This window comes from Ruegeria sp. AB8, assembly GCF_056542605.1.
In genome coordinates this window covers 113,308-170,978 of the sequence record NZ_JBQGAB010000008.1, presented here as the reverse complement: position 1 = coordinate 170,978, position 57,671 = coordinate 113,308, and the positions used below count along the sequence as shown (strand labels likewise).

Genomic DNA, 57,671 nt, shown 5'->3' with positions numbered 1-57,671 from the left:
CGACGGGCGTATCCGGAAAGGAGGCATCATCAAGCAAAAGAAGTGGCTTGAGATGGTGCAGAAGGCAGGAGGTGACAAAGACGTCCTGATTTACGTTCACGGTTTCAACACGTCGCAGAAGGAAATGCTGGACCGGCTGGCCAAGATCGAAAAGGGTGTGAGATCAAAAGGATATAAGGGCGCGGTCGTTGCGTTCGACTGGCCAAGCGACGGTTCTGTTCTCAGCTATGACAAGGATCGTTCCGACGCCAAGGCAGTGGCCCCTCATCTTGTGGGCGACGGAATATTGCCGTTGCTGGCCATGTCGCCGCGCCCAAAGGTTCATCTTATCGCGCATTCCATGGGGGCATTTGTTGTTTTGCGCGCCTTCTCCGATTTTGGTGACTCAGCGGGTTCTGGAAGCGGCAACTGGGGCGTCGATCAGGTCATGTTTGCATCGGCCGATGTGGATTCCGCCTGGCTCGAGAAAGGCGCGTGGGGGGGGCTGGTGCTTGGCAATCGCAGTAAACGCTTCACGAATTACTATAGCGGTCGGGACAAGGTGCTGGCGCTGGCCGGCGGGTTGGTCCACGGCGGACGCGACCGCGCAGGCCACGTCGGGATGCCAACGCTAACCACCAAAGGCCATTGGGATATCTACTGCAATGAACAATACAAGCGAGACGTTCCGAAGCCAAAACGAACCAAAGTCTATTCCCATCGCTGGTGGTTCGACAGTAAGGGGTTTTTCAAAGACCTCACCCTGACTATTGGTGGCAAGGACGCCAAGTCCATGGCCACGCGCAAAAAAACCACCGGCCATGACCTGGCGTTACTGGCTTGAGTAAGACCTAACCAGATCTATCGAAGAAAAATTCAAAAGGGGCTAAGGGTTTTATTGGTCGGAGTGAGAGGATTCGAACCTCCGACCCCTGCCTCCCGAAGACAGTGCACACCCATCCAGCGCATGCTTCTGTCATCCGGTGTCTGTCACTGAACGTCGACTGCACGACAGCGCGCGGCCCTTGTTGCACTGACAATTGCAGTGTCGCACGCCGCGTCCGTGTGTTCAACCGCGTGTGCCATTGATGCCTGACGAAGCGCACGCCAGCGCTGTCATGCGAGTGACCAGAGTGACGTGAGAGTGACAACACGACCGAGATTGGAGTCGGCAAACGCTCGACCGTTGCGTCGGTGACCTTGTCGGGAGTGCTATGTTGCGGCCTTCCGAAGCTCGTTGCAGCCCTACGTAGTCGCTTCAACACTCCCCCGCCCAAATCCAAACAGGGGGATATTGCAATGCACAGCTGCCGGGCAGATGTCGGTCATCCCCCTGTATATGCGTGACACGAGTGTGCACTACGAAGAACTATAAGTAGCTACGCGACTGGTCACACTACGCAACACTGTGTAATCTATGCACAACTCTGCGGTGTTCGCGCAGACGCAGCACAACAATACATGATAGTAAGGAGGATCGATGGCCGATCCCAAGGTGAGCAGTCTCAGTTCGTTCGTATGGTCAATCGCAGAGATACTTCGCGGTGACTTCAAGCAGTCAGAGTACGGCAAGGTCGTGCTTCCGTTCGTGGTCTTGCGACGCCTCGACTGCATCCTCGCGGACAGCAAGCAAGCAGTACTCGATGCCGAGGCGGGCCTGCCCGAAGGCGTCGATGATGCAACCCGCGACATGGTACTGTTCGGGTCGGTTGGCGGCGACGTGAAGGTGTACAACCTGTCACGCTTCACCTTCGAGACGCTGAAGGGCCAAGATCCGGGTCAGCTCCACGCGAACTTGATTGATTACATCACCAAGTTCTCTGCGAACGTCCGAGACATCTTCCTAGACAAGTTCCTCTTCACCGACCAGCTGAAGCGGCTGAACGACGGCGGCATCCTCTGGAACGTCTTCGAGCGCTTCACGGAGATCGACCTGCACCCCAGCACAGTGTCCAACATCGAGATGGGATATCTGTTTGAGGAACTCATCCGTCGCTTCTCCGAGATCAGTAACGAGACAGCGGGTGAGCACTTCACACCTCGTGAGGTTATCCGCCTCATCGTCGATTTGATGATTGCAAACGACGACACTAAGCTGACCGGGCGAGGCATCATCAGACAAGTGTATGACCCGGCGTGCGGTACTGGTGGTATGCTGGCACTGACCGAGGAAGCGTTGAAGGAGTTCAATCCTTCGATCCGTGTCGAACTCTTCGGGCAGGAACTCAATGGCGAGAGTTATGGCATCTGCAAGTCTGACATGCTTGTCACAGGACATGATCCTGAACAGATCGCGTTCGGCAACACGCTGACACAAGACGCACACAGATCGAAGCGCTTCCACTACATGCTTAGTAATCCACCCTATGGTGTCGATTGGAAGAAGTATCAGGACGCGATTAAGGACGAACACGCGGAACAGGGCCACGAAGGTCGGTTCGGTGCAGGACTGCCGCGCGTATCTGACGGTCAGTTGCTGTTCCTGCAACACATGATAAGCAAGATGCGGGACGACGAAGCCGGATCGCGCATCGGCATTGTCATGAACGGGTCGCCTCTCTTCACCGGTGGCGCTGGTTCAGGTGAGAGCGAGATACGTCGCTGGATGCTTGAGAACGATTGGGTCGAGGCTATCGTCGCACTTCCAACGGACCTCTTCTACAACACCGGCATCCAGACCTACGTGTGGCTTCTGACGAACCGCAAGCCTTCCGCACGTCAGGGCAAGGTGCAGCTAATTGATGCCAGCGGCGAAGCGTTCTGGAAGTCGATGCGCAAGTCACTCGGCTTGAAGCGACGTGAGATACCTGAAGAGGCGCGTCACGAGATCGTGCGTATCTACTCTGCGTTCACTGAGGCGGACGAGGAAGTGTCGAAGGTGTTTGATGCCACGGACTTCGGATACCGCGAAGTGCGCGTCGAACGTCCATTGAAGCTGAACTTCCAAGCTTCGGACGAACGCCTTGCACGCCTTGTGGACCAGAAGGTGTTCATGAAGCTCGATCAGCACGAGCGCGACGCGATTGAAGCCGTATTGCGCGGTATGCCCGATGACCTAATCACAAACCGAACGCGGTTCGACGCTGGCCTGACTCAGACGTTCAGGTCAGCTGGCATCAAGATCAGTGCGCCGGTGAAGAAGGCGATCCTATCTGCGCTCTCAGAACGCGATGAAGAAGCGGACATCTGCACCGACAAGAAGGACAACTCAGAAGCCGACAGTGACCTGCGTGACAACGAACTCGTACCGCTCAGCGAGGACTGGCGGGACTACATCGCACGCGAAGTCACTCCATTTGTACCCGACGCCTGGGTGGATGAGACACATGTCGACGCAAGCGACGGTGAGGTTGGGCGTGTCGGCTACGAGATCAACTTCAACCGGTACTTCTACAAGTACGTGCCACAGCGTCCACTCGAAGCGATCGATGCAGAACTGAAGGCGCTCGAAGCAGAGATTGCTGGATTGTTGAAGGAGGTCGCGGCGTGATTGAGGTCGTCGACAACCATCGCTCCCGCTTCGATCAAGTTCCGGATGATTGGGTGCAGCGCCGGATGAAGTCAGCAGTTGCGCGGTATCAAACTGAGAAGAACTCCGACCCCAATCCGACTGTGTTGTCGTTGACCAAGTCAGGTCTCAAGGTGAAGACCGACCTAGCCTTCGGGAAGTCGACAGAGAACTACATTGGTCATCAAATGGTCAGACAGGGTCAGTTTGTGTTCACTCCCCGAGACTTCGATGCCACGCCGATACTGTGTGGCGTAGGTGAACAGGAGGGGTGTATCAGTAACCTGTATATAGTGTTCGACGTTGCGGAGCACATCGACCCAAGGTTCTTGGAGTATTACTTCTGGGGCTTGAAGCATGGCTTCGACTTCTTCGCGAAGCTGAGCTTCGGTATGCGCTACTCGTTCAATCAAACGCAGTTTGAGCACATCCCACTTATTCATCCAAACCTCGACACTCAGAAGACCATCGCCGACTTCCTCGATCGCGAGACCGCACGCATCGATCAGTTGATTGAGAAGCGTGACCAGTTCGCGGCGCTAGTGATGCAGAGACGAGAAGCCCGGATAGCACGAGCTGTTGTCGGGGATGCTGGCTCAGAAGGGGACGGCGATTGGCTCGCCAGATTACCGGACGATTGGTTAGCTGAGCGTGCGAAGTTCCACTTCAGAGAACGCCAAGAACGGAGTGTCACAGGCGAAGAAGAACTGCTGACAGTGTCGCACATAACGGGTGTCACGCCTCGCTCTCAGAAGGACGTCTATATGTTCCTTGCTGAGAGTAACGAGGGTTACAAGATCGTCCGGCCCGGTGACATAGTGATCAACACAATGTGGGCGTGGATGGGAGCAATGGGCGTTAGTTCTAATGATGGTATCATTAGCCCTTCATACGGCATCTACTTCCCAACTTCCGACAAGCTGCTTCCCGAATACGTAGACCTACTATTGAGGTCCAAGCCGTTCGTTGCAGAAGCCACACGCAGAAGCAAGGGGATCCACTCGTCGCGACTTCGACTGTACCCGGACGCGTTCCTCGACACGTTATTGCCGATACCGCCTCGTGACACTCAGCAAGACATGCTGTCGGAACTGGCAGCACGTGTCTCGACCGAGGAGAAGCTTCTTCACAAGAACGAAGCTGCGAGAACGCTCTTGCTAGAGCTCCGCTCGGCGCTCATCACCTCCGCTGTCACAGGTCAGATCGATGTAACGACTTGGAGCAAACAAGGCAGTACAGACCGTCGCCTCGACCAAATTGAAGTGGAGATGTCCACATGACCAAGCGCCTCTGGCTTGTGCGCCTCGGCCGACATGGTGAGCGCGAGGACGCTGCCCTTGAGAACAACATGCTTGGTATTGGGTTTGGCCTCACTAGCGACCTGTCCGCAGCCAAGGATCGCGACGCCATACTTGAGCATATTGTGTCTGTGCACCCGAACGCGAAGACGGGCACACAGCGCAACTACGCAGCGCAAGTGAACCAGTTTGTCAATCGGATACAAGTTGGTGACATCGTCGTGTCGCCACTCAAGAAGCAAGGCGGCATCGCAATCGCCGAGGTCACCGGGCCGTATGTGCAGGACGGTTCGACCACCGGTCCAATGCGGCCTGTCAAGTGGCTTCGTACTGATGTGCCGCGTGACACGTTCAAACAAGACCTTCTCTACAGCTTCGGTGCGATCCAGACGGTTTGTGAAGTCAGCCGCAACGACGCGTTGAATCGTGTGCTGAACGTAGCCAACGGAGGCACGGACCCTGGGTTTGGCGCTACGCCGGACTTGCCCGTGCCTACAACACCAGCGGACGAGAACGGCGGAGAAGCAAGTACACAAGCCGTCGATCTGTCTGAGATTGCGCGCAATCAGATTGAGGCACGGATATCCAGCATCTTCACTGGACATGAACTCACAGCCCTTGTCGCTGCGATCCTTGAAGCACAAGGGTACGTAACCCACGTGTCACCACCCGGCCCAGACGGCGGCTACGACATCGTTGCGGGACGTGGCGCGCTCGGGTTCGATGCACCGCGCCTCGTTGTGCAAGTCAAGTCGGGCAACATCGTCGTTGATCACCCGACATTGCAGAGCCTCAACGGTCTCATCCAAGATGCAAGCGCAGATCATGGGCTGATCGTGAGCTGGTCGGGCTTCAAGCACACTGTGCGCAAGGAGACGAACCGGCAATACTTCCGTGTTCGGTTCTGGGGGCGCGACGAACTCATCGACGCCTTGTTGAGTGTCTATGATGACTTGCCAGAGGACATCCGTGCAGCGTTGCCACTCAAGCGCATCTGGACGTTGGTGCCAGAAGACGAAGAGGACGCCGTATGACGACTCACTCAGCACAAGCGTCACACAGAGAGTTCGTCGTTCAGCAGCACCTGATTGATGAGTTAGTCAGCGGCGAAGGTTATGTAGAACGCGATCCGCTGGCCGACTACGACCGCAAGCGCGCGATGGACACCGAACTCCTTGTCCAGTTCCTCCGAGCGACGCAAAGCGATGAGTGGGACAAGCTGGTCGCGCAATACTCGACATCTGCGGAAGAGACGCTGTTCAAACAGCTTGATAAGGAACTGAAGGCACGCGGTGCACTGGATGTCTTGCGGAACGGCATCAAGATTGTTCCTGGCATCAAGTTCTCGCTCTGCTTCTTCCGTCCCGCGAGCGCGCTATCACCACAACGGGTCGCTGAGTACGAGGCTAATATCCTCAGTGTGATCAAGGAGGTTGAGTACAGCGAGAAGCACGGCAATCGCATTGACATCGTGCTCTTCGTCAACGGCCTGCCAATCGCAACGCTTGAAGCCAAGAACACGCTGACAGGTACCACGTTCAAGCACGCTGAGAAGCAGTACAAGACAGACAGGTCGCCAGCGGGTGAACCGCTCCTGACGTTCAAGCGAGGTTCACTCGTTCACTTCGCCTTCGACGAAGACAATGTGTCGATGACGACCCGGTTGGCAAACGGCAAAACAAGGTTCCTGCCCTTCAATCGCGGGCGGAACGGCGGCGCAGGCAACCCGGATGTCGATGGTGAGTTCCGCGTTGCGTACCTGTACAAGTCCGGGGACTGGGGCAAGGCGATCTTCTCACGCGAAGTCCTGCTCGACATCATCGGACGCTTCATGCATCTCGAGCGTGACGGGAAGCAGGATGTGATGATCTTCCCGCGCTTCCAGCAACTCTCCGCAGTTCGAAGTTGCATTGCTCACGCAGGCGCGAACGGCACAGGTAACAACTACCTGATCCAACACTCTGCAGGGTCCGGCAAATCGAACACGATCGGCTGGTTAGCGCATCAAGCGATCAACTTGCACGATGAGGCAGACAATGCGGTGTTCAATGCGGCGATCATCGTGACCGACCGCATCGTTCTAGACAGGCAACTTCAGGCTAACGTCGCCCAGTTCGAACAAGTTGCTGGTGTCGTGAAGAAGATTGACGGCACTTCACGTCAACTGAAGGAAGCAATTGAGAAGGGTGCGAGGATAATCGTTACGACGATCCAGAAGTTCTCAACCGAGCACCTCGAGGCGATTACCGGACAGGGCCAACGCAAGTTTGCCGTGATCATCGACGAGGCGCATAGCAGTCAATCTGGCAAGGCGGCGCAAGCAATGGCACAGGCGCTCATACGAGAGGCCGAGAGCAGCGATGACGTCGAGGATATCATCGCTGCGTATCAGCAGAGCCGAGGACCACAATCCAATATCAGCTTCTTCGCGTTCACTGCGACGCCGAAGAACACAACGATGCAGCGCTTCGGTATCGTCGGTCCGGACGGCTTGCCGCATCCGTTCCACACGTACTCAATGCGGCAAGCAATCGAGGAAGGGTTCATCCTCGACGTGCTGCAGAACTACATGACCTACAAGGCCTACTACGAACTCGAGAAGGCCATTGATGATGACCCGGCGCTGAGCAGCCGCAAGGGGCAGCGCAAGGTTGCGCGGTATGCTTCTCTGCACCCAACCGCCATAGGCCAGAAGGTCGAAGTCATTGTCGAACACTTCCGCCGACATGTGATGGACGAGTTGGACGGACAGGCGAAGGCGATGATCGTTACACAGAGCCGCGAGCACGCTGTGCGGTACTACCTCGGTGTGAAGCAGTATATCGCGGATCAGGGATACGATGATCTTCGCGCGCTCGTTGCGTTCTCCGGCGAACTCGAGGTCGATGGTGTGCGCTACACCGAGCCTGATCTGACAGGCTTCGCAGAGAGCGAGCTGCCAGGTCGGTTCAACGGTGTGAAGAAGGACGGCACACTGTACCCTGAGCAGTATCAAATCCTCATTGTCGCTGAGAAGTATCAGACCGGGTTTGACCAACCCAAGCTCTGCGCGATGTATGTCGACAAGAAGTTGGCCGGGTTGCAAGCGGTGCAGACGTTATCACGGTTGAACCGCATTAGACCGCACAAGAAGACGTTCGTGCTCGACTTCCAGAACACAATTGAAGACATCCAGACGGCGTTCAGGCCGTACTACGAGGTCACGTCACTGGAAGCCATGACTGACCCGAACCAAGTCTACGAACTCGAAGGCCGACTGATGACGTTCGGCTACCTCGACAAGCACGAGATCGAACGGTTCGCGACAACGTTCTTCCGGGGCGAGTTGTCAGGCACGGATCGCGCAACCTTGCAAGGCTTGGTCAAGCAAGCGGTTGATCGCTTCGAGGTCGATGACGATGAGGGACGGCAGGAAGAGTTCAGACAACTGTGCCGCAGTTATCTGCGCTTCTACACGTTCATCGCTCAAGTTATCGGCCTCGGCGACACTGACTTGGAGAAGCTGCACGCGTACCTGTCATGGCTGCTCCGCATGCTGCCAGATCGACAGGTTCCGCCCGAGATCGAGATCACTGACGACATGCTCTCATTGCAGAAGTTCAAGATCGAGGAGAAGGAACGTGGCGATGCGTCGTTGTCGCCGGGTGATCATGAAGCGTTGAAGGCGATCGAAGAGTTCGGTGCCAAGCCGTACACGGAAGACGAACAGAAGGAGCTGTCTGAGATCGTTAAGGCGTTCAACGACCGGCACGGCACCGAGTTCACTGAAGCCGACATGATCCGGTTTGAGCAGGTTAACCGAGACATTATGGACGATGATCTAACGGAGATGTTGCGCAATAACCCGCCCGACGTTGTGTTCAACGCCTACTCGCAGGCGTTCTTCGCCAGTGCTGTTCGCATGTTCCAACGAGAGACCGAGATGCGCAACGTTATCATGACGGATCAAGAGGCGCGGGAGAAGGCAATCAGGCACTTCTTCAACCGTGCTATGCGCGAGGCTCGTGATACCGACGCGGCGTAATGCTCTAGCGTTACGTCTAATGGACCACTTCCAAACGAGGCTTGTTCAGCGTTCAGCTGCAGTTATCTGGGCGTGTACATAGTCAAACAAGCAAGGTTAGACATGCACACGTGACAACTGTGACTGCTGCAATGCTGTCCCTCAGTGCGCGCTATGCGTGAGACAACGCATGCACAAGAAGAGGTGCGCGCCTTCGGCGGGATTGGTCGCCAGTCTGGTTCGTTGTCTATAGCCATCGTCAGAGTGCCAAGATGCTATGACCCACAATGCGCTGTTTGTTCGGCTTCCACGCGTGCCCGACCGAGCCTGACCACGTTCGCTGTCTGATCCAACAACGTCTCGGTGCTGGCGATGCGGTGGAAAGAGTGGGCAAGGCTACTGAACACGCGGTGCAAGATCACGACGCCGTTGTCGCCGTGTCGCAGCAAGCCGCATGCCTTCAACTCGTTGATCGCATCGACTGCCTGCTTCCTCGACAGCCGCGTGTGCGCCCACGCCTCAGCCAAGCAAGCATCGGGCTTGCCAGTTTGCGTCGTTACCTTCAGCATCCCGTTCAGGAACAACGTGGCATCGTCGCTGAGGGCTGAGAACGCGCGCAACGCTGCTGCATCCGAGAGACGGATCACTCCGTCGAGATTGCGGTCGGCTTGCTTCTTGCGTTCGGTGCGTGCTGTGCTGCTCTTGGTCATTGCCGCGTCTTCTTCCTTGTCTGTGTTGCCCTAGTGTGCTCGTGTTCGGCTTCCACTTCGCTGAACCGTCTGGCGTCGTCGCGTGCGAACTCACCAAGCAGCAACTCCAACTCAGCGATTCGCGCGTCCTTCTGTGCGATCTGCTCGTCACGTTGGTCGATGCGCCGTTGCAGCCTCTGGTTCTTCGACAAGCGCCGTGCCTTCTTCCGCTTGCTGCCCTGTGTCGTGCCGGGTTCAGATGCGTTGGCGATGCGCGTGCCGTCGACTGTGCCGTCATCGTTCAACAGACTGCCTCGCTCGCGGTGTGCGTCCATCGTCATCGCCGCACTGCTCACCATCCCCGCTGGCATCTGACCGAGATGGGCCGGGTGCACCACTGGCACGTCATCTTCGGGCAACACGACAAGGCCAAGCTGCAACAACTGCGCCAAGCCAGCCGCTGCCTGCTCATGCGTCCACTCTGGTCGGCCGCAGAGCGTATCGAACAGCCGCTGCGCATCGTCGGGCCAGCCGTTCAACGCGCCGTGCTGCATCAACTGTTCCATCGTTGGCCTGTGAGGGTTCATCGCATCCACCAACCTGCCGAGCGAGAAGTCAGGCGGCGCAACGCTGCGTGTCGGCACCAGCGTGACGTGGTTGCGTCCGTGGTCCAGATCAGTGCGGACGTGCTCGGCGTTCACCACCTTCTGCCCATCTTCCACGGTAACGCCGTGCGCTCGGTCCCGTCGGCCTGCGAACGACAATAGCTTCACCATCCCAAGCATCGCCGCAGTGGCCGCGTCGGTCGTCTGCATTAGCACCATGTTGACTGCGAACTCGGACAGCATCACGGGGTGGAATCGCGGCGCTCCATGGTCCTCCGTGATGTTCGGGTTGCCGTTGCCGTCGAAGCTGACGGACGGCTCGAAGGTCAATACGCCGATCCGTTGGTTCAGGCTCGCCACGTGGTCCAGCCAGCCGGGTTCACCTATCAGATGTAAGGGGTGGTTACTTGACGTAGGACAAGAGTAGCTACGTGAAGTAGCCACCCCCTCGGGGTCTGCCCGATATGAACCTAGTGACCGCTTCTTCATTGGGCCAAGTCCCTGGGGCCGGGCTGCGCATGCGGCTCAGCGACCCTAGGCTCCAACTGACCTACTGCCTGACAGGCTGCATCGACCGTGGCAAGCACGTATCCCGGTCGCCCTGAAGCCTTGTCGCTAAGCGCGCCTAGCAACGCTTCTACTGCCGTTCTGGGCTCGCGCGCTCGCAGCAACGTGCAACAGAACGCGAAGTCAGCGACGGAGCGATCTTCAGCGTGCTCATCCATCAACTCAGAGTGCAGCATGCGGACGGCTTGCGGCACTTGATCGGCTGTGATGCCGCTCTCTAACTTCAATCCCGTTCGTTGGATGGTAGGTGCAGCTTCGGACTTGCCGACAGCGCTCGTAGCGAGTTCGAGCAACGCTCTACAAGCTGTGAACTTGGCTCGGCGCTGGATCACCAACGGCGGCGGCGAAGGGAACCTACACGGCTTCGAGCAAGTGGTCGCGGGCATATGCAGGCTTGCACCAATATGCGCGCTGTTCCGGTCACCTTCGACCCGATCAGCCAACCAACGAGCCGCCGCCTTGTGAACTTCGGGAGGATGACTACGACCGGGCAGCGTGAAGACGAGGTGGTGTCGACCGGGTGAAGTCTCGTGTACCACGGCGGGCCGAACGCCGTCGAAGGCGAGGCGGTTCAATGCCTCGTCCAGCGGTGTGTCATCCAAGTCCAGAAGAACGTGGGACAGCGCGCCAACCGGCAACATTAATACTTCCCGGCCATAGCGAGACTGCTCGGTTATGGTTGAGAGAAGTGACCGCCTGGCACGCTTGCCCTGTGGATGCGTGTTCGCCACCATCTTGTGTAGGAGATCGTGCGGAGAGACGGTCTCGTCGAAGTGGCATCGGCTTCGATTTGTGATGCCTGTTCTTCGACCGCGCTTGTCGGTCTGTTCTTCTGTCCACCGACTGACAACCCGGATGCGCCATGCTTCAGCCGGTAGCGCCTTGAACAATTGGTCGAGTAGATAGGAGTGGTGTCGGGCCATCAGACTACTACCAACAGTGAACGCGCCTGCACCCAATCCCCAAGGGGCGGCTTCTTCTGTGCCCACGGTTTCATCATGTAATCTCGTCGTACACGTGCCGCCAAGTGACGCCGTTCAGGATGTTGCTGATGGTCGTTGCGCTGACTCGGAACTGATCAGCGATGCGTGCCTGCGTCATGACGCCCGCCAGTCGATGCACCTCTCGCACGTCATTGTCGGTCAATCGGGCGTTGGGAGCGCGTTCGCCAATCGGAGCGGTTCCCTGCTCGTATCGGTCAAGCGCGTTGTCTTGCCTGCTGCCCGACAAGAGGTGGTCTGGGTTCACGCACGCTCGAATGTTGCAAGTATGTCGCGTGTCCCACTGGTCGCTCATGTCGAGTTCATCTCGCACGGCGACGAGGAAGCGAGCGACCCGCATCTTGCTGTAGTTCACACCAATCTGCGGCCTGTCGTTGCTGTGATTGCCACCGCTGACGAACAGACAGCCGCGGGCATCGGAGTGCGAGTAGCGCGCGACAATTTTGTCGAGCAACACTCGATCTTCAGGATGGGCTTCGAACGTAGCCAAGCGAGCTGCGAGCGGGTTCATTGGCCCACCTCAAGATCGGACGGCTCACATGCCCGATTACTGATCCAAGCCTCGACGTCATTGAGCCTGAACCGCCATGTTCGGTCGCTGATCTTGTGTACCCTTGGACCACGCCCTTGGCGTACGAGGCGACCCAGTGAGCCTCGTGCGATACCGATCCTCGCCGCAGCTTGGGCCGTCGTTAGCCAAGCGGCACTATTTGTTGATGTCGACACGATACCGCGCCTCCTGCTTGGATGACGCGGCCACAGCTGATGCCGTCTTGGTCCGACTTCGCATGATACCAGGGGCCCATGGCTCCCTGAGATCAGCTTGGCAAACTGGGCGCATTGGGTCAAGCAATATTGCACAATATGTTGTGCTGAATGAGTTGTGCTGGACCACAATGCACAACATGGTGTGCATCTGCATGTCTGTACAGTCACTCGGCTGCATGCATCCGCTTCACTACGTCCGTCGCGCGTAGTCGTGCATATCGCTCAAGCAGCACGCCTGCATCACGATGACCGGTCAACACTTGCACTTCAGCTACCGACCAACCGTCGAGCAGTTTGTCAGTTGCTGCTTGCGCACGCAGATCATGCAGTCGGATGTCGTCAACGTCAGCACGCAAGCGCAACCGTTGCCACGCCAGCCGTACCGCGTTTGTCGTCATCGGCAGAACGCGTTCGTCGTCACGAGGTAACTCGGCAAGAACGGCAACCGCACGTGGCGACAGCGGCACTAGCCTTGAGTGTCCGTTCTTGGTCCTCCTTAGCAGGACGGTGCAAGCATCAAGATCGACATATCGCCACTCCATCGAGAGGAGTTCGCCACGCCGCATCGCGGTCTCTCTAGCCAGTATCAAGAGAGGCTGCATCAATTGGTTCCGGCACTCATCAGCGGCTTGTAGAAGCCGTTGCCACTCATCATCCGTCAATCTGCGTTCACGCTTGTCATCGACGCGAGGGCGCTTCACTTGTCGAACTATATTGCGTCTTGGCTCCTCGCGGAGAGTGTCACCAACCGCACGGTCGATTGCTGTCTGCATAAGAGAGAGTTCCCGAACGACGGTTGAAGGCTTGGCGTGTCGCAACCGCCTATCACGCCACTTCGACAGGTCAGACACAGTGATTGCTTCGACGCGTAGCGTAGCGATCTTGCTGCGAGTCAGGGCGTGCAGCCGCCAATGCTCGCTCGGCATGTCGCTTGAGAGTTGGAGAAGTGCGTCGGAGAGTGTCATTGCTTGCAGCGCGTCGGTTTGCTTCTGCGCACGCGTTGGCAAGATGCCACCAACAGCATCCGCTTCCGCCTCAACTATATTGCCCCACTTCAATGCCTCACTTCGCTTGCAGAACGACTTGCTTGCCGTCCTCCCGTCACGTCTGACGATGCACTGCCACTTGCTTCCGCGCTTCCTGATCGTTGCCATCTCGCTTGCTCCTTAGGTGGGCAACGCGGAGCTGCGAGTGACGAGAGAGTGACAGACGAGTGCACGACAGTTCGTGCTGAGGGGAGCAACTGCAGAAGATGCGTGTCACATCAAGCAGTTGATCTGGTCGGAGTGAGAGGATTCGAACCTCCGACCCCTGCCTCCCGAAGACAGTGCTCTACCAGGCTGAGCTACACTCCGACCGTGGCGGGTGATCTATACCCGGTGAACTGGATGCGCAAGGGGGATTCTAAGTTGGTCGTTCGGAAAAATACTCGAAAAAAACCGGTAAAAAACTTCGTTTGAACAATTCACCTGTCGGACAGATAGCATCAGGTCAGTGGATCCGTGCGATACAGGCGAATCTTTGTTCCGCCATGGTCCACTATGGGACCCGGTGGCAACAGCGGCAGCCGGGTTGCGCGAGCCAGCGACTGGCTGCTGGTTACAATGCCGACTCTCCAGCCGGCAAATCGTGACATCAGCACTTTTCCCATGCTGCCATAAAGGGACCGCAACCGCTTTTCATCGCCGATCCTGCCGCCATATGGCGGATTGACTATGACCAATCCCGACGGTCCTTCATGTGCTTTGATGTCGCTGATTGCGCGGTGCTGAAACCGCGTAATCTGCGTGACGCCGGCGCGTGATGCGTTGGAGGATGCGGCCTCGACCGCCCCAGCGTTTCGATCAGATCCGTGGAACGTCGGAACGGAATCGTGCGGAGGAGCGGGCTGGCGCAGTTTTTCCCATTCGTCGGCGCGGAAAGTCGCAAGCTTTTCAAAGGCAAAGTGCCGCGACCGCCCCGGTGCCAATCCCAAGGCCACTTCGGCCGCTTCGATGACAAAAGTGCCTGAGCCGCACATCGGGTCCAAAACGGGTTCTGTCCCGTCAAATCCGCATTCCCGCAGGAACATGGCCGCCATGGTTTCCCGCATGGGGGCCTTTGCAATCGCTGGTTTGTGGCCGCGCTTGTGCAGCGGATCGCCTGAACTGTCGATCGAGATTGTGCAAATGTCCCTTTCGATCCGCAGCAACACACGTATGTCCGCGTCCGAGGAGATCGGAGCCCCAAGAGTTTCCGAGATCGCTCTTTCGACGCGCTGTCGGGCCGCTCCGGCATGATAAATGCGTGACTTTCGGCTGGTAGCTTCAACCCGGACGGGGAGATCGGGCAGCAGGACGTCAGCCCAGGGAAATTTGCGGGCCCGTTTGTCGAGCTGCGCCAGGTGGATGGCCGGGAAGCTGCCGATCCGCACCAGAACTTTATTGGCGCCTCGAAGGACAAGATTGGCGCGCCATACCTCGGCCCAGTTGCCACGGCAACTGACGCCGCCCGGCACTTTGCGCGCGTCTGCGAATCCTTGTTCCAGCGCCTCGGCGCAAAGCGGCGCTTCAAGGCCCGGAGTGGCAACCAAAAAGATGTCAAGATCGTCGGAAGTGTTCATATCGGCTGCTTACACCGGAAGAACGGGCAGGGCGATATCCTATTTTTTGGACTTGTTCCCAAAAAACACAGGTTTGTTTCGGTATTGTGACCTGAGAACTTTAATTTAGGCGGTAACAGGTTTGCGTTTGTGGTATTCCCCGCGTAAAGGGACCGGGACCGAAGTTATGCTTACGGAATTCAACCGGTTTCTGGCGCTTTTGCGACAATAATCGTATGAATATCCGCGCTATCCTGTGCCAACCTGATTAAGGTCGGTGATAGCGGGCGCAAATAAGAGGCTTGGAAGAACGTAGCAACATGCAAACTTTCAAACTTAAAAAAGGGTTGGATCTGCCGATAGCGGGGGCGCCCGAACAGAAGATTCAGCCGGGGCCCGAGTTTTCGACGGTTGCCGTTCTGGGCAGGGACTTTGTGGGGCTCAAGCCCAAGATGCTGGTTCAGGAAGGTGAAGTAGTACAGCGCGGCGCGCCGCTGTTCTGCCACAAGGATGCGCCTGATGCGATGATGGTCGCACCGCTCAGCGGTAAGGTCATTGCCATCAATCGCGGCGCCCGGCGCGTGCTCCAAAGCGTCGTGATCGAGGTTTCGGATGTCAACGACACCGGCATCGATTTCTCGGGCACGGGTAACACGGACAGCGCCAAAGGTGTTGCGGCAAAGCTTTGCGCCGCAGGTCTTTGGACCGCATTCCGAACCCGCCCGTATTCGAAGATGCCTGAACCGGGCACCAGACCCGCAGCGATCTTCGTAACCGCGATGGACAGTGATCCGCTGGCAGCGGATGCAGCACTGATCATCGCCGATGCCGGTGATGCCTTTGCCGCCGGGCTCGGCGCGATTTCACACCTGACGGACGGCAAAACCTATCTGTGCCACAAGGATGGTGACACCTTGCCCGGCACCGAATTGCCCGGGGTTGAAGCGGCGGGTTTTTCCGGACCGCACCCCGCAGGCCTGGCCGGAACGCATATCCATTTCCTCGAGCCGCTGGCAGGGGACAAGCGTGTCTGGACGATCGGCTATCAGGATGTGATCGCCATTGGCCGTCTGATGCAGACCGGCCATTTGGACCCGAATATTGTAATTGCGCTGTCAGGTCCCGGGGCACGTCAACCGCGCCTGATCCGCACGGTCATGGGCGCATCGACCGATGATCTGACCCGTGACGAGGTCAATGTTGACGGCAGCGCCCGGATCATTTCCGGGTCGATCCTGTCCGGTCAGCACGCCGAGGGTCCGACCGCCTATCTGGGCCGCTTTGCGCGTCAGATTACAATCATTCGCGAAGACGCGGACCAGATCCCGATGGGCTGGATCCGACCGATGCCCTCGAAATTCGCGGTGCAGCCTGTATTGGGCTCGGCCTTTGCCAAAAAGCTGTACGCGCTGACGTCGAACCTGAACGGCGGTCGCCGGGCCATGGTTCCTACCGGCACGTTCGAAGAGTTGATGCCGCAGGATTACCTGCCGACCCAATTGTTGCGTGCTTTGCTGGTGATGGATACTGACACCGCACAGGCGCTGGGTGCGCTGGAGCTGGACGAAGAGGACCTTGGCCTTGTCGGCTTTGCCTGTCCGGCGAAATATGAATATGGGCTGGCGCTGCGCGACTGCCTGACCAAGATTGAAAAGGAGGGCTGATCCGAATGGGTTTGCGCAACTTCTTTGACCGGATCGAGCCGAACTTTACCAAGGGCGGCAAGTACGAGAAGCTTTTCCCCATCTACGAGATGGTCGAAAGCTTCATCTACACTCCGAAAACAGTCACCTCCGTCGCCCCCCACGCGCGGTCTTACGTGGATATGAAGCGGATCATGACTTATGTCGTGATCGCGACGATCCCCTGTATCCTGTGGGGTATGTGGAATACGGGCTATCAGGCCAATTCCGCGATTGCGGCCCTTGGGCCGGACTCAGCCACGGGCTGGCGGATCGCCCTGTTGCAGATGTTTGGCATTTCACTGGACCCGTCCAGCCTGTTTGCCAACGTGATGCACGGATTGCTTTACTTCCTGCCGATCTACATCGTCACGCTTGTTGCAGGCGGTATCTTCGAGGTCATCTTTGCCACCGTGCGCGGCCACGAGGTGAACGAAGGTTTCCTTGTCACTTCAATGCTTTACACGCTGATCATGCCGGCAACTACACCCCTGTGGCAGGTGGCTTTGGGCATCATCTTCGGTGTCGTGATCGGCAAAGAGGTGTTTGGTGGCACTGGCAAGAACTTCCTCAACCCTGCGCTTGTAGGTCGTGCTTTCCTGTACTTCGCCTATCCGGCGCAGATGTCGGGCGATGCGGTGTGGACGCCAGTCGACGGCTTTTCGGGCGCAACAGCGTTGGGGGTAACAGCAGCTGAAGGCGTTCAGGCCCTTGCGGCTGAGGGCATCACCTGGTCCAGCGCGTTTTTCGGAACCATCCAGGGCAGCTTTGGCGAGACATCGACGTTGGCCTGTATCATCGGGCTCGCCTTCCTGCTGATGACCAAAATAGCCAATTATCGCCTGATCGTGGGCTGTTTGGCCGGGACGATCGCGTTTACATGGCTGTTGAACCTGATCGGTTCTGACACCAACCCGATGTTCGCGATGCCATGGTACTGGCACGTTGTGCTGGGCGGATACGCCTTTGGCCTGGCGTTCATGGTGACCGAACCCGTTTCGGCAAGCCACACCAATCTGGGTCGGTACATCTACGGTGCGCTGATCGGTGTCATGGTTGTATTGATCCGCGTAGTGAACCCCGCTTTCCCCGAAGGCATGATGCTGGCCATCCTGTTCGGTAACGTCTTTGCACCGCTGATCGATTACTTCGTCGTTCAGGCCAACATCAAACGGAGGGCGCGTCGCCATGTCTGATACGCAACCCCAAGAACCCAAGGGGGCGATTGCCCGGTTCCTGGCGGCCTCGCCGGACTCGGTTGGCAAGACGATCTTTGTTGCTGTCGCCGTTTGTCTGGTAGCTTCGATGGTCGTTTCCGCCGCAGCCGTCAGCCTTCGCCCGGTACAGGAAGCGAACAAGCTGAAGGACAAGCAAGTCAACGTTTTGCAGGTCGCTGGTGTTTACGAACCCGGCATCAACGTGACCGAGGCCTTCGCTGCGTTTGAGCCGCACGTTCTGGAACTGGCCACCGGCGAATTCGTCGATGACCAGTTTGACCCAACCACATTTGATGACATTGCCGCCGCCAGCGATCCCGAATTGAGTATTGCTTTGGATGACGATCCTGCTGGAATTGGGCGGAAGTCCAAGTTCAGAGTGATCTACCTGCTGCGGGATGATGCTGGTGAACTGGATAAGGTCATCCTGCCGCTGCACGGCTATGGCCTGTGGTCCACGCTCTATGGCTTTATCGCGCTGGAAAACAACGGCAACGATATTTTCGGCCTGCAGTTCTATCAGCATGGCGAAACTCCGGGCCTTGGCGCGGAAGTGGACAACCCGCGTTGGAAAGCGCTGTGGAATGGCAAGAAACTTCGTGATGACGCGGGCGATCTGCAAATCACCGTCGCCAAATCTCAGCCTGCCGCCGGCCCGGACTTTTATGTCGACGCGCTGGCCGGTGCCACGCTGACCTCTGTTGGCGTCGATAACCTGGTGAAATTCTGGATGGGCGATGCGGGCTACGCTCCGTTCCTGGCCAAACTGCAAGCAGGAGAGTTCTGATGTCTCAGACCAAGAAAGAGATGCTGGTCGACCCGCTTGTCGACAACAACCCGATTACCCTGCAGGTGCTTGGCATCTGTTCGGCGCTGGCGGTGACCTCTTCGCTGCAGGTATCCTTCGTGATGGCGCTGGCGGTGACGTTCGTGACTTCGTTCTCGTCCTTCTTTATCTCGTGCCTGCGTAACCAGATCCCGGGCTCGATCCGGATCATCGTCCAGATGGTGATCATCGCCTCGCTGGTGATCCTGGTGGATCAGGTTCTCAAGGCCTATGCCTTCGAGATTTCGAAAACGCTTTCGGTCTTCGTCGGTCTGATCATCACCAACTGTATCGTGATGGGCCGCGCCGAGGCGTTCGCTATGAAAAACCCGCCTGTCGCGTCCTTCATCGACGGCATGGGCAACGGAATGGGCTATGGTCTGATCCTGCTGCTGGTTGGTTTCATCCGCGAACTGTTCGGGAACGGGTCGCTCTTCGGAGTCACCATTCTGGAGACCGTCAACAATGGCGGCTGGTATGTGCCCAACGGCATGCTGCTGCTGCCGCCGTCCGCGTTCTTTATCATCGGTCTGATCATCTGGGCCTTCCGCACGTGGAAGCCGAACCAGGTCGAAGAACGTGAATACAAAATCCAGCAGGTAGAGGCGCACTGATGGAAGGGCTTATCTCTCTGGCCGTAAAGGCCATCTTTGTTGAAAACCTCGCGCTCAGTTTCTTTCTCGGCATGTGTACTTTCATAGCCGTTTCCAAGAAGATTTCGACCGCGCTGGGTCTGGGTATTTCGGTGATGGTCGTTCAGACGATCACCGTGCCGACAAACAATCTGTTGCTCAGCTATCTGTTGAAGCCGGGCGCCTTGGCCTGGGCCGGGTTCCCGGATGTGGACCTGACCTTCCTTGGGCTGATCTCGTACATCGGCGTGATTGCGGCGATGGTTCAGATCCTCGAGATGATCCTGGATAAGTACTTCCCACCGCTTTACAACGCGCTGGGGATCTTCCTGCCGCTGATTACAGTGAACTGCGCCATCCTCGGTGGCTCGCTGTTCATGGTCGAGCGTGACTATAACTTCGCTGAGGCCGCCACCTATGGTCTGTCTTCCGGCTTTGGTTGGGCGCTAGCGATCACAGCGATGGCAGGCGTTCGTGAAAAGCTGAAATATTCGGATATTCCGGACGGTCTGCAGGGGTTGGGCATTACCTTCATCACCGCGGGACTGATGGCCATGGCCTTCATGTCCTTCTCTGGCGTGAAACTGTAAGGAGGGCGCAATGGAAACTTTTAGCCTAGGCGTAATCCTTTTCACGATGATCGTTCTGGCGCTTGTCGCCATCATTATGGCGGCACGCTCGCGGTTGGTGTCTACCGGCAACGTCAACATCACCATCAATGGCGAGAAAACCATCTCGGTTCCGGCGGGTGGCAAACTGCTGCAGACGCTTGCGGCCGAGAAATTGTTCGTTCCTTCCGCCTGCGGTGGTGGCGGAACCTGCGCGCAATGCCGTGTGCGGGTGCATTCGGGTGGTGGTTCGATCCTGCCCACCGAAGAAAGCCACATCACCAAGCGAGAGGCATCCTGCGGTGACCGCCTGTCCTGTCAGGTCGCGGTCAAGCAGGACATGGACATCGAAGTTCCCGAAGAGGTCTTTGGCGTCAAGAAGTGGGAATGCACCGTTCGTTCGAACGACAACGTGGCCACTTTTATCAAAGCGCTGACTCTGGATCTGCCGGAAGGCGAAGACGTCAATTTCCGTGCTGGCGGCTACATCCAGATCGAGGCCCCCGCGCACCAACTGGCCTATACCGATTTCGACGTGCAGGACGAGTACCGCGAAGATTGGGACAAGTTCAATCTGTGGCAGTACAAATCCGTCGTGAACGAACCGATCGAGCGCGCCTATTCTATGGCCAACTATCCGGACGAAAAAGGCATGATAATGCTGAACGTCCGTGTCGCTTCACCGCCTCCGGGGTCCGACGGTATCCCGCCGGGTCAGATGTCGTCTTACATCTTCAACCTGAAGCCGGGTGACAAGGTCACGATTTCTGGTCCATTTGGTGAATTCTTCGCCCGCGAGACCGAGAAAGAGATGGTCTTCATCGGCGGTGGCGCTGGTATGGCGCCTATGCGCAGCCATATCTTCGATCAGCTCAAGCGCCTTGAGAATCGCAACCGCAAGATCACCTTCTGGTACGGTGCGCGTTCCAAGAAAGAGATGTTCTTTGTCGAGGATTTCGACCAATTGGCCGAGGAGTTCGACAATTTCGAATGGCATGTGGCCCTTTCGGATGCGCAGCCCGAGGACGATTGGAAAGGCTACACCGGCTTCATCCACAACGTCCTGTTCGAGGAATACCTCAAGAACCACCCGGCACCGGAAGACTGCGAGTTCTACATGTGCGGTCCGCCAATCATGAACCAGTCCGTCATCAACATGCTGCTGGATCTCGGAGTGGACCGCGAAGACATCATGCTGGACGACTTCGGCGGTTAAGAAGAAACCGGCGCAATTAGCGCCGGTTTTTTTGTTCCGCATTTTCAGTCGGCGGGAATTTTATAGTACTCCCGATACCATTCAACGAATTTGGCCAGACCGGTATGAATATCGGTCTGGGGTTTGTAACCGGTCAGGTTTTGCAACAAACTGGTGTCGGCCCAGGTCGCCGGAACATCTCCCATTTGCATCGGCATGTAGTTCCGGATCGCTTTCTTACCCAACGCGTCCTCGATAGCTTCTATGAAATCCATCAGGCGGACTTTGTCCGAGTTGCCGATGTTGACTACCCGGAAGGGCGCAACCGGTGACAGGCTGTCGCCCACGGCGATCTCATCTTTGCTGTCAGGCCGCACAGGGGCGGCATCTATCAGCAGGCGAATGCCCCGTACCAGATCCTCGACATAGGTGAAGTCGCGATACATGTCGCCGTTGTTGTAAATGTCGATGGGACGGTCGTTCAGAATGGCATCGGTGAACTTGAAGTAAGCCAGATCAGGGCGGCCCCACGTGCCGTAAACTGTAAAGAACCGGAACATCGTGGTCGGCAGGCCCCACAGATGGGCATAGGAATGGCCCATCGATTCATTGGCCTTCTTGGTCGCGGAATAGATGGTCAGTTGCCCGTCGGCCTTGTCGGTTTCCCGGAACGGCATGTCCTCATTCGCTCCGTAGACTGAAGACGTCGAAGCCATCAGAAGGTGCTCTACCTGATGGGTCCGGGCAACCTCCATCACATTGAATGTCCCGACGATGTTGGATTCAACGTAGCTGCGTGGCGCTTCAAGGCTGTAGCGCACACCGGCCTGGCCAGCCAGGTGGATGATGACCTCGGGTTTGAAGTCGTCTGCGACCTGCATCAGGCGCTCGTGGTTTTCCAGCATGTCTTCGGTGGCTGAAAAGCCCGGCGTCTGCAGCAACATCTGATGCCGGCGCTGTTTCAGCGCCACGTCATAATAGTCGGTCATGCCGTCATAGCCATGCACCCGAAACCCTTCGGCCAGGAGCAGTTTTGCCAGATGAAATCCGATAAACCCGGCAGTTCCCGTTACCAAAACTCGTTTCATGAAATCCCCAAGAACCTTTCAAACCACATGGCTGCCTGCGATAAGATCGTCTTTGAACCTGCCAGGCCCAGATCTAACTTTAGCTTGTCATATCAAACGCCCGGCACCGACGGTCAAGTACTGAGCGGGCGGCCCGGGATTGTCGTTGCCAACGGGTCGGGTTAGGGAACGTAGAACATGGTTACGAGCTGGATCAAAGGGTTTATTGGCCGGGCACGGCACGATCGGGAAACAGCCGTTCCCGGAATCGCTCCTGATGATCGGTTTGTCGTAATTGGCGACATTCATGGCCGGCTGGACCTGCTTCAGGCCCTGCTGATGAGGGTTGAAGACGACTGCCCTTTGATCTTTGTCGGGGACTACATCGACCGGGGTGACTACAGCGCACAGGTCCTGCGACATCTGCAGCACTTCGACACGGCAGCAAACAGGCCAGTCGTGTGCCTCATGGGCAATCATGAAGACATGCTGCTGCGATTTTTGGACGAGCCCGGACGCTATGCACATCATTGGTTCCGTAATGGCGGATTCCAGACACTGGCTTCATTCGGGATTACCGAATTTGACCTTCATCCAACAAATGAAATTGCCGAAGCGGTTGCTGGCAAGTTGAAGCAGGTCATGGGCACGGGCCTGCTGTCATGGCTACGGGACAGACCACTAATCTGGTCAAGCGGAAACGTAACTGTCGTCCATGCCGCGCTGGATCCCGACCTGACGGTGGATGACCAGCAGCGACAGGTCTGTTTGTGGGGGCATCCGATGTTTCCAAGACGACGCAGGGCAGACGGCCAATGGGTTGTGCACGGACACACAATCATAGACCGCCCAAGGGTCAACAATGGCGTCGTCTCAGTCGATACCGGGGCATTTGCAACGAACCGCCTGACGGCAGCCGAAATTTACAGAGGCGGCGTTCGTTTTATTTCGACCTGATCTGCGCAACTCGGGACGCGGGCCAGTGAAAATGCGACCCGCAACCCGGAAGGTCACTTGGTCAACCGACGATCATCTGCTTCATGCGCAGCGCTTCGTATTCCAGTTCCTTGAGACGGAAGTGAACAACGTCGCCAATCGTGATGACACCGTGCAGGTGGCCATCACTCAGAACCGGCATGTGGCGGAAACGTCCATCGGTCATTGTCTTCAGAACATCGTTCAGCAGGTCTTCGGGCGAACAGGTCTTGACTTCCTTGGTCATAAGATCTTCGACCGACTGCGGCAGAGTCTGGCCAGGGGTATCCGCCATGCGCCGCACGATGTCGCGTTCTGACAGAATGCCTTGCAAGGTTCCGTTCTGATCGGTCACGACCACTGCACCGATTCTTTTTTCCTTCAGCAGTTCCACTACCGAATGAATCGTATCGGCGGGGCGCACCGCAAACACCGCATCACCTTTACCCTCAAGCAGCTTGGCCACGGTCGTTTGCGTATGCGACAGGTTTGAATCCGCTGACTGGCTATAGGTCGCAGAACCAGATTTGTCGCCGCGTGTGGGGGGCTGATAAGAGCTTGGGGCCATGGGCAATCTCCTCTTTTATCCGAGATGGCTGTCTTTTCACCTTACCGCAGCGAACCGACCTGTATAGGGTGCAAATGCCCTGATCCCGGAAAATTGCTGACAAACAAGGAATCCCGACCCGTTGACAGACCTTTATCTGACACCGCCGCTGGCTGCGCTGATCTTTTTCGCCGTCGTGGTGTGTGGTCACAATTTCCGAATGGCGTGGAAACAGCAGCAGGCGGGATGGCAAAAACGGGCCTGGCTGTTTGGTGTACCTGCCGGGGTCGGATTGCTGGTGCTGGGTTTTCTGCCGCTGAAACTGTGATGTCGATTTGACTCTGTAATGGGGCGCTGGCATATGCCCGGCTAGGTTTTCCAGGGAGTTCCCCGATGCGCCATCTGCCTGTTCTGGCTTTAGTTCTGTTTGTTTCTGGCTGTTTGTTTGACAAAGAACCCGAAGTGGTCCGTCTGTCGGGCGAAACCATGGGAACAACATTCAACATCACCGCCATTGGCGAAGATGTGGATGAGGAAGCCCTGGCCGCAGCCGTGCAGGAAACACTGGCCGCAGTGAACGCCAAGATGTCCAACTGGGATCCCAACTCAGAGGTTTCGACATTTTCAGCTTCGACCGACACTTCGCCCGTTCCGGTCTCGGACGAGTTCGCTCTGGTTTTGACCGCCGCTGACGATGTGCATGAAAAATCCGGCGGAACCTTTGACGTGACTCTGGGCCCGCTGATCGAATTGTGGGGGTTTGGCCCGCGCAAGCCCGAGGACCCGGTGCCGTCGGATGCTGAGATTCAAGCCGCTCTGGAAGGTGTCGGGCAATCCCGGCTGCTGACCTTGGACCGTGACGCCGGAACGCTGGCCAAATCCGATCCGGCAGTGGGCATCAACCTGTCGGCTATCGCCAAAGGCTATGGGATCGACGCGGTGGCCGAAACCCTAAGCGAAGCGGGGATTGAGAACTACATGGTCGAGATCGGTGGCGATCTTGTAACCAAAGGCGAGAATGACAAGGGTGAGGTCTGGCGCATCGGGGTCGAAAAACCCGAAGCAGGCGGGCAAAACCTGCAACTGATCGTATCGCTGAACGATCTGGGCATGGCGACCTCGGGCGATTACAAGAATTTCTTCGAACAGGACGGTGTGCGGTATTCCCATATCATCGATCCCACGACCGGACGACCGATCACACATCGCACCACCTCGGTCACCGTACTGGCCGAAAACGCGATGATGGCGGATGCGTGGGCCACGGCAATGCTGGCGCTGGGGCAGGAGAAAGGGCTGGAACTGGCCGAAAAGCATAAACTAGCCGTGTTCTTCATATCTCGGGATGTGACAGGCGGCGAAGATGCCTTTATTACTGTTCACAGTACCGCGTTCAAAGACGCTTTGAGCACCAACTGACAGGCAGGACCTGAGATGAGCACATTTATTCTGGCCTTCATACTACTGCTGATCATCATGGTAGGGATGTCGCTGGGCGTCATGCTGATGGGCAAGACGATCAAAGGCAGCTGCGGCGGTCTGAATGCAATCTCGGGCGCGGACAAATGCGTTGTGTGCAAAAAAGACGTCGACCCCAACAGCCCGCTGCGGGACCAGTTGCAGTGCAAACGCGCCAAAAAAATGCTCGAACAGATGGAACGACAAGCCTGATTGAAGTTTGGACTTCGCTCTTGGGCGGGAAATAGCTAAGCAGGTCCCGGATCAAAGGGGGGCATTGCATTGGCCGAAGCCAAAAATATCCTGTTCATCATGTTCGACCAGCTGCGCTGGGATTACCTCAGCTGTTACGGACATCCACACCTGCATACCCCGAATATCGACAAACTGGCCGCACGCGGTGTCCGGTTTAATCGCGCCTATATTCAGTCCCCGATCTGCGGAAGTTCGCGCATGTCGACCTATACCGGGCGCTATGTGCATTCCCATGGTGCCTCATGGAACAACATTCCCCTGAAAGTTGGTGAAATCACATTGGGCGATCACCTGCGCAAAGCGGGGATGGGGTGCTGGCTGGTCGGCAAGACACATATGGCTGCCGACGCCGAAGGGATGGCCCGCCTGGGACTGGAACCCGACAGCGTCATTGGCGCTCGCGTCGCGGAATGCGGCTTTGACGTCTTCGAACGCGATGACGGGTTGCGCGCTGAAGGACCGGACGGGTTCTATGATCCGGACGGGGCAAAGAAATACAATCAATATCTCCGGGACAAAGGATACGACAGCGACAACCCCTGGCATGACTTTGCCAATTCCGGCCTGGATGCCGACGGCAACGTATTGTCAGGCTGGTTCCTTAAAAACTCATCCGAGCCGGCAAATATCGCGGAAGAAGACAGTGAAACGCCCTATCTGACAACGCGCGGCATTGAGTTCATGGAAAGTCATGACGGGCCGTGGTGCTGTCACCTCAGCTACATCAAGCCGCACTGGCCTTACGTAGTGCCGGAGCCTTATGCCTCGATGTATGGACCCGAACATGTGCTGCCTGTGGTCCGGTCCGAGGCCGAGCGCGAAAATGCGCATCCAGTGCTCCGAGCCTTTATGGACACGAAAGTCGGGCAGGCCTTCTCGCGTCAGGAGGTCCGCGATGCCGTGATCCCGGCCTATATGGGGCTGATCAAACAGGCGGATGACCAGATGGGGCGGTTGTTCGACTGGATGGAGGAAACCGGGCGGATGGACGACACGATGATCGTGCTGACCTCGGACCATGGGGATTTTCTGGGCGATCACTGGATGGGGGAAAAGACCTTCTTCCACGACGCCTCGACCAAGATGCCGCTGATCATCTACGACCCTTCCTCTCAGGCGGACGCCACGCGAGGCACCACCTGCGACGCGCTGGTCGAGGCGATTGATCTGGCACCAACCTTTCTTGAGGTGGCGGGCGGCGAAATGGCCGGGCATATCCTGGAAGGGCATTCCCTGCTGCCCATCCTTCGCGGGCAAGCCGACAAAACGCCCCGCAGTGTCGCAGTCTGTGAATACGACTACTCCGCTTCTCCCATAGCGCAAAAGCTGAACGCATCTGTACGCGATGCCGTGATGTTCATGGTCGCCAACGAAAAATGGAAACTTGTCCATTGCGAAGGCGGGCACAGACCGATCCTGTTCGATCTTGAAAACGATCCCGACGAACTGGTCGATCTGGGTGACAGTGCGGATCATACGGACGTCATCGCCCAGATGTATGATCACCTGTTTGCCTGGACGCGTCGCCCGTCACAGCGCACAACCCGGTCTGAAGAGCAGTTGATCGGAATGCGCAGCCGAAGCGGGGGCACAGGGATCATGATCGGTATTTACGACGAAAACGACACTCCGCTGGAACTGACGGTCAAATACCGCAACCGCAAGGCACATCCTTACCAGGATTATCTGAAGGACTGAAAACGCGGGTTTCGCGCCAAAGTGACGAAGGGACCGATTAATTCTGCTTCACACACCGCAAAGACGGTTCACGCCCGGATGGGCAGCGGGTAGAAGACTGTCAAAGCAGTGTTCCGGAGAAACTTCATGGCCGCCCCCAAACCCGTTGTCCTGTGCATCCTAGATGGCTGGGGATTGTCCGAAGACACGCAGGCCAACGCGCCTTATCTGGCGAAAACGCCGACCTTTGACGCGATCATGGAACGCGGTCCCCATGCGACGTTGATTACACATGGGCCGGATGTGGGTCTGCCCAGCGGGCAGATGGGAAATTCTGAGGTCGGGCACACGAACATTGGGGCCGGGCGAGTGGTTGCCATGGATCTGGGGCAGATTGATCTGTCGATCGAAGACGGCAGTTTCTTTGAAAACAATGCCCTTCAGGCCTTCATCAGTAAGGTAAAGGCCTCGGGCGGAACGGCGCACTTGATGGGTATCGCTTCGGATGGCGGGGTACATGGCCATCTTGATCACATCGTTGCTGCGGCCAAGGCCGTGACAGACGCAGGTGTACCTGTCGCCCTGCACGTCATGACAGACGGACGGGACGTTGCGCCAAAATCCGCATTTGGGTTTTTGGCCGAACTGGAAGAGCGCCTGCCAGATGTCGCGCGGATCGTGACTGTCAGCGGACGGTATTATGCCATGGACCGCGACAATCGCTGGGAACGCGTTGCAGAAGCCTATGAGGCGATCATCAAGGGGCAGGGGCGTACCGCCGCCACCGCACATGGTGCTGTGGACCATGCGTATAACCAATCCGAAACGGATGAATTCATAACACCCACGGTTCTGAGCGGCTACACAGGTGTCCACGATGGCGATGGTATTTTCTGTCTGAATTTCCGCGCCGACCGTGCGCGGGAAATACTGCGCGCAATTGGCGAGCCGGGATTCGACGATTTCGACACCGGACCGCGCCCGGCCCTGTCAGCTTTGCTGGGAATGGTTGAATACTCCGACGGGCACAACGCCTACATGACCACCGTTTTCCCGAAACGCGCCATCGTCAACACGCTTGGGGAATGGGTTGCCAAACAAGGGTTGCGGCAGTTCCGCTTGGCGGAAACCGAAAAATATCCTCATGTGACGTTCTTTCTGAACGGCGGCAAGGAAACGCCCGAGGTTGGCGAAGACCGTTTCATGCCGAAATCGCCCAAGGTGGCGACCTATGATCTTCAGCCCGAGATGTCGTCAGCCGAGGTCACGGCCAAATTCGTCGAGGCCATCGAAGCCGGGTATGATCTGATCGTCACCAATTACGCCAACCCGGATATGGTCGGGCACACAGGCGATCTGAACGCCGCGATAAAGGCGTGCGAAGCCGTTGATCAAGGTCTGGCGCAGGTGGTTACCGCGCTGGACAAAGCAGGCGGAGCCATGATCGTGACAGCCGATCACGGGAATTGCGAAGTCATGGTCGACCCTGAAGCCGGTGGACCGCATACCGCTCATACATTGAACCGAGTGCCGGTCGCGCTGGTCGGTGGACCCGCTGGTTCCAAGTTGCGCGATGGCCGGTTGTCGGACCTGGCGCCAACGCTTTTAGCGCTGATGGGGCTGGATCAACCTGCGGAAATGACTGGCCAGAGCCTTCTGTCATGACAGTGCGGGCCGCGCTTCTTTCAGTCTTGCTGGCCTCGCCTGTTTACGCCCAAACGGACCCGTCGGCTGCCGCGTTGGAGGCAGCGCAAATGCTGGAAGAGGCCTCGATTGCGCTGGCCGAAGCCGACAGCGCCCGGGATCGGGTGCGCGCCCTGACCGAAACGGTGCAGGCTTATGAAGCCGGGCTAAGCGCCATGCGCGACGGCTTGCGCAAGGCCGCCACCCGAGAGGTGCAGCTGACAGAAGAACTGCGCGCGCGGGAAAAAGAAATCGCGCAGTTGCTGGGCGTGTTGCAAACCATCGAAACAACAACGCCGCCCGTACTGATCCTGCATCCGTCCGGTCCTTTGGGGGCCGCGCGTACCGGCATGATGCTGGCCGAAGTCACGCCCGGCCTGAATGCACGTGCGCAAGCGCTTGCTCAGGACTTGCACGAGGTTCGGACACTTCGCCAACTGCAGCAAAACGCCGCCGAAACCCTGACCAAGGGTCTGACCGGAGTGCAGAATGCGCGCACCAAACTAAGCGAGGCCATTGCCGATCGAACGGACCTGCCGCGCCGGTTTGTCGAAGACCCCATCAGCACGGCGATCCTGATTTCCTCGACGGAAACACTGGATGGGTTTGCCAGCGGTCTGGCCGAAATATCGGAAGGCGGTATTGCCGAAACCGACGCCGATATTTCGAACAGAAAAGGAAACCTTGCTTTGCCCGTTCAGGGTGTTCTGCTGCACAGTTCAGGGGAAACGGACGCCGCCGGGGTGAAGCGCCCCGGTATCGTGCTGGGCACCCGGCCGCGCGCGCTGGTCACGACACCCACCGCAGCGACGATCCGGTATCGCGGGCCGCTGCTGGACCTTGGCAACCTGATGATCCTGGAACCCCAGCCCGGATTGCTTTTTGTCTTTTCCGGGTTGCAAGAGGTCTTCGGTACACCCGGAGAAGTGATCACCGAAGGAACGCCGGTGGGGCTAATGCCTGGTGAAACGCCGGAAATCGGCGCTATTTTGTCAACTACAAGTGATGGCACTGGAACTGACCGGTCAGAAACGCTCTATATAGAGGTAAGACAGGATAATAGCCCGGTGGACCCGGAATCGTGGTTTCGGACCAACAAGGATGGATAAACAAACATGAAGAGATTTGTGATGGCCGGTCTGGCCGGAACTGTGGCAGGCATTATCGCAACCACTCAGATTGCCGGACCTTTGCTGGCGCAAGAGGCCGAAAGCAAGGCCAGCGTGTATGAGCAATTGGATCTGTTCGGGGACATTTTCGAACGTATCCGCGCCCAATATGTCGAAGAAGTCGAGCCGGAGGAGCTGATCGAGGCAGCCATTGACGGAATGCTGACCTCATTGGATCCGCATTCCAGCTACCTGTCGCCTGACGACGCCGAACAGATGCGCGTGCAGACACGCGGTGAATTCGGAGGGCTAGGGATTGAGGTCACACAAGAAGAAGGCTTCGTCAAAGTCGTCTCACCCATCGATGATACCCCCGCGGACGAGGCGGGGATCGAAGCCGGCGACTTCATCACCCACGTTGATGGTGAAAGCATTCTGGGCCTGACGCTGGACAAGGCGGTGGATCTGATGCGCGGGCCGGTCGGCTCGGAGATCGTGATCACGGTGGTGCGCGAAGGCGAGCAGGAACCGTTTGACGTCACCATTATCCGCGACACCATCAAGTTGACCGCCGTACGAGCACGGACCGAAGGCACCAGCGTCGTTCTGCGTGTGACCACATTCAATGATCAGACCTACCCCAATCTGGAAGCCGGATTGAAAGAGCAGATCGAAGAAGCCGGCGGGATCGAAAAGGTCAATGGCGTAGTGCTGGATTTGCGGAACAATCCGGGCGGCTTGCTGACACAGGCGATCAAGGTGTCGGACGCCTTTTTGAATGAAGGCGAAATCGTTTCGACCCGCGGCCGCGATCCGGGCGAAGGCGAAAGGTTCAATGCAACGGCAGGAGATCTGACCGAAGGTAAGCCGATTGTGGTTCTGATCAACGGCGGGTCAGCCTCGGCCTCGGAAATTGTAGCGGGGGCGCTTCAGGATCATCGCCGTGCGATTGTTGTTGGCACCAAGAGCTTTGGCAAAGGCTCGGTCCAGACAGTCATGCCATTGCGCGGCGACGGCGCAATGCGTTTGACCACATCACGCTATTATACGCCTTCGGGCCGCTCGATTCAGGCGCTTGGCGTCAGCCCCGACATCATCGTCGAGCAACCGCGCCCAGCCCCAGAACCCGAAGAGGAAGAGGGCAATGCACGCACCCGGTCCGAGGCCGACCTGCGTGGCAGCCTGAACAACGACAGCCTGAGCGAGGATGAAATTCGCCAGATCGAAGAAGACCGGGCCCGTGCCGAAGCGACTGCCGAGTTGCGGGAAAAGGACTATCAGTTGGCCTATGCCATCGATATCCTGAAAGGCCTGTCGGCCTTCAACCCCAACGGGCCTTCGCAGTAACAAATAAATTGGGCCGCCGGTTTCGGCGGCCCTCGTTACCGGAACAGATCTTTGTTCGGCTGCGATCAGCTTTCGATTTTGTGCAGCTTGCTTTCATCCAGCATCAGCGCAAGTACGATCCCGACGGACACGGAAATCGCTGCAAAGACAAACGCCATGTTCATGCCGGTATCGAATGCTTGGGCTATCGCGGTTTTGACCGTCGCAACTTCACTTTCACTGAGCTTCTGCATGACTGCCTGCGCGGATTTGGTGGTCAGCGTTCCGCCATTGATTGCCTGAAGTTCAGCATCAGACAGTGTGACACCGGCCGCAGTCAGTTTGTCGCGCAGGCTGGCAAGGCTTGTGACATACATGATTGCCGTGGCGCAGGCGACGGCAATGGCCCCGTAGACCAGATGGGTCATGAAGCTAAGCCCGCCGACGAGACCCGCCCGTTCGGGCTTTACAGCGCAGACTGCCGCCGTTCCCGACGGCCCGACAGTCAGCGTCGCCCCCAATCCGATGAACGCCATGCCTGGCAGAATTTGGAAATAGCCAAGGCCCTGCGGCAAGACGACAACAGTTACTGCGCCAATTGTCGCGATCAGGTAGCCCCAGAACATCAGCCTTTTTGGACCGAAATCGTTGTAAAGCGTTCCTGAAACAATGGATCCGACCGCCAATAGAACAGTCAGCGGTGCCAGCCCAAGCGCCGATTGAAAAACGCTCCAGCCCAGTACTTTCTGCATGTATTGCGGGAAATACAGCAAACCCACAAAGGCCGCAGACACATTGAACATGTTCAGGCCCAGCGTGATCAAAAATTCTCGGTTCTGCATCAACTGAGGCAGCAGCAAAGGTTCCTTTACGCGTTTTTCGACACGTGGGAACAACAGAAACAGGACTGCGCTAACAAAGAACAGAAGAAGCAGCGGAACCGAAGTCCAGCCCCACTCCGCACCGACATCCAGGGCATAAAGCAGCAGCAAGACCGCGAAGGACAGGATGCCCATCCCGGCAAAATCGATGTGTTCGCCTTGTTTGTGTTTGGTCTCACGTTCCATCAAAAACAGGGCTGTCGCCATCGAAATGCAGGAGAACACGACGTTGGCCAGAAAGAACAATCGCCAGTCACCAAGGTTGACGGCAAAGCCGCTGATCATCGGACCGAAGACATTGCCGCTGGTTACACCCGCAAGGATCAGCCCCATAACCAGGGCCCGATGCTCGGGCTTTGACACTTTGGTGGCACCGAAGGCCAGTGTGCAGGGCCAGATACATCCGGCTCCGATGCCTTGCAGGGCTCGTGCTCCGATCAGGTAGTCCAGACCGGGGGAGACAAAGCATAGGATGGAAGAAAACAGGAAGATCGAAAGACCGATGATCATGATCTTTCGGTGCCCGTACATGTCGCCGAGCCGCCCGCCGGCGACCATGGTCATGGCGAAAAACAGGGCGTAGATATTGAGCACCCACTGGGTGCTTGTAATGTCGGCATCAAAGCTGTTTTCGATGGCCGGGATCAGCATCAGCGCACCGGTAAAATCAATCCCGATCCCAAATGCGGTCACCATAAGGGCGATGACCTTGATGATACTACTGCGGTCCATTGAGAAACCCAGGTTGCTCCGGATGTCCCGATAATGCATCAAGCCGGTCAAAAAAGATAGGAAAACAGCAGTTTAAGGGTTCAGCCGGTATGACAAGCTGAACGCCCGGTCTATTCCGCGCTGCTGCAGATCCGCCGGAACGCGCGTTTCAGCATGTCCAGTTCGGCGCGCAAAAGCTCCACCTCAGCCCTCAGGTCATCTGCAGCGGGAGTGCCCGCGATCACCGTGATGTCGCCCAGCCTGTTCGTCGTTGCGGTGTCGACGATCACAAAACAGTGCACCCCTTCGGAAAGGGCGGAGATGGGCAACTGAATACTCAGATCCCAACCGCCATCCGCGCGTGAAACGCTGAACTGTTCCAGCGGTTCACCGAGATAGCGCACTTCGATCTTGGGTTCCGTTTCGGCCTGCAGATGACCTTGCCAAAGCCCGTCTTCAAACCGTGTGCATGTGAGGGAGTGAAGGGTCATGCGGCAAGCACCTTACAAGTCAGCTCGGAAATGGCGGCAGAACGTCAAATCGCGCAAAACGATCCGATTCATCCCAGGATCGTCAAAGATCAGATCCAGCCAGATCTTTTCAACACGTTTCTCGTTCAAAGACAGATGCGCAAGGTCAAAGTCCATTGCGTTCGAGGTTCGGTTTTCGTCAAGTTTGCGCAACACCTGTTCCGTATTTGGGCCGTGCTGAATGTTGAGACGTGCGAAAATTTCTCCGTTCCGCTCGCCTTCGATCAACGTATCGACACGCATCAGGTGTTGGCGCGTCAAGTCCTGCGCCGCATCTTGTGGCAGCTCGACCGACAGAGAAAGAAATGAACCGGTGAACCCGAACACCTCGATCGCAAGGCTGAATGGGGCCAGGTCCTTGTCACGGCGATTGCGTATCTGGCGCATTCCGATTTCGGACTGCTCGCAATCATGAAACAGGGTTACCTGCCGGTCCATCGGCGCTTTTCGCGGGGCCGACGCGATACCGTGCCTGGACAGCCGCCCGCGCCACAAATCCGGACGCCACGACCAGTCCGTAGCAAGCGGTTTGGGAAACTGCACCGAACCAATCAGTGGCCGGGCCAGCCGTTCGTCGGCCTGTTGGATCAGCCAGTCAAGAATAGTCCGAAATTTACGCGCCTCATCCCGTTGCCTGCGCAGCAATGGCTCAGGCGTTTCGGTCGCAGCCTTTGCGGCTTGGCGCCAATGCCCCAGAGTCTTGCGATGCATATAGCGATCCAGAAAACTGCCCATGATCCTATCGTCCAAAGTTGTACCTGTTTAGTCAAAGACCAAGTGGCGGTTAAACCCGAATTACAGCATTTCAGCGCTTAATTTTCCGGAAATGTGATCTGCGGCGGGCTGGACAGAACCGCACCTTTCTGCCAAAGCCGCGCCCGTTCTTGCAATAGACCGGGGCAGTGCTTACCGTCTGATACCGGATCGCAGTGGAACATCCGTCAAACAGCGCACATCCGAATTTCTCAGGACAAGGGCGGTCATGGAACCCACTCTGTTTTCGTTTATCTGGAAATACTCGAAGAAACAGCAGCTTGTATTGTTGCTGCTGACCGTATTGTCGTTTCCCTTTCTCTATGCCTCGCTCGAGTTGCCCAAACAGATCATAAACGATGCAATTGGGGCGCCCACTGACACGGTGACGATCTGGGGCTACACTGTGACGCAGATCCAATACCTTTGGATTCTGTGCTTTGCTTTTCTGGCCACGGTGATTGCCAGCGGGTTGATGAAGATGCGCATCAACACGATGAAAGGCGTTCTGGCCGAGCGTATGCTGCGCCGCCTTCGCTTTTCCCTGATCCAGCGAACGATGCGGTTCCCGAAATCCTATTTCGCCACCACCAGCCAGGGCGAATTGGTTTCGATGATCACCTCCGAGGCCGAACCGATGGGTGGGCTGATGGGCGACGCGATTGCCCAACCGGTGTTTCAATTCGGGCAGATGATGACAATCGTCACATTTCTGTTCATGCAAAGCGTCTGGTTCGGATTGGCCAGTGTCGCGCTCATCCCGTTGCAGGCCTGGTTGATCCCGAAACTGCAACGCCAGATCAACCTGCTGAACAAGGACAGAATTCAACAGGTTCGACATCTAAGCTCTGAAATCGGTGAGAGTGCGGCGGGCATCAGTGATCTGCGCACCAATGGCGGCTGGCGTTATCGGCTGGCGCAGTTCAGCCATCGGCTGGGCATCTTGTTCGAGATCCGCTTCAAGATCTACAACAAGAAATTTTTCATGAAGTTTATCAACAACCTGATCACGCAGATGACGCCGTTTCTGTTCTACTCGGTCGGTGGTTATCTTGCGATCACGGGAGAGGTGACAGTGGGCGCACTGGTCGCCGCACTTGGGGCCTACAAGGATCTGAGTGGCCCTTGGAAGGATTTGCTGACCTACTACAATCAGGTGCAAGACATGTCGCTGCGTTGGGAAATCGTGATAGAGCGTTTTGCCCCAGCCAACATGATCCCGGAGAGCCTGTTTTCCGGAGAACCCGAAACCATCCCGCACCTGACCGGTGACATCGAGTTGCGAAACGTGACGGTCCGCGATGATGACGGCAAGACCATTCTTGAAGATATCGATCTGACAATCCCAAAGGGTGCCCGGGTGGCGATACAGTCGCCACAAGCGGCCGAGCGTGGTGCGCTGGCTCAACTGCTGACAAGAGAGCTGCTGCCGGTACAAGGCGACGTGATTATGGCGGGTCACAATCTCAATTCGCTGCATCAAACAGTGATTGCCGCCCGAATTGGGTATGCCTATTCACGCCCCTACCTGTTCGATGGAACACTGGGGGACAATCTGCTGATGCCCCTGCGGATCCGCCCGCAACATCAGTCGGACGCGATAAAAGCCCCTTCGCGTCGGCAGATCGAGGCCGTGCGGGCTGGAAACCCCCCCGATTCCCTGTCGGATGAATGGGTCGACCCCAGCCTGGCCGGGCTGGATAGTGCTGACGACATCCGCGACTGGTGGTTCCAGCTTGTTGAGGCGATGGGGATCGACGAGTTCATGTTCCGCCGTACTTTACGTTCCCGGTTCGATCCGGAACAGCATCCGGCTTTGGCAAAAGACGTTGTTGATCTGCGTGGGATGGTCGCCGAGCGTCTGCGCGAGCGCGGCTTGGACCGATATGTCTTCAGATTCGATCCGGATCAGTTCAACCCCGCCGTTCCTTTGGGCGGCAACCTGCTGTTTGCGTCTCCGTCGCAGGATATCTCTCCGGAAACGCTTGCCGAAGATGACCGGTTCCAGGCGATGCTCAGCGCGAACGCCCTGGACGATGACGCTATGAGCATTTCCAGTGCCGTGCTTGAAACACTGACCCAGGCATTTGGCCGGGATGGCACGGACCACCCGCTGTTTTTGCGCCTTGGCCTGTCCCGCGACATGTTCCACAGCCTGCTGGACATCGAAGACCGTCGCAAAGCCAAGGGTGATGCCGCGATCAGTCAGAAAGAAAAAGCCCTGCTGATGACCGTGCCCTTCCTTCTTACGGCCGAGCAGATTGGTCCGAATTTTCCGGACGAGTACAAGAACAGAATTTTGACGATTCGAAAGACGCAGGCAGAAAGAATCCGGGAATCGATGCAGGGGATGTTCCTGCCAGTGTCGCCGGATCTCTACATTCCGCGTCTGACCGTGATCGAGAATGCGCTTTACGGACGCATTTCGATCATGGCCGGGGCCAAAAAAGACGAGATCGAAGATGTAGTTGCCGAAGTTATGAACGAAGCCGGGCTGCGCCGCCGCGCCGCCGCGATCATTTACGATCTGCCGTCCGGACTGGGGGGAAACAACCTGCCGACCGTTTTTCAGGAGCGTGCCGCGTTTTCGCGGGCGGGCATCAAACGCCCCGACATTCTGGTGCTGGACAAGGTGCTGGCCAGCCACGATTCGGAAAGCCGACTGCGCACCCGCCTGAAACTGCGTGAGCTGCTGCCTGATTCAATCATGATCTTCATGGAAGATCATTTTGCCCATCCCGAAGCGTATGACCTGTTCGTCGAAATCAAGGACGGCCGTATTGACGGTGTGTCAAGAACTCAAACAGAAGCGGAAGAAGGCGCTACGGCAGACTTGAGCCGGAAGCTCAAGATCATCTCCTCGACCGAGTTGTTCTCCAAGTTGGATGGCAGAAACCAACGTTTGCTGGCGTTTTCCGCACAATGGTACGAGGCCGCAGCCGGGCAGACCATCTTTGCCCGCGGCGAGGCACCTGACGCGGCCTACCTGTGTATTTCCGGTCAGGCCAATTTGGAATGGAACGACAGCAAGGGTCTCAAGCGGGTAATCTCGGTCATCGAGCCGGGACGATTGATCGGAGATCTTTCGATTATCACCAAGGACGCCAGACAATTCGATCTGGTTGCAACACAGGATTGTACCTTTCTCAGGATCGGCGCCGGAGAGCTGCGCGCCGTCGTGGAAAGCGACGTTAATGTCGCCGTACAACTTCTTGAAACCGTTGCCGGTTACCTGATGACAGTGTCCGATCGTGTTGCCGCCGCGCAAACCCCAGAGGACATATTCACCGATACCGGCAGTACCAGTGGAACCTAAAATCACGACACATACGGCATACGCAGCCCATGAGATGCTTGTCCGCGACGCACGTGACAGACCGGAACTGTGGCGACTTACGGTCGGGTTGGCGATTGTTGGTGGTGTTGCAGTTTTCCTGAACCTCACCCTGTCTTCTGTGATTTTCAGTCTTGGCACCGCGCGGTGGGTTTCCGGCTTTCAGGCAGGGGCAACACCGTCCGCATTGTTGATACTGTTGTCTAGCTTCGGGTTCATTACTGTGGGGGTCAAACTGGCCGCCGGGGCGATGCAAAACCGCACGTTGCAAGCCATCCTGGGTCCCCGCCGTCTGGGCGTTCGCCAGTTCTGGCGCGTACTTCTGGCATTGGTGCTGCTGGCCGCGTTGATCTTCATCCTGCCGCCTTACAATCTTGGTGCACCGTTCAAACCCAATTTGGCTGTCGAAACGTGGCTGCTGCTGTTGCCGCTGTCTCTGACTGCGGTTTTGATACAAACCAGCGCCGAGGAAATCCTGTTTCGCGGCTACATTCAGCAATCACTGGCTGCGCGGTTTCGGTCGCGCCTGATTTGGATGGGTCTGCCTGCCTTGTTGTTTGCGGCCGGTCACTACGCGCCGGCCACATCCGGAGAGAACGCCCTTCTGATCGCAATCTGGGCCGGCGCTTTTGGCCTGATCAATGCCGATCTCACCGCGCGGTCGGGTACCCTTGGCCCGGCTATGGCGTTGCACTTTTTCAACAACGTTGTGGCGCTGCTGTTTTTCTCGATCCCTGACAACCTCAGCGGTCTTGCCTTGTTCCTTCTGCCCTATGACATGTCTCAGACAGACGTGATACGACACTGGCTGTATGTGGATTTCGCGATGATGATTGTTTGCTGGCTAACCGCACGACTTGCGCTTAGGCGCTGATTGCATTTCCTGACGTAGCGCCTTATTTGACGTCAAAACCGCATCAGCAAGGTTCCGACATGAACTGGATCACAAACTACGTCCGCCCCCGGATCAACTCGATCTTCTCGCGCAGGGAAGTGCCCGAAAACCTGTGGCACAAGTGCGATGAGTGCGGAACCATGCTGTTTCACCGCGAACTGGCCGACAACCAGAATGTCTGCACGCAATGTGATCACCACATGGCAATCACGCCGCGAGAGCGGTTTAAGCATCTGTTTGATGGCGGTATTTTCACCGAGGTCGAAGTCCCCGCGCCGAAGGACGATCCGCTGCATTTTCGGGATCAAAAGAAATATCCCGACCGCATGAAAGCGGCCCAGAAGAAGACCGGCGAGAAAGAGGCGATGCTGGTCGTGAGCGGTGAAATCGGCCGCACGCCAGTTGTGGCCGCCGCGCAGGATTTTTCGTTCATGGGCGGATCGATGGGCATGTATGTCGGCAACGCCATCATCGCAGCCGCGCAGGAGGCCGTGAAACTCAAACGCCCGCTGATCCTGTTTTCGGCTGCCGGTGGCGCGCGAATGCAGGAAGGCATCCTGAGCCTCATGCAGATGCCCCGTACCACGGTCGCGGTGGAAATGCTGAAAGAGGCGAACCTGCCCTATATCGTGGTGCTGACCCACCCGACCACCGGCGGCGTCACCGCGTCTTATGCAATGCTGGGCGATGTGCATATCTCGGAGCCGAATGCGCTGATCTGCTTTGCCGGACCGCGCGTGATCGAACAGACCATCCGCGAGAAACTGCCAGAAGGATTCCAGCGCGCTGAATACCTTCTGGATCACGGAATGCTGGACCGCGTTACAAAACGCACCGAAATGCGCGATGAACTGATCACCATCACCCGAATGCTGATGGGCCTGCCGCCAGCCGTCAAAGGCGACCTTCCCGCACCAGAGCCGGAGGAAGCACCGGTCGAAGCTTCGACCGAGGGCGCAGGCGAGAAATGACGACCCCGACATCCGACGTCATCCTTGATCGGATGATGGCGCTGCATCCCAAGATCATCGATCTGACTTTGGATCGTGTGTGGCGTCTATTGGCAGCTCTGGACCACCCGCAAAACCGATTGCCGCCGGTCATCCATATTGCCGGAACCAACGGCAAAGGTTCGACGCAAGCCATGATCCGCGCAGGGATCGAAGGGGCCGGGCTGACAGCTCACGCATACACATCCCCCCACCTGACCCGCTTTCACGAGCGAATCCGACTGGCGGGAGAGCTGATCTCGGAGCCTGACCTTACGGCGGTTCTGGACGAGTGTTACGCCGCAAACAACGGTGAGAATATCACCTATTTCGAAATCACGACCTGTGCGGCCCTGCTGGCCTTTGCCCGCACGCAAGCTGACTATACGCTCCTTGAAGTCGGGCTGGGTGGCCGGTTGGATGCAACCAACGTCGTGGACCAGCCTGCGGTGACAGTCATCACGCCGGTTTCGATCGACCATGAACTGTTCCTTGGCGACACATTGGGCAAAATTGCAGCCGAAAAGGCCGGCATCATCAAGCCCGGAGTGACCTGTATCGTGGGCCCGCAAGAAGACGAAGCGCTCGAGGTCATTGAATACACCGCCGCGCGACTGGGTGCGCCACTGCTTGTTCATGGCCAACACTGGCACGTCCACGAAGAAAACGGACGCCTGATCTATCAGGACGAAACAGGATTGCGCGATCTGCCGCTTCCCAATCTGCTGGGCGCGCACCAAATCCAGAACGCAGGCGCAGCGCTGGCGGTTCTGCGCCATCTGCAAATGGGCGATGACGCCTATGAGGCCGCCGTGACCAAAGCCGAATGGCTAGCACGCATGCAGCGCCTGAAAACAGGGCCACTGACAGAACAGGCTCCGCTCGCTGAACTGTGGCTCGACGGGGGCCACAACGCTGCTGCTGGTGTGGCGTTGGCCGACGTTCTGGCGAAACTGCCCAAGCGCCCGACCCACATGATCTGCGGCATGCTGAACACCAAGGACGTCACTGGTTATCTGGCGCCGCTTGCCGATCAGGCCGAAAGCCTGACCGCCGTATCCATTCCCGGCGAGGCCAACACGCTCAGCGCTGACGACACTGCGGCTGCGGCCGCAAGGGTCGGCCTGCCAGCTTCAACAGCGGAAAGCGTCGCGGCAGCCCTGACAGCAGTCACGGACAAAGACCCACAGGCCCGTGTCCTGATCTGTGGCTCGCTCTATCTGGCGGGCAACATCCTGCGCGAAAACGGCTAGTTGTTTTTCTGTTTGGAAAACCTCGGAGCGCGCTGGAGCGAGGGGGCAGAGCCTCCTATTTCCCCCAGTCCTGATCCTGCATTTCCCGCAGGCGTGAGGCGGTGCGCTCGAATTCAAACGTTCCTTCACCTTCGACATACAACATCTCGGGCTCGGCCGCCGCCGAGCAGATCAGCCGGACCCGGGCCTCGTAAAGGGCGTCAATCAAAGTGACAAACCGTTTGGCTTCGTTGAAGTTGTTGCGGGACAGGCGCGGCACGTCTTCCAGAACCAGCACTTTCACCGCTTCCGCAATGGCCAGATAGTCTGCCGGGCCCAGCATACGTCCGCACAAATCATAGAAGCTGGCCCTCGCTACGCCATTGCGAAAGGCCGGAAGTTCAACGGCCCGGCCGTTCACCTTCAACACCAGTGGCTCCGCCGCGCCTCCCGACAGGTCATTCCAAACCGCCCGGATATTCTGCCGGGCCTCTGGCCCGATCGGCGTAAAATACACCGGCTCACCCGCCAGACGGTTCTGACGATAATCGGTGGGCGAGATCAGCTCCCAGACTTCAAGCTGTTCCTTGATATGCGCGATGAATGGCAGAAACAACTGTCGGTTCAGCCCGTTTTTGTACAGCTCATCCGGGTGCCTATTCGACGTGGTGATCACGACCACCCCGCCTGCATGCAAAAGGTCGAACAGGCGGCCCACGATCATCGCGTCCGTTATGTCCGTGATCTGCATTTCGTCAAAGGCCAGCAATCGGACTGATTTGACAACTGCCTCGGCAACGGGTGCCAGCGCGTCCTCGACCCCTTCCTTTCGGGCCTTGTGCATACCCGCGTGAATTTCCTGCATAAAAGCATGGAAGTGCACGCGCCGTGCAGGAATATCCTCCAGCGCATCCACAAACATGTCCATCAGCATGGACTTGCCGCGCCCGACGCCACCCCACAGGTAAAGGCCTTTGGGGGCAGGGGGGGCTTTTCGGAAGAAACCGCGTTTGACAGGTTCGGCTAGGGTGGCGCGAATACGCTCGAACTGTGGCAGAACGGCCTCCTGCGCGTCATCCCTGATCAGGCTGCCATCGGCAATGCGGGCCTCGTAAAGTGAAATCAAATCCGTCATGTCTGAGCCATAGCGTCCGCTCTGCCCCTTGAAAAGCGGCCTTTTTCTCTCGGCTTCGTTTTTGACGGGCTTCGCTCTGAAAAAATCTGTCAACGTGTTGCACGAGCGCCGGAACCAAGACAAAGTCCGCGCCAGACAGAAGCGTGGCTAAACAGGATTGCGGACATGTCACAGGCAGGAAACGTCTTATTCATAATCATCGACCAACTGCGTGCAGATTGTCTGGCAGGCGCATTGGCGAAGCATGTGGATCTGCCCAATTTGCGCACGTTCATGAGCGATGCGGTCACCTTTACGCGTCACTTCTCGGTGACCAACCCGTGCGGCCCGTCCCGGGCTTCGATACTGACCGGTCAGTACGCGATGAACCACCGCTCTGTCCGCAACGGAACGCCGCTGCGCCACGACATTCCCAATGTCGCGACCGAGATGCGCAAGGCCGGATATCTGCCCATGTTGTTCGGCTACACCGACACGTCCGCCGATCCGCGCGTGTTTGATCCCAAAGACCCTTCGCTCAAGTCTTATGAGTACCCGATGCAGGGGTTTCACGAGGTGGTCGAAATGCGGCTCGAGGAATCTTTTCCCTGGCAATCTCATCTGATGCAAAAGGGCTATTCGTTCGACGATTACTGGGATGTCTACAAGCCCGTATCACCAACTGGGAGTACCCCGAAACTGAATGATCCGGCGCTGTACCGGGCCGAAGACAGTGACACGGCCTTTCTGACGGACGCTTTTCTGAATGGTATCGCCGCGTACCACAAACAGAACTGGTTCGCCCATCTGACCTATATCCGGCCGCACCCGCCGCTTGTCGCACCTGCGCCGTATAATGACATGTACGATCCTGCCGAGTTGCCTCTGCCCGCCGGATTCCCGGACCAGCAGGCCGAAGCGGCGCTGCACCCGTTTTTTGCCCCTTCGATGCAATCCCAAACGGCCACCGGCTTTGTAAAGGGCATGGGGCAAATTGAACCGACACAGGAAAACGTTCAAACCCTGCGTTCCGTCTATCTGGGTCTTGCGACTGAGGTCGATCATCACGTCGGGCGTGTAATCCAGTACCTGAAGGAAAGCGGGCAATATGACAACACCTTGTTGGTGATCACCGCCGACCATGGCGAGATGCTGGGCGATCGGCATACCTGGGGCAAAATGACGGTGTTTGATGCCGCCTATCATACGCCCCTGATTATCAGGATGCCGGGGAATTCAGCCCGCGCGGGTTCGGTCGTCGACGTGCCAACGGAATCCGTGGACGTTACCCCAACCATTCTCGACTGGGTGGGCAAATCAGTTCCGAACTCGATGGACGGACGCTCGCTTGTGCCGCTGCTGAAGGGTGATGTTCCCGAAGACTGGCGCAGGTATTCGTTCAGTGAGCTTGATTTTTCGGAACCTGAAAAGCCAACTCTGTGGCAGCAGCAATTGGGAACCGGCAACAGCGACTCGAACCTGAGCATTCTTCGGGACGACCGGTTCACGCTGGTTGAGTTCGCCGCTGATCTGCCTCCGATCCTTTTTGACCATGCCGGCAAGGGTGAGCTTGAGAATGTCGCGAACAATCCCGAATTCGCTTCGGATCTGGGCCGGCTTGGGCGTCAGATGCTACGGCACCGCATGCGCAATGCGGACCACACGCTTTCCCTTTATTCTCTGACGCCAGAGGGTGCCAAGTCGAAAGAGCGCTATCCAGACTAGGGCAGTGCAGCGTGATCATGAGCCCAAGGCAGGTCCGGCCTGTTTTTGTCGCATCTCTGCCCCCTACACCTGCGGGGGTTCTGATGTTACGCCTGTTCCGTGGGGAGAACTGTCTTGGACACCACCGAACAGCATATGAAAGCAATGACCATGGCCGGTCTGAATCTGATCGGTCAGGCCCTTTCGATTTACGACAGCCAATTGCGGCTTGTCGTCAGCAATCGCCGCTTTCAGGAAATGTTCGATCTGCCCGACACCCTGGTCCGCCCCGGCGCCTTGTTTCACGACACCATTCAGTTTCTCGCCAGCCGAGGGGAATATGGCGGCGACGGAAATGTGGACGAAATGGTAAAGGCCCGCGTCGAGCAGGCGCTGAATTTCGAACCGCATTACATGGAACGGGCGCGACCAAACGGACAGGTTATCTCGATCGAGGGGGCACCGTTGCCACAGGGTGGTTGGGTCGCGGTGTATACAGATATCACCAGCACAAAACGGGCTGAGAACCTGTTGCGCGCACGGTCCGAGGAACTGTCCGGACAGTTGCTGAGCCATGCCGAGGAATTGTCAGCCGCGAACCGAAAGCTGGCCGCAACCAACTCAGCTCTGGAAGAGGCAAAGCGCCAACTGACCGAGATTGAGGCCCGCACCCGTTTGACGACGGAGATGATGCCGGCCCATATCGCTCATCTCAGACGAGACGGTATCTACGACTACTCAAACCGCCGCCTGAGTTCCGTCATGCCGGGCCGACCGTCTGAGATTGCAGGCCTGCACATCTCCGAGGCGCTGGGTCCTTCAGCGTTTGAACGGGTCGAACCCTATCTGGAACGCGCCTATGGCGGCGAAACTTCGGTTTTTGAGTTTACCGAGGATCAGGATTCGCGCCGGATACGGGTTTCTTTCACCCCGGACGGGGCAGGGGGCGTCTACATAATGTCGGTCGACGTGACCGAAGAAACGCAAGCCAGGGTCGCCTTGCAACAGGCCAGCCGCCGCGCAATGGCGGCGCAGATGACCAGCGGCATGGCACATGATTTTTCAAACCTGCTGACGATCATTCTGGGGATGCAGGCGCGGCTGAACAAGATGGACCTGCCCGAAGAGGCGCAGGAACTTGTTTCGGCCACTCAACAAACAGCGCGCCGTGGCGGACAATTGCTGAACCGGATCGCGGATATGACGGGAAACCGGACACCTCAACCCAAGGCGACCGACATGCGAGGGCTGCTGGAAGACCTTCGCATTCTTGCGTCGCCATCATTGCCGCGGGGGGTGGGGCTGTCGGTGGTCAATACATTGCCGGACGAGGCGCTGATGCTCGACCCTGGTATGGTCCAGGATGCAATGCTCAATCTTGTCCTGAACGCGCGTGACGCATGCGGCAATTCCGGTCAGATCACCATCAGCGCCCATGCGATCGGAAGAATATGGGCCGAAATCACCGTATCCGACACCGGGCCCGGATTTTCACCCGAAGCTTTGGAAAAGGCTCTTAACCCGTTTTTCACGACCAAAGGCAGCGACGGGTCGGGGTTAGGCCTCCCGATGGTTTACGATACCGTCAAACTGGCTGGCGGAGACCTGAATTTGCGCAACACGCAATCAGGTGCATCCGTTGTCATGCGATTGCCCTACAGGCCCGCACCATCAGGCCGCGGCGGTCTTGTTCTACTTGTCGAGGATAACGACGAATTACGTTGCCAGTTCCGCGACCTGCTTGTTGACCTCGGCTATTCTGTGATCGAGGCCACGTCAGTTGATGAAGCGCTCGGTTTGATCTTGGATATTGACGACATCGCGCTGGTTCTGTCCGATATCCGGCTTGATGGACCAGCCACCGGGATTGATCTGCTTGAGCGGCTGAAGCTTGGCCTTCCCTGTATTCTGATGACATCCTTGCCCTATTCCGACCCTCTGCATCGACAAGCGCTTGCTTTGGCGCCGGTGTTGCGTAAACCGTTCTCCCGGGCACAATTGTCTGCACTGATCCGAACCGAGGCCGCCTGATGAACCAACCATTGGTGACCATCCTTGATGACGAGCCCGAAATACGGCGCATATTGACGGATGCGTTGGAAGAGGCCGGATTCCGCACACAAAGCTTTTCACGCGCCCGCGAATTCGAAGCCTCGCTGAAACGGGTGACACCGGACGTCTGCCTTGTTGATCTGTCGCTTCCGGATACAGACGGGCTGGCGTTGGTACACCGACTGGCGCTGGAACAGGGGGCAGCCGTAATTATCATTTCGGGCAGGGTGCAGGTGCAGGATCGCGTCACCGGGTTGGAGCTTGGGGCCGATGACTATATCACCAAACCTTTCGACCCGGCCGAGGTTGTCGCCCGAATCCGCGCAAGATTGCGCGCACCAAGAACCCAGTCTCCGCAGTCGGAAGTGGCATATTTCAATGGCTGGACCGCATATTTCGATCGCTATGTTCTTGTGGACGGAACCGGTTCGGAAACTCCGTTCAGCCATGCCGAAGGTGAGGTTCTGCGCCTGTTTCTGGAAAGCCCGAAACGGTTGATCAGTCGGGCGCAGATGCAGGAAACCTTAGGCGGCGCCGCAGGTGAGAGTTTCGACAGGGCGATGGATGTGCGAATTTCACGTCTGCGCACAAAACTGGGCGAAGATCCCAAAAATCCGCGCCTTATCAAAACAATTTACGGTGCCGGGTACATTTTTTTGGGAGAAGTTGATTGGCAATGATTTGCTCAGCCCACGATCTTCCCAACTGCATCTGCTTGAGATTTTCGAATTTCATCGCTTTTTCATACAGTTGGGGGATGTCCAATTTTATCTTTGAGCCAGCTATGGATTCTTGCAACCGTCCCGCTTAACTAACACCAACCCGTCTTTCCTGAAAAGACAAGCAACAAGATCGTTTCCGACACATTGAAGATCGCGTCGGCAGCAGGTGTCGAACGCAATTGAGGGCCTGGAGAGTAGAATGGTCAGAAATTTCTGGGATCAATGGCGATCCGGCCACATAGGCCGACTGGTTGGCAGCAGCTTGCGCAGCCAGGGTTGGCTTTATGGCATCGCCATGGCCGCCATGGTCGTTGTCGCGGGGACAACCGCGGGCACCGCCTGGATGATGGAAAACATAGTCAACGCCATGACGACGCCAGAAGCCCGTTCAAAGGTCTATCTCGTCGCATTGGCAATTATGGGGTTGTTTTTTACAAAAGCAGCGGCGTCTTACATGCAGTCTGTGTTTCTGGCGCGTGCCGGGAATCGGATCATCGCCGTACAGCAGGAACAGCTATATGCGAAACTGCTGAAACGAGGTGTCGGTTTCTTTGCCGACACTGAATCCTCTGATCTTTTGATGATCGTGACACAGGGTGCTCTGGCTGCAAGGCGCCTTGTTGATGTCGTTGTCACGAGTTTCGTTCGCGACGCGCTGACCCTTGTCGGTCTGGTATTTGTGATGGTTTATCAGCAACCTATTTTGTCGGTGCTGTTTTTCGTGGTGGGACCAATCGCCCTGCTAAGTGTCAGAATTTTGCTAAAGAGCGTGCGCGTTATCATGCTGTCCGAAATGAAATCTCTGGCGGAGATCATAAAAGTTCTTCAGGAAACTTCGGGGGGCATCAAAATTATTAAGGTTTTTGCACTAGAAAATCACATGGCCGACCGCATGAATCAAGCGATCAAAGCCGTCGAAAGCCGTGCCAACTCCATTTCACGGCTGCAATCAATCGCCAGCCCATTGATGGAATTTTTGGCAGGTATAGCGATTGCGGCCATTCTGATCATCAGCACGATTGGAATTGCAGGCAGCGAACCGACCACACCGGGGCAACTGATGTCCTTCATCACCGCTTTGCTGATGGCTTATGAACCGGCCAAACGACTTTCCAAGATGCGCGTGGTCATCGAGACGACATTGGTGCCAATCGGCATGATGTTCCAGTTGCTGGACCAGGAAGACCCGATGCGTGAAAGCATCGAACCCGTTCAGCTGCGCCCAGGTCCCGGCGAGGTTCGGCTAAATGATGTGACTTTTGGCTATCAAGGTTCCTTGCCCATTCTCAAGAATATGGACCTGACTTTTGAAGCGGGAAAAACCACTGCGCTGGTGGGGCAGTCTGGCGGTGGCAAGTCCACCATCTTTGGCCTGATCATGCGTTTCTATGATCCGGATCAGGGGCGCATCGAAATCGACGGACAAGATGTCATGGACGTGAGCTTCGCTTCTTTGCGGCGTAAAATCTCTTACGTCGGGCAAGACACCTTCCTGTTTTCCGCCAGCGTAATGGACAATCTTCGATACGCGCGTCCCGACGCAACGGTTGAAGAAGTCATGGAAGCCGCCCGCGCGGCACATGCCCATGACTTTATTACTGAATTGCCAAACGGATATGACACGCAGGTGGGTGAAAATGGCGCGTTTCTGTCCGGTGGGCAGAAGCAACGCCTGGCAATTGCGCGTGCAATCCTGCGCCAGGCAGAAATTCTGTTGCTTGACGAGGCAACCAGCGCATTGGATGCGGAATCAGAATCTTATGTGAAAGAAGCGCTCGACAAACTGACCAAAAATGTCACCACGATCGTGATCGCGCATCGGTTATCGACTGTGTTGGAGGCCGACAAGATTATGGTTGTTCAGGATGGAGAGGTGATCGAACAGGGTAATCTCGACAACCTGATGCAGCGTAACGGGGCATTCCGGCGTTTGTTTGACCAGCAGTTCAAGCAGCCTGCCTCCTGAACCAATTTATGCATAGCTTCCCGGATTTGAAATTCGGGCCCGGGATTAAGCAAGCTTCACCCGGCGCGGCGGTTAGCCGGAAACGCCGGCAGATGCTATTCTCGCAATGCCTTGTCTTTTATTTTTTGAAAACAGGTTGGACTAGGTAGTCGAGGACTGACTGTCGACCCGTGAGAATATAACCATGCCAGGGATGATTTCTATCTCTGCACAGTTGCCGTCCAACATTGTGCTGTCGGTTTTGGATCTCGACCACAAACACCTCTTCTTCGTTTCGTCGGACCGATTGATCGTATCCGCACCGACGCGGAAAATCCCGCCGTCCAGCCTGCCGCAGCGGGCAATTTAAAAGGCGGCGGTCGTCTTGACCTTGAACAGGCCCCCTGAAAACAGGCCAATGAGGTTCTGTTGACTGATATAACAAACGGATGGACGATGAAACAAAGATTATCAGGCGATCAGATCATTGGAGGAATCAAAGAATACAAAGCGAGGGTTACAACCCTGACGTTGGGAAACAAATATGGGACTAGCGAAGCTACGTCCTAGGAACAAAACCAAGTTTGGCGGCATGATCGTTTCGGATGGGAAGTAGCTACGAGCGTTGGGAATGCGAGCGATCATCTAAAGTGAATGCTGAAAGATGCTATGCTTAACAACGCCGTACCCAAGGATCTCGCAACAATCAAACTACTGACGCTTGATGCAAAGTTCAGAGCTGTAGCGGTCGTGTGAATCAGCCGACTTGGACAGGATTTTCTTTCCGTATTAGTTGTTGTGGCAGGTAAATGAAGACCTACCCCACTGATTGCGGGAACCGGAGAATGAAAGGCAATTATTCGTCTTACGTCGCCTAGACAGGCCTTCATCTGCGCAAGCTTGATCTTGTTCGCCATGTGGTTCCTCCGTTTTCATAACAATAATGGCGGACCACTTCAGAGGGGGAGGATCAATTGTAGGCTGGCAAAAGCAAATTACGGTTGTCTGAACCAGGCCACCCAGCCTGCTTCGTCTAAGCTGTGCAATAGCTTCGCTCAGCAGGCCGTGACCGCAACTATTTCACGAGAATAAGCAGGAACAAATAATACACCCAATCGGCCCGGATCGATGTGTTGTGCAAGCTTTTCGACCGGCGGTCGCTGACGACTGACTTTGAGGGATGGGGGACGACATTCTGATCGCTGGCACAGGCGCCACAACGATGACCGGCGGTTCCGGTGCCGATATCTTTGTCATGAACTATGGCAGCGACACGACCACGATTACTGACTTCCAGCCGGATCTGGACCGGCTGGGCCTGTTCGACTAACCGCTGATGCGAACCCCCTCGCAACTGACTATCACCGCGACAACTCAAGGCGCGCAGATTGACTACGTCAATGAAACCATTTTGGTTCACTCCGCAACTGGTGGCCCCTTGACCAGCGCCGACATCTTTGGGGCGGGGTTTGGCGGGCCTGACCATATCCCGGTCAATTTCGGCAATTTCGGCGGGCTCGTGCCTGACGGCTCGGGTGGCGTGCTGGGGGACATCACAGTCGACACACAGACGGCCAATCCTGCGCTGGCGGACGCAGAAATCAGGTTCACTCCAAACGGAGGTGGCACGATCAGTGTTTTTGCCGATGAGAACGGGCAATTTGATCTGGGCCTGCCTTCCGGCACGTTCCCTGGTCAATTCGATGTTGTAAAAAGCTATTCGACCGCCAGCGACCAGATAACCGCACTGGATGCACTGCAGGTTCTGCGTATATCCGTGGGGCTTGATCCGACCTGGGGGCCCGCCACGCCTGAAAACCTGATCGCGGCTGACATCACACAGGACGGAACGGTAAACGCTCTGGATGCGCTGGCGGTATTGTAGGTCGCTGTTGGTCTACCGACCACACATCCTGCGGAATGGGTGTTTCTGGACTCCGCTGCGGATCTTTCCGGGATTACCCCGACCAACGTAAACTATGTAACGGGCACAAACGCTGTCGCCGTGGATGGACAGTTTTCGGTCGACATGACCTCGATCCTGCTCGGCAATCTGGAGGCGGCCTGAAACCCGGCGCGATGATGCGCCTGGTTACTCGCGAAATGCCCGATTGAAATAATCGGCCATCGGCTTGATCAGATAAGACAGCGGCGTTCGTTCATCCGTTTTGATCATCGCCTCAACCGGCATACCGGGAAGCAGAGCTTGCCCGTTCAGTCGTTCAACTTCGCCGTCGTCTGGGGCTACCTCAGTCCGGTAGAATGTAAATCCAGTACTCTCGTCCATGAAGGTGTCGGCAGATACGTTTATCACATGACCATCGATCTCAGGTGTCTCACGCTGATTGAACGCCGGGAAGCGCAGGGCGACCTCTTGCCCGACATACAATTGATCAACATGCAGCGCATCCACACGCGCGGCAACCAGCAGCGGTGTGTTCTGCGGCACGACATACATCATTGGCTCACCGGGCTGAATCACCGATTGCAGCGCAAAAACCTGACTGTCATAGACTGACCCCGAGACCGGCGAACGGATATCCAAACGCGACAAACGCTCGGTCAAGGCCAGCCTGCGTTCCGACAGTTCAGACACCTGAGCCTGTACTTCACGTAACGCGGTGATCGCCTCCTCCCGCCGGGTGGCGGTGAGCTCGACGATCTGAATCTCTGTTGCGGCGATCTGACCTTTCAGGCGGGCCACCGATGCTTCAAGACGACCAATTTCACCGGTCAGGCTGGCATTTTCACGTTGAAGGGCCGACACCCGGCTGGCCTGCGTCAAACCACGCTTGAGCAGGTTTTCCTGATCCTCCAACTCGTTCTGGATCAGATCGACCTGAGTGCGCAGCGACACCAACTGAGCCTGCGTGCCTTCGATCTCACTTTCGATCTGGGTGATTTGTTTGCCCAGTTGCTCTTTCTGCTGGGCCATCGTATCGATCCGCGCCTCAAAAAGCCTTTGTTGGCCATCAATCAAATCTGAATCGATTTTTTCCTGTTGCTGAAGGGCGCTTAGACTGGATGCCAAACCGTCTGCGTTGCTTCCGTCGCGTTCAGCCTCCAGCCGCGATTTCCGCGCCAGAAGTTCAAAAAGCTGAGATTCGACAATGCTTTTTTCCGAGGACAAAAACGTATCATCCAGCCGCAGGAGCAAATCACCCTCGGCGACGACATCGCCATCCCGCACAAAGATCTCGCCGACCACACCACCGTCGGGGTGTTCGACGACCTGACGGTTGCTTTGGACTTCGATCACCCCTTGCGAGACGATAGCGCCCGCCAGTTCTGTCTGCACCGACCAGAGCCCCAGTCCGCCGACCAGGATGGTCAAAGCAGAGAAACCGACAAGCGCCGGAACCGTAATACGCCACGCCGGACGTGGATGTTGTTCAAGATTCGCCGCCATCAGCTGCCTACCTGATTGAATTTTCGTTTGATGGCTTCGGCGTTTTGCACAGCCGCGCTCAAAATCTCGTCCCGACTGCCGAACTTCACCACCTGACCGCGTTCGACCACGGCCAGATCATCGCATTCCGAGATCGCCTGCGGACGATGTGTCATGATGATCGCCCCCTTGCCCTCGGCTTTCAGGCCACGAACGGCGGCATTCAAAGCCTCGGTTCCGTCTGCATCCAGCGCAGAGTTCGGTTCGTCCAGAATCAACAGGACCGGATCCCCATATAGGGCACGTGCCAAGGCAATACGTTGTTTCTGCCCACCTGAAAGCTGGCTGTCATTGCCTTCCAGAAAGGTGTCGTACCCTTTTTCCAGTGTCAGGATCAGGTCATGCGCGTTGGCTTTCTTCGCAGCGTCAACGACTGCCTCGGGATCGGGGTTTTCGGACATCCGGGCGATGTTCTCGGCCACCGTTCCGTTGAACAGGGTAACCTGTTGCGGCAGATAGCCGATATGCTGCCCCAGATCGTCCGGATCATACTGATCCAGCGTAGCACCGCCCAACCTTATTTCGCCGCCAGCCGGTTGCCATAGCCCCAGCAGGGCCTTGGCGAGTGTCGTTTTACCCGACCCGCTTTTGCCGATAACTCCCAACGCCTTGCCCGGTTCCAGGCGCAGCGTGACATTGCGCAGTGTCGGTGTATCGGCACCTGGCGGAATGACGGTCAGGCGCTTGGCCTCCAATTTCGCTTTTGGCACCGGCAACTTGGTGCGCGGCATCTCGGGCGGGGTGGTGTCCAGAAAACGGTTCAACGAAACCCAGGCCGTCCGCGCCTGCTGGATCATCCCCCATTGGCCCACCGCCTGTTCCACGGGCGCCAATGCCCGGCCCAAAAGGATCGAGCCTGCAATCATCGCACCGGGCGACAATTCATTGCGAAGCACCAGCCAGGCCCCAAGCGCCAGCATCGCGGATTGTAAAAACAGCCGCAGCGATTTGGTCAGTGAAGTAAAGCTTCCAGTCCAGTCGCTGGCGGAAATGGTCTGTGACAATGCACTCGACCGTTGCCGCAACCACCGCTGGGTCACAGCCCTCTGCATTCCTTGCGATCGGACCACTTCCGCGGCTTGCCTGGCATGTTCGGAAAACGAGTTTGCCTGCGCCGATGCCCGTTGGGCTTCCGCTACTTTGTTCCGGGTCAGAACCTGGTTGAGCAGAGCAATGAATATCAGCAGCGAACCGCCACCAACGGCCAGCCATCCAAGCAAGGGGTGAAACAGGAAGATCGCGGCCAGAAACACCGGCGTCCAGGGGATGTCCATCACCGCCAGAAGAATGGGGGACGCGCATAGTTTCTGGATAATTTCGAGGTCCCGCAATGCCGTTGCAGGTGCGGATCTTGTTTTCGGATCAAGCGATCGCCGTAACGTGGCGTCGAACACCCGTTCGTCCAAAGCGGATTGGAACCGGGCCCCGAACCGGGCGACAATCCTGCCGCGTGCATAATCCAGCATGGCCATCAGGACATAGAGCAGTGCGACCAGCAGGAACAGCGCCGTCAGCGTCTCGACCGCGCGCGATCCCAAAACCCGGTCATAGACCTGCAACATGAACAATGGCCCGGTCAGCATCAGCAGATTGACAAAAACACTGAACAGAAACGCGAGTGCCAGGAACGTCGTTCCCTGATTGCGGGTATTGCGCAATTCGTGTCTGGGGGACGCAGACATTCTGAAATCCGGGTTCACAGTTCAAGCCTTTGCTGATTGCGGTACGCAGACGATCCCGTCTGCAGCGTCCGGCATCTTAGAACGTTGTCGCGGGGCATAAAATGCGCCGTGTCGATGATCGGCAAAAAACCTCTGACCAAAGCCATTGCAACCCCCTGGATGACTGGCGAGTCAAAGCGACTGCCTCTTGAAAGCCACTATGACGGCGTACGCAGGAAATGTCGAACCTATTGATACCAATTGCTGAATCTGTCGGGCTTTTTCTTTTTTGACACATCAACCCATCGAATTTGTGATGATCCAATAGCTTTGGTCCTGCATGTTCATTCTCAATCAGAATGCATGGAAAATCTCCGGGGCTTTGCCCCACAATATTTTGCAGGTCGAGCAACAGGTGATCGTTTAGTTTTGTCACGAATCGTGCCGTTATCCGACGAACGAGAAATGGTCGGATGACCGCAACCATGATGACTCAGAATATCTGACGTCTTTGATTTCGAGAAGGAATACCGATGAAGACGCACGCGCAGGCTGTAGTGATCGGAGGCGGCCTTGTTGGTTGCTCAATCCTGTATCACCTGGCCAAGCTGGGCTGGAGGGACGTTGTCCTGCTGGAACGGGACGAACTGACCAGCGGATCGACCTGGCATGCGGCGGCAAATATTCACGGGCTGCACGATAACAACAACGTCACCCGCATCCAGCATTATACAATGAACCTGTATAAAGAGCTGGAAAAGGAAACTGGACAGGGTTGCGGCGTGTTCCAACCGGGCTCGCTGTATCTGGCGCAGACCGAGAACCGTGAACACCAGTTGCGTCTGCAGGAGGCCAAAGCGCGGTTCTACGGGCTGAACTTTCACGAAATCAGCCGCGAGCAGGCCAAGGAGTTGCACCCACTGGCGCAGTTCGATGACATCCGTTGCATCATGTACGAACCCGACGGCGGCAATGTTGACCCTTCGGGTGTGACCCACGCCTATGCCGCGGGGGCCCGCGCAATGGGCGCATCGATCGAGCGATTTTGCCCGGTCATCGGGACGGAACAACAGCCCGACGGTTCGTGGATCGTGCGCACCGAAAAAGGCGACATCCATACTCAATGGGTGGTCAACGCCGGGGGCCTCTGGGGACGCGAAGTCGCGGCGTTGGCGGGGATCGAGCTGCCATTGCAGCCGACCGAACACCAGTATTTCGTGACCGAGGCGATTAGCGAGGTCGCGAGCCTGGGCTGGCGTCTGCCCTCGATCGCCGACCGGGATGGCGAATACTACTTCCGCCAGGAAGGCAACGGCCTGCTGATCGGAGCTTATGAAAAAGACATGAAGTTCTGGGCAGAAAACGGTACGCCGCTGGACTTTGCCCATGACCTGTTCCCCGATGACCTGGACCGGATCATGGAGAATGTGATCCGCGCCACCGAGCGTGTGCCGGTGGCCGCCACGGCCGGGGTCAAGCGGGTGATCAATGGACCGATGATCTGGTCCCCGGACAGCAACGCGATCTGGGGGCCGGTCCCGGAGCTGCGGAACTATTTCTGCTGCACCGGCATTATCCCCGGCTTCTCGCAATCGGGCGGTCTGGGCTTGCTTGCGGCGCAGTGGATGATCGAGGGCGAGCCGCAATACGACATGTTTGCCTGGGATCTGGCCCGGTTCGGCGACTGGGCGGACAAGAAATTCACCAAGGCGCGGGTCGAGGACCAATATACCCACCGTTTCGCCATTCATTTCCCGAACGAGGAACGCAGTGCCGGGCGACCGGCCCGCGTGCGCCCGGCTTATGAGATGCAAAAGGATATGGGTTGTGTCTTTGGCCTGAACTGCGGCTGGGAACACCCGCTTTGGTTTGCAGATCAGCCCGGGGCGGTCGAAACAAACGGTTTCACACGACAGAACTGGTGGGAACCGGTGGGCCGCGAGGTGAAGATGCTGCGCGAGAGCGTTGGCGTGATCGATATCTCGAACTTTGCAAACTACGTGATCAAGGGACCAGGCGCCCATGCGTGGCTGGACAAGCTGGTCGCCAACCGGGTGCCGACCCAGGTTGGCCGGTCCTGCCTGACACCACTGATCTCGGTGCGTGGCGGTGTGGCCGGAGACTTTACCATCACCAAGGTGGCTGACGACGAATACATGATGATCGGCTCGGGCATGGCTGAACGCTATCATCAGCGCTTCTTCAACATGATCGACCTGCCCGAGAGCACCACGTTCGAGGTGGCGACGGACCGGATCGCGGGTTTCAACGTCGCAGGGCCCAAATCGCGTGACCTTCTGCAGCGGTTGACCAATGCGAACTTGTCGAACGAGTCCTTCCCTTTCATGCGATCGGCCTCGATCGAGGTGGCAGGCGTGTCCTGCCTCGCGATCCGTGTCAGCTTTACCGGTGACCTGGGGTGGGAGTTGCACTGCGCCGAAGAGGACCAGATCAGGCTCTACTCTGCGCTGCTTGAGGCGGCGAAGGATTGCAATGGCGGCCCGGTGGGTGGCCGTGCGCTTGGGTCGTTGCGGATCGAGAAGGGCTATGGCTCGTGGGGTCGCGAGTATTCACAGGAATATTGGCCGCAGGAGGTCGGGCTGGCGGGCCTGATCAAGCTGGACAAGGATTTCCTGCACAAGGACGCCTATCTGGCCATCAAGGATAACGCCGCCCGCGAAGTTCTGTCGATCTTCGAGGTCGACGTAACCGATGCCGATGCGACAGGCGGCGAGCCGATCTTTACCCCGGACGGCACGCCAGTCGGTCGCGTGACCTCGGGCGCTTACGGCTATTCAGTCGGCAAATCCCTTGCCATCGGCTATGCCAACCCCGCTGTCGCCAAGCCCGGCGATACGGTCGATGTCTTCATTCTTGGGAAACCGCACAAGGCCAAAATCCTGGCTGAGCCGCCCTTTGACCCTGCAGGGCACCGCCTACGCGACACGGCCCCGGTTGTGGAAGAAGTCGGCGCATAACAAACAGTGCAGCTTGTTCCGGTCAGGTATTCATTTCAGCGGCAGCCTTCAAAAGCCAGTCCTGAAATAGCCTGACCGGAGGCGAGGCCGATTTTTCTTTGAGCTGCATGAAATAAGCCCATGGGCTTTCCAGCTCAAAGCTAAAGGGTTCAACCAATAATCCCCTGTTTACATAGGGCCGCGCCAGCGAACGGGGCAGTGCTATGCACCCCAGAGACTTGACCGCCATCTCCATCGCCAGGTTCGAAATATTGGTGCGCAAGCCGTCCTTTTGGTTCAGATCCGATAATCCGAAATGCTGCGCAATACGCTCCCAATAGGCGGGACGACCCAGTATGTGGATCAGTGACGCATCCTGCAATTGGGTGGGAGAGGTCAGGGGCTTTCCATCGACTAAAAAATCCGGGGCACAGACCACGGCCAGCTTTTCAACCCAAAGACATCTGGCACCTTCCGCCACGTCTTCAGCATGATTGATCGTCAGAGAAATGTCGGAAACATTTGCGCCGACATCGGTCCAGACGGTGCCATGGACCGTCAGATCGATATCCGGATGCACAGCATTGAAGCCCCGGATTACATCCGGCAACCAGTTTTCCGCCAGGCTGACAGGGCATGACACCACGACCCGCCGCTTGTGCGTGTTCAGAATGACGGATTGCGTGGCCACGTCGATTTCGTTCAGGGCATGGCGCACGGATGGCAGATAGGCCTCACCCACATCTGTCAGGGTCAATGACCGGGCATGGCGAACAAAAAGCGGACGATGCAAAAATTCTTCAAGCGAGCGCACGTGGTTGCTGACCGCCGACTGCGTACAGTTCAGTTCCTGCGCCGCGCTGGTAAAGCTCAGATGGCGCGCTGCCGCCTCGAACGAGCGCAGGAAGGTCAGGTGGGGCAAATTCATCATGGCAACGGTATCTCAGATGGGACGCAGAACCAAAGTGAAGCGCATACTGTGCACCTTCTTGTCCGTCAGCGACGCCTGAACGGTTCTTTTTGGTCCCGCAAAGATTGGAAAGTGTCGCAAAAAATCAAGGGCCAATGCCCCCGATAGTTTTCGTCCTGCCAATCGTAAACCCTGCTAGAATTTTCGGGAAGCCAAAAGAAAACGCCCGCAGGACACCGTGACAGACACCTTTCAAGCCGTTGCCGATTTCACACTGGGGCGCCAACCGCAGGACATTCCGGACTCCACTCTCAATGCGGCGGCTCTGATGCTGCTCGACACTTTGGGCATCGCCATCGGCGCTGGCCCCATGAAGGCCGGGCAAATCGCAAGAGACTGCGCGGCAGCCTTATACGGTGCCGGTGAACAGGGGCTAAGTGCACGCATGTTGTTCGATGGCCGCAGGGTCAGCGTGGCCGGAGCCGCTTACGCAGCCGCGACCCAAACAGACAATCTGGACGGTCATGACGGGTATAACCCGACAAAGGGCCATATCGGGGTCGTCGTGGTTCCCGCC

48 protein-coding genes and 1 tRNA gene (2 of these 49 only partly in view) are annotated in these 57,671 nt (G+C 57.1%); 32 read left to right on the top strand and 17 right to left on the bottom strand.

Annotated elements, in window-relative coordinates; genetic code table 11:
- The 5 genes from ACR0CG_RS10530 to ACR0CG_RS10510 form a co-directional block, all read left to right on the top strand.
- Positions 1-823, top strand: the 3' portion of a protein-coding gene (locus ACR0CG_RS10530) for an alpha/beta hydrolase (RefSeq protein ID WP_480524670.1). Its footprint begins 104 nt before the window's first position; 823 of the gene's 927 nt are visible here — the last part of the coding sequence; the start codon falls outside the window, past its left edge; the stop codon is at positions 821-823.
- Between the two features lie 636 nt (positions 824-1,459).
- Positions 1,460-3,469: a type I restriction-modification system subunit M gene (locus ACR0CG_RS10525; RefSeq protein WP_480524668.1), complete on the top strand. Its 2,010-nt coding sequence runs from the start codon at positions 1,460-1,462 to the stop codon at positions 3,467-3,469.
- On the top strand, positions 3,466-4,767 hold the full coding sequence (locus ACR0CG_RS10520) for a restriction endonuclease subunit S (protein WP_480524666.1): 1,302 nt from the start codon (positions 3,466-3,468) through the stop codon (positions 4,765-4,767). Before ACR0CG_RS10525 ends, ACR0CG_RS10520 begins: the two co-directional genes overlap by 4 nt.
- Positions 4,764-5,819 (top strand): restriction endonuclease, encoded by a 1,056-nt coding sequence (locus ACR0CG_RS10515; protein ID WP_480524664.1) that lies wholly within the window; start codon positions 4,764-4,766, stop codon positions 5,817-5,819. The genes ACR0CG_RS10520 and ACR0CG_RS10515 overlap by 4 nt, the downstream gene beginning before the upstream one ends.
- Positions 5,816-8,809, top strand: coding sequence for a type I restriction endonuclease subunit R (locus ACR0CG_RS10510; RefSeq protein WP_480524662.1), 2,994 nt, complete (start codon positions 5,816-5,818; stop codon positions 8,807-8,809). The genes ACR0CG_RS10515 and ACR0CG_RS10510 overlap by 4 nt, the downstream gene beginning before the upstream one ends.
- 254 nt (positions 8,810-9,063) lie before the next feature.
- Here ACR0CG_RS10510 and ACR0CG_RS10505 read toward each other — a convergent pair whose 3' ends face one another.
- The 8 genes from ACR0CG_RS10505 to ACR0CG_RS10470 all read right to left on the bottom strand — a co-directional run bounded on the left by ACR0CG_RS10505 (position 9,064) and on the right by ACR0CG_RS10470 (position 15,020).
- Positions 9,064-9,498 (bottom strand): hypothetical protein, encoded by a 435-nt coding sequence (locus ACR0CG_RS10505; RefSeq protein WP_480524660.1) that lies wholly within the window; start codon positions 9,496-9,498, stop codon positions 9,064-9,066.
- Positions 9,495-10,442 carry an ABC transporter C-terminal domain-containing protein gene (locus tag ACR0CG_RS10500; RefSeq protein WP_480524659.1) on the bottom strand — a complete coding sequence of 316 codons (948 nt, stop codon included), beginning with the start codon at positions 10,440-10,442 and terminating at the stop codon, positions 9,495-9,497. The genes ACR0CG_RS10505 and ACR0CG_RS10500 overlap by 4 nt, the downstream gene beginning before the upstream one ends.
- 125 nt (positions 10,443-10,567) lie before the next feature.
- A complete protein-coding gene (locus ACR0CG_RS10495) occupies positions 10,568-11,572 on the bottom strand; it encodes a DNA-primase RepB domain-containing protein (RefSeq protein ID WP_480524657.1) in 1,005 nt (334 codons plus the stop codon).
- 73 nt (positions 11,573-11,645) lie between these two features.
- Positions 11,646-12,161, bottom strand: a complete 516-nt coding sequence (locus ACR0CG_RS10490; RefSeq protein ID WP_480524655.1) for a hypothetical protein — start codon at positions 12,159-12,161, stop codon at positions 11,646-11,648.
- The gene (locus ACR0CG_RS10485) at positions 12,158-12,376 is read right to left on the bottom strand and encodes a helix-turn-helix transcriptional regulator (protein WP_480524653.1); all 219 of its coding nucleotides are present in this window, start codon (positions 12,374-12,376) and stop codon (positions 12,158-12,160) included. Before ACR0CG_RS10485 ends, ACR0CG_RS10490 begins: the two co-directional genes overlap by 4 nt.
- Positions 12,377-12,582: 206 nt before the next feature.
- Complete coding sequence (locus tag ACR0CG_RS10480) at positions 12,583-13,572, bottom strand: tyrosine-type recombinase/integrase (RefSeq protein WP_480524651.1); 990 nt, start codon at positions 13,570-13,572, stop codon at positions 12,583-12,585.
- A 124-nt stretch (positions 13,573-13,696) separates the two neighbouring features.
- A tRNA-Pro gene (locus tag ACR0CG_RS10475) sits at positions 13,697-13,773 on the bottom strand.
- 131 nt (positions 13,774-13,904) lie between these two features.
- Positions 13,905-15,020 carry a THUMP domain-containing class I SAM-dependent RNA methyltransferase gene (locus ACR0CG_RS10470; RefSeq protein WP_480524649.1) on the bottom strand — a complete coding sequence of 372 codons (1,116 nt, stop codon included), beginning with the start codon at positions 15,018-15,020 and terminating at the stop codon, positions 13,905-13,907.
- A 299-nt stretch (positions 15,021-15,319) separates the two neighbouring features.
- On the opposite strand from ACR0CG_RS10470, the gene ACR0CG_RS10465 reads away from it, so the two are divergent.
- Genes ACR0CG_RS10465 through nqrF form a run of 6 tightly spaced genes read left to right on the top strand, consistent with a single transcriptional unit; the run spans position 15,320 to position 21,180 of the window.
- A complete protein-coding gene (locus ACR0CG_RS10465) occupies positions 15,320-16,663 on the top strand; it encodes a Na(+)-translocating NADH-quinone reductase subunit A (protein ID WP_480524648.1) in 1,344 nt (447 codons plus the stop codon).
- A 5-nt stretch (positions 16,664-16,668) separates the two neighbouring features.
- The gene (locus ACR0CG_RS10460; RefSeq protein WP_480524646.1) at positions 16,669-17,877 is read left to right on the top strand and encodes an NADH:ubiquinone reductase (Na(+)-transporting) subunit B; all 1,209 of its coding nucleotides are present in this window, start codon (positions 16,669-16,671) and stop codon (positions 17,875-17,877) included.
- Positions 17,870-18,685: a Na(+)-translocating NADH-quinone reductase subunit C gene (locus ACR0CG_RS10455; protein ID WP_480524644.1), complete on the top strand. Its 816-nt coding sequence runs from the start codon at positions 17,870-17,872 to the stop codon at positions 18,683-18,685. The genes ACR0CG_RS10460 and ACR0CG_RS10455 overlap by 8 nt, the downstream gene beginning before the upstream one ends.
- Complete coding sequence (locus tag ACR0CG_RS10450) at positions 18,685-19,338, top strand: NADH:ubiquinone reductase (Na(+)-transporting) subunit D (protein ID WP_170614094.1); 654 nt, start codon at positions 18,685-18,687, stop codon at positions 19,336-19,338. Before ACR0CG_RS10455 ends, ACR0CG_RS10450 begins: the two co-directional genes overlap by 1 nt.
- A complete protein-coding gene (gene nqrE / locus ACR0CG_RS10445; RefSeq protein WP_480524642.1) occupies positions 19,338-19,946 on the top strand; it encodes an NADH:ubiquinone reductase (Na(+)-transporting) subunit E in 609 nt (202 codons plus the stop codon). Before ACR0CG_RS10450 ends, nqrE begins: the two co-directional genes overlap by 1 nt.
- 10 nt (positions 19,947-19,956) lie before the next feature.
- Positions 19,957-21,180, top strand: coding sequence for an NADH:ubiquinone reductase (Na(+)-transporting) subunit F (gene nqrF, locus ACR0CG_RS10440; RefSeq protein ID WP_170678858.1), 1,224 nt, complete (start codon positions 19,957-19,959; stop codon positions 21,178-21,180).
- A 44-nt stretch (positions 21,181-21,224) separates the two neighbouring features.
- Here the strand turns inward: nqrF and ACR0CG_RS10435 are convergent, their stop codons facing one another.
- Positions 21,225-22,247 carry an NAD-dependent epimerase/dehydratase family protein gene (locus ACR0CG_RS10435; protein ID WP_480524640.1) on the bottom strand — a complete coding sequence of 341 codons (1,023 nt, stop codon included), beginning with the start codon at positions 22,245-22,247 and terminating at the stop codon, positions 21,225-21,227.
- Between the two features lie 177 nt (positions 22,248-22,424).
- On the opposite strand from ACR0CG_RS10435, the gene ACR0CG_RS10430 reads away from it, so the two are divergent.
- Positions 22,425-23,183 (top strand): metallophosphoesterase family protein, encoded by a 759-nt coding sequence (locus ACR0CG_RS10430; protein ID WP_480524638.1) that lies wholly within the window; start codon positions 22,425-22,427, stop codon positions 23,181-23,183.
- A 61-nt stretch (positions 23,184-23,244) separates the two neighbouring features.
- Here ACR0CG_RS10430 and ACR0CG_RS10425 read toward each other — a convergent pair whose 3' ends face one another.
- Complete coding sequence (locus ACR0CG_RS10425) at positions 23,245-23,769, bottom strand: CBS domain-containing protein (protein ID WP_480524636.1); 525 nt, start codon at positions 23,767-23,769, stop codon at positions 23,245-23,247.
- A gap of 121 nt (positions 23,770-23,890) precedes the next feature.
- Between ACR0CG_RS10425 and ACR0CG_RS10420 the strand changes: the two genes are divergently transcribed.
- The 7 genes from ACR0CG_RS10420 (at position 23,891) to ACR0CG_RS10390 (ending at position 31,277) form a co-directional block, all read left to right on the top strand.
- Positions 23,891-24,076: a hypothetical protein gene (locus ACR0CG_RS10420; RefSeq protein ID WP_170678855.1), complete on the top strand. Its 186-nt coding sequence runs from the start codon at positions 23,891-23,893 to the stop codon at positions 24,074-24,076.
- Between the two features lie 65 nt (positions 24,077-24,141).
- Positions 24,142-25,167: an FAD:protein FMN transferase gene (locus tag ACR0CG_RS10415; RefSeq protein ID WP_480524634.1), complete on the top strand. Its 1,026-nt coding sequence runs from the start codon at positions 24,142-24,144 to the stop codon at positions 25,165-25,167.
- A 15-nt stretch (positions 25,168-25,182) separates the two neighbouring features.
- Entirely contained in the window at positions 25,183-25,419 is a 237-nt protein-coding gene (gene nqrM / locus ACR0CG_RS10410; RefSeq protein ID WP_480524632.1) for a (Na+)-NQR maturation NqrM, read from the top strand.
- Positions 25,420-25,488: 69 nt separating this feature from the next.
- A complete protein-coding gene (locus ACR0CG_RS10405) occupies positions 25,489-27,159 on the top strand; it encodes a sulfatase-like hydrolase/transferase (RefSeq protein WP_480524630.1) in 1,671 nt (556 codons plus the stop codon).
- Between the two features lie 126 nt (positions 27,160-27,285).
- Positions 27,286-28,803: a 2,3-bisphosphoglycerate-independent phosphoglycerate mutase gene (gene gpmI, locus ACR0CG_RS10400; RefSeq protein ID WP_480524628.1), complete on the top strand. Its 1,518-nt coding sequence runs from the start codon at positions 27,286-27,288 to the stop codon at positions 28,801-28,803.
- A complete protein-coding gene (locus ACR0CG_RS10395) occupies positions 28,800-29,930 on the top strand; it encodes a murein hydrolase activator EnvC family protein (protein WP_480524626.1) in 1,131 nt (376 codons plus the stop codon). The genes gpmI and ACR0CG_RS10395 overlap by 4 nt, the downstream gene beginning before the upstream one ends.
- Before the next feature lie 6 nt (positions 29,931-29,936).
- On the top strand, positions 29,937-31,277 hold the full coding sequence (locus tag ACR0CG_RS10390) for a S41 family peptidase (protein ID WP_170619328.1): 1,341 nt from the start codon (positions 29,937-29,939) through the stop codon (positions 31,275-31,277).
- 65 nt (positions 31,278-31,342) lie between these two features.
- On the opposite strand, the gene ACR0CG_RS10385 is transcribed toward ACR0CG_RS10390, so the two are convergent.
- The 3 genes from ACR0CG_RS10385 to ACR0CG_RS10375 all read right to left on the bottom strand — a co-directional run bounded on the left by ACR0CG_RS10385 (position 31,343) and on the right by ACR0CG_RS10375 (position 34,113).
- On the bottom strand, positions 31,343-32,869 hold the full coding sequence (locus ACR0CG_RS10385) for an MFS transporter (RefSeq protein ID WP_480524624.1): 1,527 nt from the start codon (positions 32,867-32,869) through the stop codon (positions 31,343-31,345).
- A gap of 110 nt (positions 32,870-32,979) precedes the next feature.
- Positions 32,980-33,339, bottom strand: coding sequence for a hypothetical protein (locus ACR0CG_RS10380; protein WP_480524622.1), 360 nt, complete (start codon positions 33,337-33,339; stop codon positions 32,980-32,982).
- 12 nt (positions 33,340-33,351) lie between these two features.
- Complete coding sequence (locus tag ACR0CG_RS10375; RefSeq protein WP_480524620.1) at positions 33,352-34,113, bottom strand: DUF6478 family protein; 762 nt, start codon at positions 34,111-34,113, stop codon at positions 33,352-33,354.
- Between the two features lie 247 nt (positions 34,114-34,360).
- Between ACR0CG_RS10375 and ACR0CG_RS10370 the strand changes: the two genes are divergently transcribed.
- From ACR0CG_RS10370 to ACR0CG_RS10355, 4 genes are read left to right on the top strand one after another with little or no spacing between them, the layout of a single operon-like run.
- Complete coding sequence (locus tag ACR0CG_RS10370) at positions 34,361-37,447, top strand: ABC transporter transmembrane domain-containing protein (protein WP_480524618.1); 3,087 nt, start codon at positions 34,361-34,363, stop codon at positions 37,445-37,447.
- On the top strand, positions 37,437-38,339 hold the full coding sequence (locus ACR0CG_RS10365; RefSeq protein ID WP_480524616.1) for a CPBP family intramembrane glutamic endopeptidase: 903 nt from the start codon (positions 37,437-37,439) through the stop codon (positions 38,337-38,339). The genes ACR0CG_RS10370 and ACR0CG_RS10365 overlap by 11 nt, the downstream gene beginning before the upstream one ends.
- A 59-nt stretch (positions 38,340-38,398) precedes the next feature.
- Positions 38,399-39,331, top strand: a complete 933-nt coding sequence (accD, locus tag ACR0CG_RS10360; RefSeq protein WP_170614077.1) for an acetyl-CoA carboxylase, carboxyltransferase subunit beta — start codon at positions 38,399-38,401, stop codon at positions 39,329-39,331.
- Positions 39,328-40,602 carry a bifunctional folylpolyglutamate synthase/dihydrofolate synthase gene (locus ACR0CG_RS10355; RefSeq protein ID WP_480524613.1) on the top strand — a complete coding sequence of 425 codons (1,275 nt, stop codon included), beginning with the start codon at positions 39,328-39,330 and terminating at the stop codon, positions 40,600-40,602. Before accD ends, ACR0CG_RS10355 begins: the two co-directional genes overlap by 4 nt.
- Positions 40,603-40,657: 55 nt before the next feature.
- Here the strand turns inward: ACR0CG_RS10355 and zapE are convergent, their stop codons facing one another.
- Complete coding sequence (zapE, locus tag ACR0CG_RS10350) at positions 40,658-41,716, bottom strand: cell division protein ZapE (protein ID WP_170614075.1); 1,059 nt, start codon at positions 41,714-41,716, stop codon at positions 40,658-40,660.
- 165 nt (positions 41,717-41,881) lie between these two features.
- On the opposite strand from zapE, the gene ACR0CG_RS10345 reads away from it, so the two are divergent.
- The 7 genes from ACR0CG_RS10345 to ACR0CG_RS10315 all read left to right on the top strand — a co-directional run bounded on the left by ACR0CG_RS10345 (position 41,882) and on the right by ACR0CG_RS10315 (position 50,186).
- Entirely contained in the window at positions 41,882-43,420 is a 1,539-nt protein-coding gene (locus tag ACR0CG_RS10345) for an alkaline phosphatase family protein (RefSeq protein ID WP_480524611.1), read from the top strand.
- 144 nt (positions 43,421-43,564) lie between these two features.
- Complete coding sequence (locus tag ACR0CG_RS10340; RefSeq protein ID WP_480524731.1) at positions 43,565-45,430, top strand: PAS-domain containing protein; 1,866 nt, start codon at positions 43,565-43,567, stop codon at positions 45,428-45,430.
- On the top strand, positions 45,430-46,131 hold the full coding sequence (locus tag ACR0CG_RS10335; RefSeq protein ID WP_480524609.1) for a response regulator transcription factor: 702 nt from the start codon (positions 45,430-45,432) through the stop codon (positions 46,129-46,131). Before ACR0CG_RS10340 ends, ACR0CG_RS10335 begins: the two co-directional genes overlap by 1 nt.
- Before the next feature lie 241 nt (positions 46,132-46,372).
- Positions 46,373-48,139, top strand: a complete 1,767-nt coding sequence (locus tag ACR0CG_RS10330; RefSeq protein WP_480524607.1) for an ABC transporter ATP-binding protein — start codon at positions 46,373-46,375, stop codon at positions 48,137-48,139.
- Between the two features lie 1,159 nt (positions 48,140-49,298).
- A complete protein-coding gene (locus tag ACR0CG_RS10325; protein ID WP_480524605.1) occupies positions 49,299-49,448 on the top strand; it encodes a hypothetical protein in 150 nt (49 codons plus the stop codon).
- Positions 49,449-49,556: 108 nt separating this feature from the next.
- Positions 49,557-50,003, top strand: a complete 447-nt coding sequence (locus ACR0CG_RS10320; RefSeq protein WP_480524603.1) for a dockerin type I domain-containing protein — start codon at positions 49,557-49,559, stop codon at positions 50,001-50,003.
- 39 nt (positions 50,004-50,042) lie between these two features.
- Positions 50,043-50,186, top strand: coding sequence for a hypothetical protein (locus ACR0CG_RS10315; protein WP_480524602.1), 144 nt, complete (start codon positions 50,043-50,045; stop codon positions 50,184-50,186).
- A 24-nt stretch (positions 50,187-50,210) separates the two neighbouring features.
- Here the strand turns inward: ACR0CG_RS10315 and ACR0CG_RS10310 are convergent, their stop codons facing one another.
- Positions 50,211-51,527, bottom strand: a complete 1,317-nt coding sequence (locus ACR0CG_RS10310) for an HlyD family type I secretion periplasmic adaptor subunit (RefSeq protein WP_480524600.1) — start codon at positions 51,525-51,527, stop codon at positions 50,211-50,213.
- Complete coding sequence (locus tag ACR0CG_RS10305) at positions 51,527-53,248, bottom strand: type I secretion system permease/ATPase (RefSeq protein ID WP_170614065.1); 1,722 nt, start codon at positions 53,246-53,248, stop codon at positions 51,527-51,529. The genes ACR0CG_RS10310 and ACR0CG_RS10305 overlap by 1 nt, the downstream gene beginning before the upstream one ends.
- A 512-nt stretch (positions 53,249-53,760) precedes the next feature.
- Between ACR0CG_RS10305 and ACR0CG_RS10300 the strand changes: the two genes are divergently transcribed.
- Positions 53,761-56,205, top strand: a complete 2,445-nt coding sequence (locus ACR0CG_RS10300; RefSeq protein ID WP_480524598.1) for a GcvT family protein — start codon at positions 53,761-53,763, stop codon at positions 56,203-56,205.
- A 22-nt stretch (positions 56,206-56,227) separates the two neighbouring features.
- Here the strand turns inward: ACR0CG_RS10300 and ACR0CG_RS10295 are convergent, their stop codons facing one another.
- Complete coding sequence (locus tag ACR0CG_RS10295) at positions 56,228-57,115, bottom strand: LysR substrate-binding domain-containing protein (RefSeq protein WP_480524597.1); 888 nt, start codon at positions 57,113-57,115, stop codon at positions 56,228-56,230.
- A gap of 217 nt (positions 57,116-57,332) precedes the next feature.
- On the opposite strand from ACR0CG_RS10295, the gene ACR0CG_RS10290 reads away from it, so the two are divergent.
- Positions 57,333-57,671, top strand: partial view of an MmgE/PrpD family protein gene (locus ACR0CG_RS10290; protein ID WP_480524595.1) — the 5' end (the start) only. The gene runs 1,017 nt beyond the window's last position; 339 of the gene's 1,356 nt are visible here — the first part of the coding sequence; it begins with the start codon at positions 57,333-57,335; its stop codon lies beyond the right edge, outside the window.

Excerpts from the sequence above, each read along its gene's own strand:
- nqrE (WP_480524642.1), top strand. The coding sequence starts at position 19,338 with ATGGAAGGGCTTATCTCTCTGGCCGTAAAGGCCATCTTTGTTGAAAAC.
- accD (WP_170614077.1), top strand. The coding sequence starts at position 38,399 with ATGAACTGGATCACAAACTACGTCCGCCCCCGGATCAACTCGATCTTC.
- ACR0CG_RS10515 (WP_480524664.1), top strand. The coding sequence starts at position 4,764 with ATGACCAAGCGCCTCTGGCTTGTGCGCCTCGGCCGACATGGTGAGCGC.
- ACR0CG_RS10340 (WP_480524731.1), top strand. The coding sequence starts at position 43,565 with ATGACCATGGCCGGTCTGAATCTGATCGGTCAGGCCCTTTCGATTTAC.
- ACR0CG_RS10300 (WP_480524598.1), top strand. The coding sequence starts at position 53,761 with ATGAAGACGCACGCGCAGGCTGTAGTGATCGGAGGCGGCCTTGTTGGT.
- ACR0CG_RS10455 (WP_480524644.1), top strand. The coding sequence starts at position 17,870 with ATGTCTGATACGCAACCCCAAGAACCCAAGGGGGCGATTGCCCGGTTC.
- ACR0CG_RS10450 (WP_170614094.1), top strand. The coding sequence starts at position 18,685 with ATGTCTCAGACCAAGAAAGAGATGCTGGTCGACCCGCTTGTCGACAAC.
- ACR0CG_RS10470 (WP_480524649.1), bottom strand. The coding sequence starts at position 15,020 with ATGAACACTTCCGACGATCTTGACATCTTTTTGGTTGCCACTCCGGGC.
- ACR0CG_RS10425 (WP_480524636.1), bottom strand. The coding sequence starts at position 23,769 with ATGGCCCCAAGCTCTTATCAGCCCCCCACACGCGGCGACAAATCTGGT.
- zapE (WP_170614075.1), bottom strand. The coding sequence starts at position 41,716 with ATGACGGATTTGATTTCACTTTACGAGGCCCGCATTGCCGATGGCAGC.
- ACR0CG_RS10375 (WP_480524620.1), bottom strand. The coding sequence starts at position 34,113 with ATGGGCAGTTTTCTGGATCGCTATATGCATCGCAAGACTCTGGGGCAT.
- nqrM (WP_480524632.1), top strand. The coding sequence starts at position 25,183 with ATGAGCACATTTATTCTGGCCTTCATACTACTGCTGATCATCATGGTA.
- ACR0CG_RS10370 (WP_480524618.1), top strand. The coding sequence starts at position 34,361 with ATGGAACCCACTCTGTTTTCGTTTATCTGGAAATACTCGAAGAAACAG.
- ACR0CG_RS10305 (WP_170614065.1), bottom strand. The coding sequence starts at position 53,248 with ATGTCTGCGTCCCCCAGACACGAATTGCGCAATACCCGCAATCAGGGA.
- ACR0CG_RS10345 (WP_480524611.1), top strand. The coding sequence starts at position 41,882 with ATGTCACAGGCAGGAAACGTCTTATTCATAATCATCGACCAACTGCGT.
- ACR0CG_RS10380 (WP_480524622.1), bottom strand. The coding sequence starts at position 33,339 with ATGACCCTTCACTCCCTCACATGCACACGGTTTGAAGACGGGCTTTGG.
- ACR0CG_RS10385 (WP_480524624.1), bottom strand. The coding sequence starts at position 32,869 with ATGGACCGCAGTAGTATCATCAAGGTCATCGCCCTTATGGTGACCGCA.
- ACR0CG_RS10330 (WP_480524607.1), top strand. The coding sequence starts at position 46,373 with ATGGTCAGAAATTTCTGGGATCAATGGCGATCCGGCCACATAGGCCGA.
- ACR0CG_RS10435 (WP_480524640.1), bottom strand. The coding sequence starts at position 22,247 with ATGAAACGAGTTTTGGTAACGGGAACTGCCGGGTTTATCGGATTTCAT.
- ACR0CG_RS10355 (WP_480524613.1), top strand. The coding sequence starts at position 39,328 with ATGACGACCCCGACATCCGACGTCATCCTTGATCGGATGATGGCGCTG.
- ACR0CG_RS10460 (WP_480524646.1), top strand. The coding sequence starts at position 16,669 with ATGGGTTTGCGCAACTTCTTTGACCGGATCGAGCCGAACTTTACCAAG.
- ACR0CG_RS10480 (WP_480524651.1), bottom strand. The coding sequence starts at position 13,572 with ATGGCAACGATCAGGAAGCGCGGAAGCAAGTGGCAGTGCATCGTCAGA.
- ACR0CG_RS10525 (WP_480524668.1), top strand. The coding sequence starts at position 1,460 with ATGGCCGATCCCAAGGTGAGCAGTCTCAGTTCGTTCGTATGGTCAATC.
- nqrF (WP_170678858.1), top strand. The coding sequence starts at position 19,957 with ATGGAAACTTTTAGCCTAGGCGTAATCCTTTTCACGATGATCGTTCTG.
- ACR0CG_RS10395 (WP_480524626.1), top strand. The coding sequence starts at position 28,800 with ATGACAGTGCGGGCCGCGCTTCTTTCAGTCTTGCTGGCCTCGCCTGTT.
- ACR0CG_RS10510 (WP_480524662.1), top strand. The coding sequence starts at position 5,816 with ATGACGACTCACTCAGCACAAGCGTCACACAGAGAGTTCGTCGTTCAG.
- ACR0CG_RS10335 (WP_480524609.1), top strand. The coding sequence starts at position 45,430 with ATGAACCAACCATTGGTGACCATCCTTGATGACGAGCCCGAAATACGG.
- ACR0CG_RS10490 (WP_480524655.1), bottom strand. The coding sequence starts at position 12,161 with ATGAACCCGCTCGCAGCTCGCTTGGCTACGTTCGAAGCCCATCCTGAA.
- ACR0CG_RS10390 (WP_170619328.1), top strand. The coding sequence starts at position 29,937 with ATGAAGAGATTTGTGATGGCCGGTCTGGCCGGAACTGTGGCAGGCATT.
- ACR0CG_RS10295 (WP_480524597.1), bottom strand. The coding sequence starts at position 57,115 with ATGATGAATTTGCCCCACCTGACCTTCCTGCGCTCGTTCGAGGCGGCA.
- ACR0CG_RS10415 (WP_480524634.1), top strand. The coding sequence starts at position 24,142 with ATGCGCCATCTGCCTGTTCTGGCTTTAGTTCTGTTTGTTTCTGGCTGT.
- ACR0CG_RS10325 (WP_480524605.1), top strand. The coding sequence starts at position 49,299 with ATGGGGGACGACATTCTGATCGCTGGCACAGGCGCCACAACGATGACC.
- ACR0CG_RS10495 (WP_480524657.1), bottom strand. The coding sequence starts at position 11,572 with ATGGCCCGACACCACTCCTATCTACTCGACCAATTGTTCAAGGCGCTA.
- ACR0CG_RS10465 (WP_480524648.1), top strand. The coding sequence starts at position 15,320 with ATGCAAACTTTCAAACTTAAAAAAGGGTTGGATCTGCCGATAGCGGGG.
- ACR0CG_RS10310 (WP_480524600.1), bottom strand. The coding sequence starts at position 51,527 with ATGGCGGCGAATCTTGAACAACATCCACGTCCGGCGTGGCGTATTACG.
- gpmI (WP_480524628.1), top strand. The coding sequence starts at position 27,286 with ATGGCCGCCCCCAAACCCGTTGTCCTGTGCATCCTAGATGGCTGGGGA.
- ACR0CG_RS10430 (WP_480524638.1), top strand. The coding sequence starts at position 22,425 with ATGGTTACGAGCTGGATCAAAGGGTTTATTGGCCGGGCACGGCACGAT.
- ACR0CG_RS10505 (WP_480524660.1), bottom strand. The coding sequence starts at position 9,498 with ATGACCAAGAGCAGCACAGCACGCACCGAACGCAAGAAGCAAGCCGAC.